This is a genomic window from Armatimonadota bacterium, assembly GCA_016223145.1.
Lineage (GTDB): Bacteria > Armatimonadota > Fimbriimonadia > Fimbriimonadales > Fimbriimonadaceae > Nitrosymbiomonas.
The window spans coordinates 57,672-115,342 of sequence record JACRPN010000021.1 but is presented as its reverse complement, the minus strand read 5'-3'; the positions used below and the strand labels follow the sequence as shown (position 1 = coordinate 115,342).

Below are 57,671 nucleotides of genomic sequence, written 5' to 3'. Positions count from 1 at the left end.
ACTTGCTGATCGGCGGCGCCACCAACAGCGGCAAGTCCATCGGCCTCGCGTCGCTCATCATGGCGCTCGTCATGCGCAACACGCCCAAGGACGTGCGCCTGGTGCTCGTCGACCCGAAGCGCGTCGAGTTCACGCTCTTCGAGGGGCTGCCACACCTCATGTGCCCAGTGGTCAAGGACGTGAAACAGACTCCCGGCGTCCTGCGGGCGCTCTGGAGGGAGATGGACCGCCGATACGACGTGTTCAGCGATGCCGGGGTCCGAAACATCGAGGGCTGGAACGGCAAGGCGAGCTTCCAGGAGAAGATGCCTTACATCGTACTGGTCATCGACGAGCTCGCCGACCTCATGATCCAAGCCGCCGCAGAGGTTGAGACGAGCATTGCGCGTCTGGCACAGCTTGCCCGCGCGACGGGCATACACCTGGTGGTCGCCACCCAGCGCCCGAGCGTGGACGTCATTACAGGCACCATCAAAGCCAACATCAGCTCGCGAATCGCCTTCTCTGTCACCTCCCAGATCGACTCGAGGACCATCCTCGACTCGGCCGGCGCGGAGAAGCTCATCGGCATGGGCGACATGCTGTTCATGCCGATCGACGCCAGCAAGCCCTCGCGAATCCAGGGTTGCTACGTGTCGGAAAAAGAGATCGAGCGGGTGGTAGGCCACTGGAAGGAACAGGAGAAGCCGCACTACGCTATCGATCCCGCGGCCTTTTCGGCGTCCGAGGGACAGAGGGACGGAGGAACCAGAGGCGGCGACGACGAGGGCCCCGACGCCCTTTGGGAAGACACGGTTCGATGGGTGGTCAACCGAGGCGAGGCCAGTACGAGCATGCTTCAGCGCAAGTTCAGCATCGGTTTTCAGCGGGCTTCGCGGCTCCTCGACACCATGGAAGAGCGCGGGATCGTGGGTCCGCGAGACGGCCCAAGGCCTCGAGAAGTGCTCATCAGCGCCTCTGAGGTGGAGGGCTACTTGAGCGGCGTGCCGATGCGGTACGACACGGGCCCAACGCCCGACGACGAGGATTTTGGGGCGTAGGGAAGTACTTACGCACCTCCTTCGCAACGTGCCCCGTGGCAGATCGGATAACTCCATCTCGACAAACATGGACGACCGGCAATCCCTACTCGGATTCCCATATTGGCGGCGTCACAGTCAGGAGGCGCAGACTCAATGGTCTAGTGCTATGAAGAGACTGACAGCCTTGGCTATCGCCCTTTCCACCGCAGTTGTCGCCTGCGCTGTACCGTCGGCTTACCTCTTCTCGGGGAGGATGTCGGGGAGCCTTGGGGCCTCGGATTTCGAATCTGCCGAGTTCCTGATCAAAGTCACCTCGGATACGACTCTCCTTGTGCTGAACGCCTTTGGCGACCCGGCCTTGCCAGTGGACTCGCCATCGACGATTTGGATCGCGGGGGTGGGTACGGCGACGTTCAGTGACTCCGCCAACTGCTCCGTGTTTTACAACCAGGGCAACTCGATTGTCGGCTTCGGAAAGTTCAACGGCAGTGACTATCTGGACGTACAGACCGCTCTTGGCCCCACCTATGATCTTGCATCGTCGGTCGGACCGATAACTGGCACGGCGCTTTCAGTCGTGGGATTCCAGAATGTTTCGACGAACATGGGGGAGCTCGACGTGATCGCTTCGTCGGTGCCCGAGGCAACCTTCCAGGCCGTCGTACCAGAACCGTCATCGCTGATGTGCGCGGGCCTCGGAGTGGCGTTGCTGCTCCACTTAAAGCGCAGATAGACTCTCCGAGGTTGTCAAACGGGCGTGGTTGGTATGGGCTGGGGCAAGGGCTCAGGGTGCCCCTGAGCCGCGGAATTTGGCGCCTGCAGCTACAATCGTCAGGTGGAGCCGGTGATCGTCGTGGGTGCGGGGGCTGCGGGCCTCATGGCGGCGATTCGAGCTTCAGAGTTGGGTGCGAGCGTCTTGCTCCTTGAGAAGACCCCTCGCGTAGGCACCAAGATCCTGATGTCGGGCGGGGGCAAGTGCAACGTCGCGCACGACGGGCCGCTTGAGGACGTCATCCGCGCCTTCCGGCCCAATGAGGCCAGGTTCCTGCGCCCCGCCTGCTACCGTCTGCCCAACCGGGCCATCATCGAGTTCTTCCGAAGCCGTGGACTGGAGGTGATGACTCGGCCTGATGGGCGGGTGTTTCCGGTCCATCAAACTGCCAAAGACGTGGTTGCCATCCTTTGTCAGGAGCTTCGGAGACGCAGAGTCGAGATGCGGCTGAACTCGCCCGTGACGAACATCCTTCGAGACGATCGCGGCATAAGCGGAGTTCAGACCTTTGAGGGCGCGATCCCAAGCCGGCATGTGGTCCTCGCCGTCGGCGGAAGCTCCTATCCGAAGTCGGGTACGACGGGCGACGGTTGGGCCTGGGCCAAGGCGCTTGGCCACACGATCGTCCCCGTCCGGGCGGCTCTGGCGCCTTTGAGGCTCGCAGACCGAAAATGGGGCGAATACGCGGGTGTGGCCCTCAGGGACTGCATGTTGAAGGCGCGGCAAGCGGGCAAGGAGATCGTGCGCTGGCGCGGCGACCTGCTCTTCACGCATTCCGGACTCAGCGGGCCCTGCGCACTGGAGTGCAGCCGGTCCATCGCAGAGGCGCAGACAAACGGGGGCGTTCAGGCTGAAGCGGACCTCGCGCCGGATGCGAGCTACGAGGCGCTTGCTTCGGAGTTGCTCGGGGCGGGTGAGCGCAACCCGCAAAGGAGAGTCCTCGGATTCCTGGAGGATTATCTGCCCGAGCGGATGCGAGCCGAAGCGCTGATCCAGGCGGCCGTTCCGCTTGAGCAGGCGTTCAGGGACCTGGACCGAAAATCGCGCAACCGCCTCGTCGAAGCCATGAAGGGGTTCAAGCTAGGCGATGTTGCCGAGGTGATCCTTGAGAAAGGGGAAGTGGTCGCCGGGGGAGTAGCGCTTGATGAAGTGGATCCCCACACGATGGCCTCGAGGAAGTGCCATGGGCTCTATTGCTGCGGAGAGGCATTGGACGTCGCCGGACCCGTGGGCGGCTACAACCTTCAGGCTGCGTTCGCCACGGGCTGGGTGGCCGGCGAAGCGGCGGCAAGGGCTTGGCAGGAGTCGGACGGCGCGGCTCCGAAATGAGCCTCATGCGTATCGGATTTGCCGGGCTCATTCACGGACACGTTTGGGGATTGATCGACCGCTTTGATGAGGACCCCGGTTGGGAGTTGGCAGCGGTAGCCGATCCCACGCCCCTCCTTGAAAAGGCAAAGGACCGGTTCTCGATGAGCTACACCGACTGGCGCGCGATGCTCGATGCCGAGACCCTCGACGGCCTCGTGGTGTGCAGCGACAACCGCGAGTCTGCCGAGATCGCCATCGAAGCGCTGGAGCGCGGAGTCCCCTGTTTCGTCGAGAAAGCAATGGCCGCCGACGGCATCGATGCCCAGCGCATGCTGAAGGCGCAGCGAAAGTCCGGCAAGACCCTTCTCATCAACTGGCCGATTGCCTGGTCGTCCTGGCCATACGAGCTTCACCGGCAACTTCAGGACGTGTCCTTGGGACAGGTGTTCCATTTCCGTTTCCGCACCGGGCACCACGGCCCCAAGGAGATCGGGTGCGACGAGTATTTCGTCGGGTGGCTGTACGACGAACACCGAAACGGCGGCGGTGCAATGGCGGATTTCTGCTGCTATGGCGCGGCCCTTTCGAGGTGGTACTTCGGGAAGCCGAACTCTGTGTTCGCCGTTCGAGGCAACTACACGAAGGCGCCGGGCGAGGTCCCCGACGACCACGCGGTCGTTGTGCTGAAGTACCCCACGATGAACTGCATTATAGAGGGCACCTGGGCCACTTTTGGGTTCGATGAAAGCGCGAACCCGGTGGTCCATGCCAAGAATGGAACGCTGGGCGTCTACGGCAACCAGGTGCGGCGATATGCGGCCGGCATGGAGATGAGGACGTTTGAGGGCGCTGCCCCGCCTGCGAAGAGTCCGGCGCCCTACTTTAGGGAGTGCATCCAGTCTGGCCGTGTTCCCGAGGGTCTCTTGGATCCCGAAGTTGCTGCCGATGCGGCGCGGATTATCGAATTGGCGGTCAAGAGCGCAAGGACGGGATGCGAGGAAAAGTTCTAGCCAAACACCTTCTTCAGAACCTCGAACACGCGTTTCCAGCCGGCCTCGAAGCCCTTCTTGTTGCCCTCGTTGGCGTCCGGTGCCTCCCCTGCTCGCAGGAACCCATGTCCCGCGCCCTCATAGACCACCGGCTCAAAGGTCTTCTTCAGCTCCTTCATCGCGGCCTCGGTCTCCGGGATCGTCGCGTTGATGCGGTTGTCGTTGCCGCCATAGAACCCGTAGACCGGGGCAGTGATGTTGGCGAGAGCTTCCTTGGCGGGCGGCGGACCGTAGAAGACGAGCGCGGCGCTGAGGTCTGCCTGGTTCGTGGCGAAGCGAAAGCTCTGGCCGCCTCCCCAGCAGAAGCCCATGACGGCGGTCTTGCCGTTCGAGGAAGGCAGCAACTTGCCATAGGCAGCGACCGCCTTCAGGTCGGCGGTGATCTGGTCTGGCGGCAAGCCCGAAATAGCCTCGCGCAACGCGCCGGAGTCCTTAAAGTCCGTGGTGCGCCCACCGCCTGGCGCCATGCCCGAGAGCAGATCCGGGGCGATGGCGATGTACCCGGCTTCCGCCAAACGGTCGGCCACGTCGATGATCCAGTCGGTATGCCCGAAAATCTCGTGAATGACGATGACGACGGGCGCCTTGTCCTTGACCTCCGGGTAGGCGACCAGACTGCTCACCTTCCTGCTTCCGGCGTCGATCTTGACCCATTCCAGATGCCTAGGGGATTTCTCGACCCGGGCCTTGGCCCAGTCCTGAGCGCCTGAAAGCGAGCCGACAGCGAGCAATGCGAAGAGGGCGCCAGAGCGGAGGGTCCATGCGCTTCTGGTCGGGTAAACAGGTTTCATATACAAGGAAGTATAGATGACCACTCTGCCGATTTCAGACGCCGCGCCACACCTTTCCCCGAATTGATCACAGGCTTGGGAACTGCCGGCGCAGGTCAGCCGTTATGAGGTACCGAGCCGACACTGGGGAACCTAACCCGGACCCCTGGTATACTCTCGCGGACTTCACAGAAGAGGGAGGCCACCCGCTTTGGGCGCTGCCATTGAAATAAAGAATTTAACAAAATCCTACAAGTCTCGTGCTGGAAGGGTCAACGTCGTCGACAACTTGAACCTGACCGTTGAAGAGGGCGAGATCTTTGGGTTCCTGGGCCCGAACGGCGCCGGGAAGACGACGACCATCAAGATGCTGCTCGGCATCATCTACCCCACCTCCGGCGAGGCGTTCGTGCTCGACAAAGAGGTGGGCGATATGGACGTTCACAGGGTCATCAGCTACCTTCCCGAGCGGCCCTATTACTACGAGCACATGACCGGCATGGAACTGCTCAAGTTTTATGCCTCGCTCTTCGGAATCAGCGACAACGAAAAGTGCCTGCAGCTGCTGGAGAAAGTAAACCTCCACAACGACATGCACAAGACGCTCAACCAGTACTCAAAGGGTATGCAGCAGCGCGTCGGATTGGCGCAGAGCCTCCTAAACGATCCCAAACTGCTGTTCCTCGACGAGCCGACCGCGGGCCTGGACCCGATCGCGCACACCGAAATCCGCGACCTGATCCTCCAGTTCCGCGACGAGGGACGCACGGTGTTCATCTCCAGCCACGAGTTGAGCGAAGTCGAGCGCATTTGCGACCGAGTCGCAATCATCAACAAGGGCAAGCTCGAAAAGATGGGCAGCCTGGACGACCTCCTGCGGGGAGGCCGAATCGAGATCATTGCCGAGGGCGTGGCCCGCGAAGTCGCCGACGCCATGAAGCTTCCCGACACGCTGATTTCGCTTCACGACGGCCGTCTGATCATCGACATGCCGGAGACCGAGGACGCGGGAAGCGTACTCGACGCCCTTAGGAAGGCCAAGGGCAAGATCATCAGCATGATTCCTCGCCGCAGAAGGCTGGAAGACCTCTTCGTAGAGGCCGTTCGAACCAAGGGAGACACCAAGAATTGAAGCCGATCGTCTCTATAGCCACCACCACGCTCGGCGAGGCCATTCGCCGGCGCGTGCTGCTCGTCATCCTACTGGCGGGTCTTTTGCTGCTCTCGATCTTGCCGGGCATGTCCGTGCTCTCGACCCGTGGGCAGACCTCGAACCTGATCAGCACGATGTTCTTCGTGATTCAGGGCACCAGCGTGCTCATATCGATCGTGCTCACTGTGTACATGATCCCGAACGAGATCGAACGCAGAACCATTTACACGATCCTCTGCAAGCCGGTGTCCCGCTGGCAATTCTTGCTTGGGAAGTACTTCGGCGCGGTGCTCTCGGTGGGCTTGATGATGGGCCTGATGACGCTCGTCTCGCTGGCGCTGTTCTACATCCAGTTGAGGCCGTCGCCCTCAGCGCTCGTGGAGCTCGTTCAGGGCCCGCTCATGTTCTTCGTTCAGATGTGCCTGCTGACGGCGGTGACCATCTTCTTCTCGACGTTCGCCTCGCCGCTGGTCAATTTCTTCCTCTCCACAGGCATCTACCTGATGGGGACCACGCTGTCGACACTGTATGACTCGTTCACGAAGAACCCAGAAACGCATCCGGTGGTGAAGAGCGCCGCAAACGTCATCACGATGATCCTGCCCAACTTCAGCCTGTACAACGTCTCGAACCCGCTGGTCCACTCGGAGGTCAAGGTGCAAAACACCCTGACGTACTACGTCAATGCGGCGGGGTACGGGATCATCTACGTGGCTGCGCTTCTGATCGCGGGCATGCTGATCTTCGACAAGAGGGAGGTCTGACGGTGCTTTCGAAGAAGAAGCTGCTCGGTGCGATTGCTGTTCTCATGGTGCTTCAGGGCGCGTTCAGCAATTTCGTGGTGATGCCGCGCTACATCAAGGACTTCCTTCCCAAAACCTCCAGTTCGGGAGGCTCAGCGCTGAGCTCGGAGCTGATGTTCCTGCAGCTTTTTGGGTTCCGCGAGTTCCTTGCAGGCATTCTTTGGGTCCGGGGAGACACCTACTTCGAGAGCGGCGACTATGATGCGATCTTGCCGATCATCCGCATGGTCACCTGGCTCGATCCGCACTACGTGGACGTCTACGCGACAGGCATGTGGCACCTGGGCTACAACTTCACCGACGAAGAGAGCCGCTCAGACCGCCGCTACATCCCTTACGCGCTGGCTCTTGGAAAGGAAGGCGCGGAGAACAACTCGGACACGTACGAGATGTTCTTTGAGACCGGCTGGATGTGGTTCAACAAAGTGGACGACGACTACGAGAACGCGGTCAAGTGGTTCAACGAAGCCAACAAGCGCGAAGACATGCTGAACGCCCGCCGCAACTTGCAGGCCGTGGCGCTTCAGCGGGCGGGCGACCTGAAGGGCGCCATCGACTGGTACGGCGACTTGCTCAAAAAGGCGGAGACGCTCTGGAAGGAAACCGCCGATTACGCGGCGCGTACGAACCGGGACACCATCGAGGGCAACCTCGACAACCTTCTGGTCCGGCTTTCCACGCGCGGTACCTTGGCGCAGGAGCGCAACGACGGGAGCTACGACAAATTCCCTTACGACACCAAGCCGCCCTTCGACGTGGGCTTTAGCGTCCAGGCGGTCGTGGAAGAGTCTCGTGTCGTGCGTGTTTCAGGCACCTGGAACGTGTTGCCGGTCGGTACGCGAATCCGGTTCGTCTTGAGGGACGCCGACTTCCCGCGCGCCAAAGAGGCGGGCATGGAATGGGACTATTCGAAGGAGGTGATTCTCGATCCTCCCAAGGGCCTCACATGGATGCAAGACGGGCTGTTTGTGAAACACCAGCAGTTCAACCGCAAGATCGACATGAGCCGTGACCCCACGATGTACCCCTGCGTGTCGAAGGAGTACTACCTCGAGTTCTATTACAACCCCAGGAGCGCCGCCGCGCATATCCAGGACAAGTTCGGATGGAACGGCGAGGGCATGACGGACAAGAACTTCCTGAGGGAGGACATCCGGCCAGGAACGCGCGTGGTGTTTGCCCGGCTCAAGCTCACGAAGGACCAGCTCCTGCGCCAGGGCGAATGGCTCGACAAGACGCCGGTGGTGGCTACCGCGAACTACATCCCGATCAAAACGCAGAACACCTCGACCGGCGAGCTGATCGTGGTGCCAGGGCTGCGAGCCGACAAGCCGGGCGGCGTGATCCCTCGGCCCGGACCCGAGACGGGTGGCGCGGCCAACAAGAAATGAGGTCTCCTCGCTAAAGCGAATCGGCCCGGCGAGTCTCTCGCCGGGCCGATTCGCTTTCTGGGGTGAAGCATGCCCGCTGGGGACTGTCGCGAGGTGCTGTCCTGGCGCTCGGGGACCCCAAGTCCTGAACCGAAGTCACCCAGGCGAGACGCCTGGGTGACGTAGACTGAGGCTCCCGGGCCGCTGGCTTGCACGGTCCGCGCAGAGTTACCCGGGCGGGAAGCCCAAGGCAGTCAACTTGGGAGCCACCTCTTCCCGGCGGGGAGAGGTCGGTGGGCGGGCGAATCGTAGATCCCGCGCTTTGCGGGACCGGGTGAGGGGATCCGGGCGGCCTTCACGAAACCGCAATGGGCGAGACGCCTGGTTTAGGCCCCTTTCAAGAGTCGCCCTATCGGCGGCCGCCCCTGGGGGCGACTGCCCGAAAGAGCGCCGAATCCAGTCCAGATTTCTGTCCGCCTGGAGGCGCCCATTTCAGGTTCAGTACGAGAGCCTGGGAGCCCTGGAAGAATCCGACTCGCACGGTGTGAAAGCCCTTGCGCAGGGCTACCTGCCCCGAGCGCTCTGTTGGAGGGTGGATCCCATCGTTGTTGACCACTGGCTTGCCGTCGACCCAGAGGACACTCCCGTCATCCGATTCGAGGAAGAACGTGTAGATCCCGTCGGCTGGGGCGCTCAGGTAGCCGGTGAACTCGAGGGCGAAGTCGAAGTCCCGCTTCCGGAGTTCGAGGCCAACGCGTTTAGCAACGCCGGAAGCGGCGGGCGTCATCGCGGAGAATTCGGGAATCCGCAGCCACGTGCCCTCGAAGTAGCGGACGTCCACCCCCGCTTCCACCGTTGGCGCCGGGCTCAAAGCGTCGAGGTAGGGCTCCTTGCGGAAGGTCCGGCTGACAGATTCGCTCGCAACGCCGTTGGGGTACAGCGCAACCGCGCGAAGGCGCGTTGTAGCCGCGATCTCGATGGGGCCGGCGTAGCGGCTGGAATGGGCCGTAGGCAGGCTCCCGTCCCGTGTAAAGAAGAGCGCAGCGCCCTTCACGGGGTCCTTGAAGGCAGCCGTGGTTCGCTCGGTAAAGACCGTCGGCGTGTCGATGAACACCGGCGGCGGGACGTAGTAGCGCACGCCCATCCCGAAGAGCCGCCGCAGGTGCGGGTCGATACGCTTCTCAAAGTCGTCCCAAACGCGCTTCTCGCGCGGGCTCCAGAGCACTTCCGAGAGCGCCGAGAGCCTGGGAAATGCCTGCCGATCCCAACGTCCTTGAGGGATGCGCTCGGACCAGAGATTGCCTTCGCCCCCCAAGATGAACTTGGCCCCCGACGCTTCGAGTTCGGCCGGCATCGGCTCGAACGAGTAGACCCTCTCCAGGGTCGTGGACTCGTTCGGGGCGTCGAGATAGCAGTGGCTCGTCGGCGACATGATCACGTCGTGCCCCGCTCGAGCGGCGGCGATCCCACCAGCAAAGCTTCGCCACGATTGAACCGTCGCCCCAGGGGAGAGCCCGCCCTCGAGGATCTCATCCCACCCGATTAGCCGCTTGCCCCGCGACGTAAGGAACTTGTCGATCCGCTTAATGAACCAACTCTGGAGTTCGTGCTCGCCGGCGAGTCCCTCGGCCTTCATGCGCGCTTGGCACTTGGCGCACGCCTGCCAGCGCTGCTTCGGCACCTCATCCCCGCCAATGTGAATGTATGTGCCAGGAAAGAGGTCGATGACCTCGTTGAGCACGTCTTGAAGGAACTCGAAAACCTTGTCGTTCCCCGCGCAATACACGTCGGAGTACACCCCCCACTCGTTGCCCACTTGGAACGGACCTCCCGTGCAGGAAAGCTCCGGGAAGGTGGCCAGCGCCGCCAGGGCGTGGCCGGGCATCTCGATCTCGGGAACGATGGCCACCCGGCGCGCTGCGGCGTAAGCCACGATCTCCTTGATCTCGGCCTGCGTATAGAAACCGCCGTACTTTCCAGATTCTTTGAGTTGGCCAGGATCGGGATGGACCGCTCTCAGACCGGTCTCAATCGGCAAGGGGTCGCCGACCTGGTCGTTGCCGGACGCCTGGCGAAATGCACCGACCTCGGTGAGTTTGGGGTACTTCTTGATCTCGATGCGCCAACCCTGATCCTCGGTGAGGTGCCAGTGCAGCACGTTCATCTTGTGGTAGGCGAGCAGGTCGATCGCCCGCTTCACGAAGTCCTTGGAATAGAAGTGGCGGCACGAATCGAGCAGCATGCCCCGCCAACGGTAGCGGGGCCAATCGCGGACCGAAATGCCGGGAATCTGCCACGAGGCCCTGGGTTTGCCCTCCTCAAACTCGGGCGGCAAGAGCTGCCTCAGGCTCTGAATACCTCGTGCCAGCCCCGTATCCGTTGGCGCACGCACCAGCGCCGAATTGGCGGTTACCTTGAGTTCGTAGCCTTCCTCGCCCAGGGTCAAGTCCGCGCCTGAAGTCGTCAACGTGATCGCGCCGGGAGGCGGAGGGTTCACGGCGCCGACGTGGACCTTGGGCGTTTCCCCCAGCCCGGTCTTCAGCGATTCGGCAAGGGTGTAGGCCACGCCATAAGCGCCAGACTCGTTGGCCGCAACAACGATCGGCGTGTCCTTGGCCAGCTTGAAGGAACCTTCAGCGCGATCCCATTGCACGGGCTCCGGAACGATGGCGATTGGGGCCACCTCATCAGGGGGCGCCACAGCTCCATACCCCATTGCCAACGCGACAAGAACAGAGAGACCCACCATGCTTCACCGACCGGATTCGAAAGAGTATGCCCTGCTTCGGTAATATGCCGTTGGATAGCGGCACGCCCTGGGCGTGCCGAACTGAGGGAACACCATGAAATCCGCTTCGCTGAGCCTGCTGGCCGCCGCTCTTTTCGTCTTCACCGTCATTGGATGCTCGGGCGGAGCGCCCAAGATCATCGAGAAGGAGGCAGGACCACCGGAAGACGGGAGGGAAGCTGCCATCACCGGTGTGACCGGCGAAGTGAAGTGCGGCGCGTGGACGATCCTCGACACCCGCACCGACCTCACCGACCGTGCACGGGCCAAGCAGAACGTTGAGGACGCGCTGACCGCCAACTCCGACCTCGGATGCCTGGTGGGCCTCTGGAGCTATAACGGTCCGGCGATCCTGAGTGCCGTCCAAGGGCAAAACAAGGTGGGCAAGGTCCAGATCGTGGCGTTCGACGAAGAGGCCGACACCCTTCAGGGAATCTTGGATGGGGCGATCCTGGGCACGGTCGTGCAGCAGCCGTTTGAGTTTGGCTACCAATCGGTCAAGCTGCTGGCCTCGCTGGCAAAGGGCGACAAAACCGGCATCCCGGCGAACGGTGTGATGGACATCCCGATTCAAATCCTGAAGAAGGGAGACGTCGAGGGCTTTAAGGGCCAACTTGCCGAGCGGCTGAAGAGCGGGGAGACGTCGCCGACTGCCAAAGTGGGCGCTGCGAGCTTTGCCTTTGTCACCAACAACGCCTCAGACTTCTGGAAAATCGCCCGCGCAGGGGTGAACAAGGCCGTGGGTGAGCTTGGCGTGAATGTGGACTTCAGGATGCCTGCGGACGGCACTCCAACCGAGCAGCAGCGCATCGTCGAAGACCTGATTACGAGGAAAATCAGCGGCATGGCCATCAGCCCGGTGGACCCGAAGAACCAGGTCGACATGCTGAACAAGGCCTGCGATGTGATGAGCGTGGTCACCCAGGACAGCGACGCCCCCGCCAGCAAGCGGCTTTGCTACATCGGCACCAACAACTATCGTGCGGGCCGCGCGGCGGGCAAGCTGATCAAGGAAGCCCTGCCCAACGGCGGCAAGCTGATGCTGTTCGTGGGCAAGATCGACGCACAGAACGCAATGGAGCGCCAGGCCGGCATCATCGACGAGCTGAGTGGCAAGCCCGAGAAGTGACCGTGAGTCCATCCCGCTCCGAGATCGCTCAGCCGGCGAGCCTTCGCGAAGACCCGTTGAGGGGCAGGGTTCTGCAGTGGTGGCACCTCTTGCGAGGTGCGGGCGTTGGAGTGAACCCGCCAAGGGTTTCGCTTCGCTCAACCCCTGGCTACTCTCTTCTGACCCCGTTGGGGTCACCAGAGACTGGAATGGGGTGGCGTCGAACCAGGGGTTTCGCTTCGCTCAACCCCTGGCACCTCTCTGAGATCCCTTTGGGATCTGCCAGAACCGGTATAGCGCAGACGTCCCGTCCGGGTGATGTTGGCTCAGCGACGGCCGTTTCCGCGCGCCAATGCAGCGTTCGTAGGCATTCGTCTTCGGGATCAGCCCCCTTCGGGCTTTGTGGGAGTGCAGATCTATGAAGCGAGTGGCGGGCATCTTCGGCATTCTGGTGGCCGTGGTGATGCTCACCGCGCTCAAGAACCCTCAGTTTCTGGAAGTCGGCAACCTCTCGAACATCGCGCGGTGGACCGGACTTTACGGCCTCTTGACCATCGGCGCGGCGTTCGTCATCATCACCGGCGGCATCGACCTTTCGATCGGGTCGGTGGTGGGCCTCACTGGGGTGCTGCTGCCGATGCTGCTCGTAGGGAGCGGCTGGCCGGTGCTTCCGGCGCTGCTGGCCGTCTTGGGCCTGGCGCTCTTCATTGGGTGGCTCCACGGGGTGCTGATCACCAAGGTTCGGGTCCAGCCGTTCATCGTCACGCTGTGTGGGCTGTTCGTCTACCGGGGTCTGGCGCGCTACATCACGGGCGATGCCACGCAGGGGTATGGAACCGGTTATGACGGCCTCAAACTGCTCGCGAAGGGGGCGCCGTTCGGCGTTCCGATGCCTTTTGTGCTGCTGATCGGTACGGCACTCTTGGCGGGCTGGGTGCTGAACTTCTCGGTGTTCGGCAGGCACCTCTTTGCCGTGGGCGGCAACGAGGAGGCCGCGCGCTACAGCGGGGTGAACACCGATCGCACCGTAACGATGACCTATATGATCAGCGCACTCTTGGCGGGGATAGGCGGGATCATCTTCGGATTGGACGTGAACTCCGTCCAGCCCAGCGGCCACGGCAACTTCTATGAGCTCTACGCGATTGCTGGGGCAGTGCTGGGCGGGTGCAGCCTGAGAGGTGGGACGGGCACGATTTTGGGTGTGCTGATCGGCACGGCGATCGTGAGGGTGCTCTATAACGCCATCAACATCCTGGGTATCGCCACGCAGCTGGAGTTTGCGGTGATCGGATTGGTGATTCTCCTCGGCGTGATCGGCGACGAGACGGTGAAGCGTCTGGGCGCGCGCAGAGCCGCGCGCATCTAGGTCCACCCTCTGATTTCCGCAGCAAATGGCTCAGCGTATGGCATGTAGTTTCAGAACATTCTGAAATTCTATGCCATAATTGTCTTATGAGGAACACAGGCCAACGACTCTGGGGTCGAGCGAGACCCGCCGTCGTGGGTGGCGTCATTGGCTTCTTGCTTTTCGTACTCGGCGTGCTCTGGTACCGCCGGTACGACGCGACGCTTTTCCTCGGCATCCCTTTCGTCGCCGGCGCCATTGCCATCGGGCTTGCGGAGGGCGCGCCCCTTTCCCTATCGCGCTCCGTGATGTACGGGCTTGCGCCACTCCCCGTGATGGGTGTTCTCGCCCAAGCGACAGGCTTCGAGGGAGCGGCTTGCATCCTGATCGGCGGCGCCATCATAGCAATTCCAGCGATTGCCGTTGGAGTGCTGCTCTATCTGATCACTGAGTCCGGCAAGAAGCGCCGACGGCGCGGGCCGATGGCGCTCATTCCAACCGGCTTGCTTCTTGGAGTCTGGCAATTTGGTGCTCCCGAGCCCAGCCCTCAGGAGATCGCGGTCACCACACGAGTCCACATCTCAGCATCGGCCAATTCCGTTTGGCAGGTCATTTCTGGCGACCTCACGGTGCCCTTGCCCGCCGACCTCGGCGCGGCCATCCAGCTCGCCAGCCCGGTCGAGACCAAGATGCACGGGCGAGGCAAGGGGGCCATTCGGAAGTGCACTTTGACCTCCGGAACGTGCGTCCAGCGCGTCACCGATTGGCGGCCGGGTCAAGGGATGGCGTTCGAGGTTTTGCAGAGCCCGCCGGTGATGAAAGAAACCAACATCTGGGGAGACATCCGCCCACCCCACCTGGAGCACTCGGTCGAATCGACGCGCGGTGAGTTCCGCATTGTGCCGGACGCAATGGGCGGCGTCTGGCTCGAACGCACGACATGGTACACGCTCGACATGGGTCCGCGAGCCTATTGGCAGGCGATCTGGACGTGGTCGGTCGACCGCTCCCATCGGCTGGTGCTGGAAAGGGTCCAACAACTGGCCGAGGCCCAGTCTCAGCCCCCGACCAACTGCGCCAGCAGATCTTCTGATAGCATCGCCAGGAACCCTTCCTCGTCATAGACCGGAACCTTGTGCTCCTCGGCCTTCGCCAGCTTGCTACCGGCGCCGGGGCCCGCCACCAGGAACGCCGTGTTCTTGCTCACGCTCCCGGCGGCCTTGCCGCCGAGCCGGATCACCAAGTCTTCGGCCGCCTCACGCGAAAAGCGCTCCAGCTTGCCAGTGAACACGATCGTCTGCCCGGCAAAGAGGTCGCTCACGACAGCCTCCGGCTCACTCGGGGCCACGCCCAACTCCAGAAGACGATCCAAAAGCTGTTGGTTCTCGGTTTCCTCGAACCACTCCTGAATCTCGCCGGCCGTGCGCGGGCCGATGTCTTGGACTTCGAGAAGCGCCTCATAGTCGGCCGTTCGGAGCGCATCGAGCGAGCGGAAGTGCCGCGCCAGGTCCTTAGCGCCCTTCTCCCCCACGAACCGAATGCCAAGCGCGAACAGGAACCGGTCGAGGGGGCGGGTCTTGGCTGTCTCGATGGCGGAAAGCAGGTTCGAGATGCTGAGCTCGCCCATGCCTTCCAGCCCTTCCAGCCGCTCTCGCTTCTCCTTGAGTTCAAATACGCTGGGCAGGTCGGTGAGCAGCCCCTCCTCGAGGAATCGAAGAATGGATTTGTCCCCCAGCCCCTCGATGTCGAGCGCGGTGCGGGAGGCGAAGTGGCGGAGCTTGGCGGCGACCTGCGCCGGGCACGCTTTGTTGGTGCATCGGGCGATCACCTCACCTGGGCGGTGGGCGATCGGCGCCTGACACTCGGGGCATTCGGTGGGCTCCTCAGGAATTGGGGGGTTGCCTACCCGCTTTTCCAGCACCGGCCCTACCACCTCGGGGATCACGTCGCCGGCGCGCTGCACGATGACAGTGTCGCCCTCCCGAACGTCCTTTCGGCGAAGGTCCTCGATGTTGTGCAGCGTCGCGCGAGAGACCGTCACGCCCCCGACGAACACGGGTTCCAGGTCGGCGACCGGGGTGACCGCGCCGGTCCGCCCGACGCTCCAGAAGATCGAGTTCAGCTTGGTCAGCGCCTGCTCGGCGGCGAACTTGTAGGCGATGGCCCACCGTGGGCCGCGCGCCGTGCTCCCCAGGGCATCCTGGAGGTCCAGATCGTTGACTTTGATCACGACGCCGTCGATGCCGAACGGCAGGTTCGGGCGCATCGCTTCGACCTCGTGGATGAACTCCAGCAACCCCGCGATTCCCTTCACGCAATGCGCCTCTTGCCGGACCGCGAACCCCAAATCTGCGAGGGTCTGCAGAGTGCCCGACTGCGTCGGCGCAAGCCTAGGTCCAGCCCCCTGGCTGTAGGCGAGAAAGGTGAGGTTTCGCTTGGCGGTGATGCGGCTGTCTTTCTGGCGCATGGCCCCCGAAGCGGCGTTTCGAGGGTTTACGAACACCTGCTGTCCCGCCGCCGCAAGCTCGCGGTTGGCGGCCTCGAAGGCGTCCTTGAACATGACCACTTCGCCGCGGATTTCGAGGAGGCCAGGGACAGAGGAACGGAGGGACGGAGGGACGGTGGTCCCTAAGTCCACTTGTCCCTCGGTTCCTAGCTCTCCGAGTCCCTGAGTTCCTGAGTCCCTGAGTCCCTCGTTCCCTAGTTCTTCCAGTCCCTTTGTCCCTGCGTCCCTGTGTCCCTCCGTCCCCAATCTCAAAGGAATCGACCGGATCGTCTTGGCATTCGGCGTCACGACCTCTCCGGTGACGCCGTCGCCGCGGGTTGTCGCGGTTTCGAGCACACCGCCGACGTAGGTTAGTGAGAGCGAGAGCCCGTCGAACTTCAACTCGGCGTAGTATTCGATCTCGTCTTCGGTCCCGAGAGCCTTGCGAACACGCTCGTCAAACGCGCGGACCTCCTCATCGCCAAAGGCGTTGTCCAGCGAGAGCATCGGGGCGGCGTGACGATGGCTTGGAAAGGCACCGGCGGCAAGGGTTCCCACGCGCTGGGTGGGACTGTCCGGAGTTTTCAGATCTGGGTGGGCGGATTCGATTTCGACGAGCTCGCGAAAGAGATGATCGAACTCGGTGTCCGAGATTTCCGGCCGCTCGAGCACATAGTACAGGTGGTTGTGGCGCTCGATCTCCGCACGCAGATAGGCGGCTCGCTCAGCGGGGCTCATGGGGCAAGAGAATACCGAAGCGCAACCCTCCGCAAGGGGGCAGAGTCGGAAGGTCGAACCTACTCCTCCGCAGCGCTGTTCAAAATCTCTTCAGCCACGAGGATCGGAGCGTCGAAGCGCACCGCAAGCGCGATGGCATCGGAGGGCCTGGAGTCGATCTCCATCTCTTCATCGCCCTTCAGGAGCAGGATCTTGGCGTAATAGATCCCGTTCCAAAGGTCGTCGATGACGACCTTGCTCACGCGCGCGCCAAGGCGCTCACAGACGGTCTTGACCAGATCGTGGGTCAGCGGGCGGTCTGGCGGGGAGTCGTCGAGCCCCATCGAGATGGACTGTGCCTCGGGTTCGCCGATCAAGATCGGCAACCGGCGTTCGCCCTCGACCAGCAGCACGAACCGGGAGACCTGTCCTCCGCTCTCGACGACGTAAACGCCATCCACGCGGACCCGGATGAGTTCGCCCATCTGGCTGGAATCACGATCGGCAGGCAAATAGGCCTGCGGAAAGAACGAGGGTGGCTCGTCCAGATTCCCGTGATCTCCGTTACCAGGAAGCTCTTCCGGCATGAAGTGAATGTACCTCCAGAGGGGTTTCCGTTGGAGGTGGGCTGCGCCAAATCGAAGCCGGACCCAGAGTGCCTATCGTCGGCGCCGTCTGAGGCCGACGGCAAACAAGCCAAGAACCATCCAACTCGCCACCTCCGGCACCGGAGTGATCCGAACCGAAAAGTGGTGGTAGACCCCGGGTACGCCATATGTGGCTGACCACAGGAAGCGCGCCGACGCGCTTACGCCGCTGATCGATCCCCACGGTCCGGTGCCGTTGGGGCCGTAGTCCGTCGGTATGAGGTCGTTGATTCCCCAGCCCGTCGTGCTCAACCCCCAGTAGACGGTGTCTGTGTCCAGCGTCTGTCCGCCGTTGTCGAACTGAAATCCGGCATCGGAGAGGCTTAGGCTGGCGATCATGGCAGACGAAGCGCCATAGATGTCCCAACCCATCACATGCAAGTAATTGGTGACGTTCGGGGTTAACGCCGTTGAACCGGTTTCGACCGAGGGCCACCAATTGTCGTCCGTCACGAACTGCGTACCCTGAACGGAGTCGTTTGTGGAGATGTAGGCCGCAAAGGCGTCATCGCAGGTACCGGTGAAATTCAGGTTGGTTGCGCTCGCGATCGTGGAGACGCCAACGGCAATCCCGAGCCCAAAGACGCGTGTGTTCATAGCTCTCTTTCTTGAGCGTGCCGTTGCACACCCAATAGAAGTCCGCTAATGAACGCCGGAATGTGACATGTGTCTACGCCGTGGGCTTCAAGCGTTGTACGACCCCGTCCAAGAACGCCTGGTTGTTCGGCGAGCGCTTGAGCAGTTTGATGAGGTTATCGGTCGCCTCCCAGCTGTTTTGCTGGTTCGCGAGCAGCCGGTGAAGCTGGACCACGCCCTCGAGCTCGTCCTTGTGGAAGAGCTTCTCTTCATGTCGGGTGGAGCTGCGTCGCACGTCCACGGCGGGCCAGATGCGGCGCTCGGCGAGGTCGCGGTCGAGCACGATTTCGCTGTTGCCGGTGCCCTTGAATTCTTCAAAGATGGCGTCGTCCATCTTGGAGCCCGTGTCGATCAGCGCAGTGGCGATGACCGTCAGCGAGCCGCCCTCTTCGATGTTCCGCGCCGAACCGAAGAACCGCCTTGGCCGATAGAGCGCCGAGGGGTCGAGACCACCGGAGAGCGTGCGTCCTGAAGGGTTGATCGTCAGGTTGCTGGCGCGCGAGAAGCGGGTCAGCGAGTCCAAGAGGATGACCACATCTCGGCCGCTCTCCACGAGTCGCTTTGCCTGCTCTAGACATAGCTCGGCGACGCGCATATGGTTCTCGGCGGGCTCGTCGAAGGTGCTGCTGATGACCTGGCCGCGTACAGAGCGCCGGAAATCGGTGACTTCTTCGGGCCGCTCGTCCACCAGCAGGACCATCAAATAGATCTCCGGGTGGTTGGTGGTGATTGAGTTGGCAATGGTTTTGAGGATTGTGGTCTTGCCGGCCTTGGGGGGCGAGACGATCACGCAGCGCTGGCCCTTGCCGATGGGGGAAATGAGGTCGATAACTCGGGCGAGGATGTTCTCCGCTCCGGTCTCCATCTTGATGCGAGCATCGGGGTGAAGAGGCGTCAGGTCGTCGAAGTTGCGCCGACGCTGCATCTCTTCCGATTGCGTTGCATTGCCGTTCACGCTCTCCACGCGGAGCATGCCTTGGTACTTTTCTCCCTCCTTGGGAGGCCGGACTTGGCCGAAAACCATGTCGCCGCCGCGAAGCCCAAAGCGTTTGGCCTGCGATTGGGACACATACACGTCGCCGGGCGAGGGCACGTAGTTCTCGCGGCGCAGGAAGCCCCAGCCATCCTGCATGACTTCGAGGATGCCGCGGGCGTAGAGCGCCCCAAAGTCGGAGTTGGCCTGGATCAGCAGCGCTTCGAGCACTTTGCTGCGCTCGGAGGTGAGCTCGATCTTGGCCTTCTTGGCCATCTTCGCCAGGTCGGCCGGCGACATCTGGTCGAGCTGGTTGTAATCGAGCTCGGGAAGAAGCTCCAGATCGGATTGGGAGTCGAGCTTGGGCAGGCCCTCGCGTTGGCGTGAACGATGGCGGCGCTGTCCAGCTCCGCCGTCGCCTTTTCGTGGACGGAATGTGTGCGACATGATGGTCTTGATTGGTGTGAGATTCAATGGGCCGGTAGAAGGTCCCAGCCCGAATCAGAAAAGGAAGTCTGGAGGCCTACTCTTCGCGCAAAACCGCGATGTAGGGCAGATTGCGATACCGCTCTGCGTAGTCCAGCCCGTATCCTACCACAAATTCGTTCGGTATCTCGAATCCAACATATTCTATCGGCGCGTGGGCCACGCGGGCTTCAGGTTTGGTGAGCAAAGAGACGACTTTTAGGGTCTTTGGGTGGCGTGTTCCGAGCAAGTCGCGAAGGTGACTGAGCGTGAGGCCCGTGTCCACGATGTCCTCCACGATCAGCACGTTTTTGCCCTCGATGTTCACGTCCAGGTCCTTGACGATCTGGACCACGCCGGTCGAGCTCTTTCCGCTGCCATAGCTGGACACCTGGACAAAGTCGAGCGTGAAGTTCAGTCCCAATTCTAGCGATAGGTCGGTCAGGAAGTAGACGCAGCCCTTGAGCACACCTACGAGCAGCACGGGGTCGTCCCCATAGTCGTTCTTGATTTGGTGGGCAAGGTCTTTGATCTTGCCTTGGATCTCGGCTGAAGTGAGTAGGACGTCGTGGGGCATGGGGAGGTCTGAGGTTACCCGTCAGGCGCTTCGTTGCTTGCGGCGCGACGACTTCGCTATGCCTACGTCGTGCGCTTCGACAAGTGCATCCTCGTTGTGGACGAGGAGACAGGAGCCTCGATCGGCGGGAAGCGCAAGGCAAGGTAAGGTGCCTGGTAGGCGTGCGTAAGTACACTCTGTTCTTCGTTGTCCTGGTGTTGCTGGCTGCCGGCTCGATCCCGGTTTCTAACCGGCTTCGGGCGCTTGCCGAAGAGCGGCACGCCGAAGCTGTGGCGCTCCCTGCCGCCAAGCAGTTCTTGGCTCGGTGGGGACTACCAGATCTTTCGCGGTGGGCTTCCATTAGGGTGATGGACCGGAACCACCAAGGAAAGGTGTTCGTCGTGCTTCTCCAAGACGAATCCGGAGTGCAGGCGTCCCTGATGGCGACTCCAGAGTTCGGCATTGCGTCCGCCACGTTGCCGCCACTTGAACATCAAGCATGCACCGAATCCGGGCCGCTTAGCGAGCAGTTCGCCAGGGCGCTCCTTGAGCCTTATGTCGGCAAGCAAGTTGCGTCCAGGGCCACGATCAGAGGATATAGCGCGGGACCAGAACCGCTTTTTGGTGGCCGTTTCACCCCTAATGGGAGTCCGTACTACCGCATCAATTTCCTATGGCCTGGGAGGGGTGAATCGTGGATGGCCGAGTTCGACGGAGAAACACGCAAGCTCAATAGGTGTTTTGGCGCCGCGCTTAGGGCACAGCCGCCGGAACCACAAGCGAAAAAGCCGTCCTGACGATGTTCGCTGAATCCACGCTTCGAAAGAGCTAACGAGCATTGCTTGCGTGGGATCAGGGCCGCTCGTTCAACTTGGGCACGCCGATGAGCCGCGACATCAGTTCATCCTCAACGCAGAGGAGCGTCATGAATGCGTCCACCAGCAACCCCTCATAGCCGTGGCAGGTCCCGTCCCAGGCGCGCCAGTCCTTCGACTGCCCATTCGGCCCAAACCCCATGAAGTTGCCCTCGGCATAGCCCTGAAGCATGGGAAGGAACACCCGCCGTGCATCTTCGATCCGCCCAAGCTGGTAGAGCGCCCGGACCGTGAAGAAGGCATAGCACCCCGTCGCGCCACCATTCTCATAGATCTGAAAAGCGTCCGAGCCGTCGTCCAGGCTGGGCTCTCCAACGCCGATCGCCCCGGCCCAATCGTGCTTGACGTAGTCGCCCTTGGGAACAGGGATCAGGTTGCCCGGGAGACCCAGATCGAACCGGTTGAACCCCACAGCCTTCATCTTGGCCAGCAGCACGTCCATCGCCTTGTTTCCCTGCTCAGGGGTTAGCAGACCATAGGCCACGGCGATGCCCTGGACGAAGGGGAACGCATAGTCGTGCCGTTGCCCGTCCTTGCTTCGCCATCCCGCAAGGAGGCCGGTCTTGGGGTTCAGGAAGGTGGCATGGTAGCTTGCTTTGAGCTTGACGGCGAAAGCCGTCGCGGAAGCAGCCTCGTCCTTGTGCCCGAGCCGTCTAGCGAGTTCGGCGAGCAGGACAGAGGCGCGATAAGCCAGCGCATTCGCATAGGCGTCCTCGTGCCCGAAGTTGATGCAATCCCACCAGTTCGAGGGGCGGTTCGAGGGAACGGGTCGATCGCCGAAGTTCCCGGTCCGCGGGTATTCAACCAGGCCGTTGCCGTCGCGGTCCCCGGCCATCATCTCCTTAGCCCAGGAAGAGATTGTCGCAAAGCTGGCTTTGGCCCAGGTCGTGTCGCGCTCGGCTTTCGCCACTTCGCACGCGGCGATGAGGAGGCTTGGGTAGGTGTCGAGCGAATCGTAAGGGGTGGCCCAGCCCACGATGTCGGCGTCGGATCCGGTGGACCCATACCCGCGCAGCCCGTAGCCCTTCTCGCCGGCGAGATAGCGGTCTACGGTCGCCTTGACCAGGTCCATGGCGCGCAGGCCGGGGACGAGTTCGGGGGCCTTTTTGGCGACCTCAGCGAGCATGTAGACGGTGAACGGCACCGCGTCGCTGGACGCGTTGTTGCACAGCATTCGGAACCTTGGGTTGAGCTGGAAGATGTTCAGATAGCCCCGCTTGAAGCCGTCGAACAGGGGACCGTCCGCGCCCTTCCAGTTTGGGAAAATGCAGGTGGCATCAAGGGTGTAGCTCACCTTCTTTTGGCCAACGGTCGCGGCCGGAAAGGCAATCGAGACATAGGGCTCCGGCTTGACATAGCGCCTGGCGTCATAGGGCAGCGCGCCCTGGCCCTTGATGCGAATCGAGCCCTGGTCTGGCAAGTGCAGCACACAGGGAAGCTGGACCGCGCGGCTGTCAGGAGCCATCAGCCCGAGTAGCGTGGCATGGTTGGCCTTCTGGCGAAACCGAAGCTCAAAAGGGCGGTTCACCGGAGATCCCTGGACAAAGTTCGAGCGCAGCGTCAGGATTCGCCCTTTCAATGAGACCGTCCAGGCGGCGTAGCCTTTGGAGTCGGCATAGACGGCCATGGACGGGTTCACCCAGGTGAGCTTCAGGGTGCTCTCGGGTTCCTCGCTCGGCAAACAGGCCCCATCCCCATAGCGCCCCTTGCCCAGGCCGTCAATCGCGAGCTTCTCGAACCGGGGCCTTATTGGATCGAGCGCGAGGTCGAAGAAGGGACTGGTAAGGCGAGGTATCTGCGATAGTGAGGGACCGGTCATGGGGGCTCCCGAAGCCGCAAGAAGGCATAGCGCCGCGCAAAGCATGGATCCCATTTCGGCGAGACGGGTGGTGATCCCTGCCGGGGGGAGCTAGGGAGATGAAGGGATGAAGAGATGAAGTAAGAGGGCATGGGCTGTCAGAGTTTCATGAACCGTGCGAACAGGAACTGCTGGACGGTGTCAAACGGCGTCCGGTGTTCATGAATCAGGCTCTCCACAAGTTCAAACCCAGGCCCCATTTCCCCCACGAGTGAGGCCTCCGAGACCCTCTGGACCTGCAGGCCGCTGCACGACTCCGGTCCCTCAGGCCCAAACGCTCCCAACACCGCGAAGCCGCCCTTCATCAACGACTCCGAAAGAAGCTGGAAATACGCCCGCCGCGATTCCGGTTCGACCAAGAAATGAAACACCGCCCGGTCGTGCCAGAGCGTCAGCGAACCCGGCTCCAGCGGCGCATCAAAGACGTCAGATTCGATCCAGCGAACTTGAGAGGCCCGGTCCCCCAGCCTTCGCCGCACGATGGCAAGCGCCGCGCCAGAGACGTCCAGAACAGATAGCCTGCTAAAACCATGGTCGAGCAGCGCATCCACCAGGCGCGAGGCCCCGCCTCCGACCTCCAAGATCGGCGCCTCGAGAGGTAGGCCGCAACGCAGGATCAGCGAAAGTGAGGGCTCGGGCTCCACCTGATACCAACTCACGTCCTCCGGCGCATTTCGCCCATAGACCTCCTCCCAATGGCGCTTGATCTCGCTCACACCGCTATGGTAGCTCCGGCGACCCCCCTCCTTGTTTTCGCACAGCGAAGACAAGGAGGGGGGTTTTGGGGTGGAGACTCCGGGCGAGCTCCGAAGCTCCTTGTTGTCGCCGGCTATCGGATTTCTCGCAAAGCCGCCTATACGCAAAGAAACGCAAAGTCCGGAACCCCCAAACCCTGAACCCCGAACCCCTTCGCCCCCATTGCGCTAACATTCACCCATGTCCCGCCCCCGCACCAGGCCGCTCGGCCAGATCACGGTCGTCTGCGGCAGCATGTTCGCCGGCAAGAGCGAGGAGCTGATCCGGCTGGCACGGCGTGCGCTCTATGCCAAGAAGAGGGTGCAGGTCTTCAAGCCCAGCATCGACACCCGCTACGACGAGATGATGGTGGTCACGCACATGGGCGTCAAGCACGAGGCCGTGCCGGTGCGGAACGTCCGTGAACTGGCGGACAAGATCGACAAGGATACGCAGGTCGTCTGCATCGAAGAGGCTCAGTTCTTCGATCCCTCGCTGACCGATCTCGTCGTCCGGCTCGCCGACTTGGGAAAGGAGGTCATCTGCGCGGGGCTGGACCAGGACTTTCGACGAAAGCCGTTCGGCCCGATGGGGGCGCTGATGGTGGCGGCGGACGAGGTGATCAAGCTGCGGGCGATCTGCATGAAGTGCGGCGCACCGGCCAGCCACACCTACCGCCAAATCGACGGCAAGCCCGCGCATGTGGACGACCCGACCGTGCTGATCGGCGCGACCGAAGCCTACGAAGCACGCTGCCGCAACTGCTTCGAGCTCCGTGGCCAAGGGCGGAAGGGCTGAGACGGTGAGTCGGAGAGTCGGAGAGTGGGTGAGACGGAGACAGGGGAAGGGGAGAAACGGTGAGTCGGTGAGGCGATGACTCCCTCTCCCCTCGTGGGAGAGGGTCGGTGCCTGCCCCGGTTCCTTCGGCGAACAAAGTGAACGGGGGTGAGGCGGCACCGGGGAAGCCCCTGAATATCGGGTAGCGTTCGCAACATGGTCATTCCCATCTCCATCCAGCTCTACACCGTCCGCAACGAGATGGCGAACAGCAACCACCTGTCCATCCTCGGGCGCATCGCCAGGATTGGCTACAAGGCGGTCGAAAGCGGTCCCGGCTCCGGGATGAACGCGGCTCAGTTTCGCAATGCAGTCGACCAATTCGGGATGCAGGTCTCAGCCTATAGCTGCGCCTTTCCGACCCCCGAGACCCTTCAGGAGACCATTGACACCGCCAAGATCCTGGGCACGGACCTCTTGATGGCGGGCTTTTGGATTCCCGACTACGAGAGCGTCGAGGCGATCAAGCGCACCGCCGAGAAGGTCAACGCCGTGCTGCCCGGGCTGGAGGCCGCTGGGCTCACCATGTGCCTGCACAACCACTGGTTCGAATTCCAACCGGTCGAGGGGAGGCTGGCGATCGAGTGGCTGTTGGACGATTGCCCCAACCTCAAGCTGGAGATGGACGTGTATTGGGCGGCGGCGTTCGGGGCGAACGATCCCGCGGCCATGCTGGCGAAGTACGCAGACCGCACCCCTATGATCCACGTGAAGGATGGACCGCTGGTCCAGGGCCAGCCGCATCAGGCGGTCGGGGCAGGCAAGCAGGACATCGGCGCGATCATGGCGGCCGCCGACCCGAGCGTGCTGCGCTGGGCGACGGTCGAACTCGACGAATGCGCGACCGACATGATGCAAGCCGTCGAGGAGAGCTACAAGTATCTGGTGCAGGGCGGGTTCTGCACCGGGAACCGCTAACCTCCGTCCCCATCCCTATCTCGATCCTCGTCCTCCTCACCCCCGAAGCCGCCGCCACCGCCGGCTTCGGCTTTGCCCCGAACCGCGATCGCCTTCAGACCCTTCGCCGTCGCCAGCTTGTTGAAGTCGGCGAGCTCCTTCGTCGTGAAGCCCTTGAAGAGGTCGAGCTGAGTCTTCAGCAGCTTGGTGAGCATCGCGTAGACCTCGCGCGACTGTGCCGTCGGCGCGTGGTTGTTGCCCTGCACCACGCCGAGCAGCGCCGCTAGCTTGTTGTTCAGCTTGATCGGGTAGTTCAGGGGGTCCTGCCCGGCGCGGTTCTTCACCTGGTAAAGCTCTTCCTCGACCGCCGAGAGCGCGGCCGAAAGGCGGTTGCCAGCGAGCTTCAGGTCCCCATCGTCCTTCGAGTCGGTGATCGCCTGCGTGATGTCCGCCTTCAGGTTGCGGATCTGCACCACGGTGTCGTTGGCCTCGTTCACCCGCTCGACGATCTGGCGCGCGAACTTGGTCCGCTCCTGAAGGTCGGCCTCGGAGCAGGACCACCGGGGATCCTGCATCGCGTGGATCGTGGTCTCGCCGGCCTCAGTCCAATCCTTGCCTGCCCCGTCCTTGCCCTTTGCGGTGACCTTCACCTTGTAGGTTCCAGGTGGAATGGGTACGCCGCCGCCGGTACCGAACCAGAAGATCATGTTCGGAAAGCTGCGGTAACCAGGGTAGTTCACCGTGCTGATCGTCGCGCGCTGGAAGCCCTTTTCCGTCGGGGCCGAATTCGAGCGCCCAATCAAGACTCCGTCCCTATCGAACATCTCTATCGTGACCGAGTCGGCTTTGTCGTTGAGCTGATAGCCCACGACGAGTCCGCGCATCGGGTTCTCACCCATCTCCTCATTCGCGTCGGAGGCAGGTTGAGAACCTGCCCCACGGGGACCGCGCCGGCCGCCACCGCCGCCCATCACCGCGTCGCGCGGGTTGAAGACGAACAGGCGCTGCGCCTTGCGCTTGGCGTCGTCGAGCTGCCGGAGCGGCGAGATGTCGTCGAGGATCCAGAATGCGCGCCCGTGCGTGGCGGCCACCAGGTCGTCATCCTTGATCGTCAGGTCGTGAATCGGCGTATTCGGCAGGTTGATCTTGAGGGGCTGCCACGACAGGCCGTCGTTCCAGGTGACGAACACGCCGCGCTCTGTGCCCGCAAAGAGCAGGCCCTTGCGCTTCGGGTCCTCGCGCACCACGCGCACAAACCACTCGCGCGGGATGCCGTTGACCCTGCGCTCCCAAGTCTTGCCGTAGTCGTGCGTCACATAGACGTAGGGCGCCCTGTCGTCGTTCTGAAAGTTGTTCGCCGCCAGGAACGCCGAGCCGGCATCGTGCGGTGAAGCCTCGATCATGCTGCACCGCACCCACTCGGGGAGACCCTTGGGGGTTACGTTCGTCCAAGACCGCCCGCCATTGCGGGTGACGTGGACGAGTCCATCGTCTGATCCAGCCCAAAGCACGCCCTTCTGGACGGGCGACTCGGCCAATGTAAAGACCGTTCCATACACCTCCACGCCGGTGTTGTCCTTGGTGATCGGTCCGCCGGAGGATTGCAGGGTTTTGGGGTCGTTTCGGGTCAGGTCCGGGCTGATCTTCTTCCAGGATTGGCCCAGATCTGTTGACTCGAGCACGAACTGACTGCACGTATAAAGCTTGTTAGGGTTGTGGGGCGAGAAGAGGATCGGGAAGGTCCATTGGAATCGCTGAACCGAGTCAATGGCGCCGTGGCCCATCGGGTTGTCGGGCCAAGGGTCCGCCTGACGGCGGTCGCCGGTCCTGTGGTTGATCATGGAAAGGTCGCCGCTGTAGTTGCCGCCGAAGACAATGTCGGGGTCGTCGGGCTTGACGGCGTGATAGCCGCTCTCGCCACCGGCGGTTCCCTCCCAGTCCGTTCGCCCGATCCCGAACCCGAAGGTTCGGCTGGCGATGCGGATGGAGCTGTTGTCTTGCTGGGCTCCATAGACTCGGTACGGATAGAAGCTGTCGGTCGTAACGTGATAGAACTGTGCGGTCGGCATATCCTGCGCCGTCCATGTGCGGCCAGCATCCTTCGTGACTGAGGCGCCCCCGTCATTCCCGCTGATCCAAATCTTGGGATCGTTCGGGTTGATCCAAAGATCGTGGTTGTCGCTGTGAGGCGGGCTAAACCCCGTAAAGGTCTTGCCGCCGTTAGTGGACTTGCCCGCGCCGACATTCAGGACGTACATCGTCTGCTCGTCCTTCGGGTCGGCGTAGACGTGGCTGTAGTACCAGGCCCGCTGGCGGTAGTTGCGGTTGTCGCTGGTGAGGGCCCAGGTCGCGCCGCCGTCGGTGCTGGTGAACAGGCCGCCGTCCAGCGCTTCGACGCTTGCGTAGAGCCGCTGGGGGTTCGCGGGCGAAACGGCGATGCCGATGCGTCCAAGCACGCCCTTGGGGAGCCCTGGATTTGCCGAGAGGTCGGTCCAGGTCTTGCCGCCGTCGGTGGACTTGAAGATCTTGGAGCCCGGCCCTCCGCTGCTCAAGGTGTAAGGAGTCCTATAGACCTCCCAGGTTGCGGCGTAAAGAACCTCCGGGTTCTTGGCATCCATGCAGAGGTCCACGGCGCCGGCCTTGTCGCTGACGAAGAGCACTTGCTTCCAGGTCTTGCCGCCGTCGGTAGTCTTGTAGACTCCGCGCTCCTTGTTGGGCCCGAAAATGTGCCCGAGCGCCGCCACATAGACGATGTCTGGATTCGTGGGGTGAATGCGGATGCGGGTTGCAGTTTGGGTCTCACGAAGGCCCATATGGGTCCACGACTTGCCCGCATCGGTGGACTTGTAAACCCCCTCGCCCACCGTGATGTTGCCGCGCACGCAGCCCTCGCCCGTACCCGCCCACACGATGTCCGGGTCGCTCTCGGAGACCTGCAGCGCGCCAATGGTGGACGACTCGAAGAAGCCGTCCGAGACGCACTTCCAGGTGTCGCCGCTGTCGCTAGATTTCCAGACGCCGCCGCCCGTCGCGCCCATGTAGAACTCGGTTGGGCGCGAGGTCACGCCGGCCACGGCGATCGAACGGCCACCGCGGAAGGGGCCGATCAAGCGCCACTTGAGGTTGGCGAAGGTCAGGCTATCGACCGTTTGAGCGGCCGAGGCGGCGGCGATGGCGACTAAGAGCAGGCTGGCTGCGAGGGCAAAGGCTCGTTGACGCATAGAGTTGGCTCCGGGACTGCAGATCGTCACGACGAAGTATGCCACGCAAGACCTCTACTGCGGTCTTCTTTCCCATTCGACCTCTTGCAGATAGGAGAGGGGAGGCGAAAGAACGATGTGGTTTCCCGGGCCTTTGAGACTCCACGCGGACTCCCGGATCTCGAGGTTCTTGAGCCTCTCGCCTTCCAGAGCACGGTAAAGGTTGAGGGTCAATGTGTCGCCTTCGAGACGGTAGCTCCCTTGCACAATTGTCTCGGACGGGCTCTTGCAGGAGGCGCGGAGTTCTGCGGCCGGTCGCAATTCGATTCGGCACTCTTTGTATCGCGTGCCCGGCAGGTCGCCGTACCACACGCCCTGGATGGTTCGGCCCGAGCAGCCCGATATTGCGATGAAACAGGCGCCTGCGAGGGCCAACGTAGGGTACAAGCCTCGCATGGCGGACACGATACCCCCGCTCTACGAAGACCTTCTGTTCCCCGCCGCGCCGGAGGATCGGCCATACGTGTTCACCAACATGGTGATGACGCTGGATGGCAAGACGGTGTCCGGCTCGCGCGAGGAGGCGGTGATGGACCTTGGATCGCCGGCAGACCACGCGGCCATGCGCCAAATCCAGGCCGCCGCCGATGCGGTGATGATCGGCGCAGGAACGCTCAGGGCGACCAAGGGCATTTGGTTTCCAACTCACTTGGTGCGGGTGGTGGTAACCCGGTCGGGGCAGGTGCCTCTGGGATCCCGGTTTTTCACCGACGTGCCTGAAAAGGCGATCATCGCCGGTGGGGAGGCCAGGGCTCTGGAAAGGCAGCCCAAGAGCCTGCCCCACGGGGTGATGCACTTTCCCTCAGTTGATGGAGAGCTCGATCTCCGCGGCTTGCTTCGGTTCTTGAGGGTCGAGCGGGGTGTCGCAAGGCTACTGGTGGAGGGCGGAAGCGAACTCAACGGGGAGCTGTTTGGCCTTGGAGTGGTCGACGAGCTGTTCCTGACGCTGGCGCCGAGGGTGAAGCTGGGTAGAACCACCCCGACGTATGCGGGAGGCGAGCCTTTGCCGCGCGGGCATCTACAGAACTTCGAACTGATTTCGGAGTGCCGAGTCGGGGATGAGTTGTTCTTGCGGTATCGAAGAAAGTCGTAACCTCAGGTCCAAAACTTGCGTTCGATGATTCCCGGCCGATGTGGCGCACGCACCTCTTGGCGTCCTGTTCGCAGGCTAAAGACCTGCGGCCACGCGTAATAACGCACATCTGGCATCCTGCTGCCGTAGTACTCTCTTGAATCTATGTCCGCCCGACGCATCACCTCCAAACCGCTTGCGCCGAGCACCTATCTCTTTCGAAATTGGGGCCGGACGGTTCCCCTGGTCGCCGTTATCTTGCTCGCGGTGCTGCTGATCGCGGGGATCGTCGCGATGATGGATTCCATCCCGCTCTCCATCCGAACCACCTACAGCTACTCCAAATTCATGCTGGCCGTGAGTACGCGCGGCGACGTTACCTCTCTTCCCAAGATCCGGAGGGGAATTGAGACGCACGCGCCGGTACCCATCGATCGAGTTCTGACCTGCAGGGCCACCAGCGCTGTGGTCAAGAGCATCGTGGGCAAGTGGCCCTTTGCCGTACTGGGTTTGGCTCCCGACGACCTTCGCTACTACCTCGAAAGGGTGGGGATGACCGAGCTCAAGGGGCGGTACCCGGAAGCCGGCATGCCCGAGTGCGTGATCAGCGAGCCGGTGGCAACCAACCTCAAGCTCAAGATCGGAGACGCTCTCTTGAGCCCCACCGAGAGGGAGCGCTATTCGCCGTATGCGGTCAAGGTGGTCGGCATCGCGAAAACTCAAAGCTGGGTCATGCTCGCCGACACCACCTACCTCCAGCTCAACCACCTCCCGCCCCTTGAGTACCTCCTTGTGTTCGCGGGCAATCGTGTAGACCAGGAGAAGCTCGACCGCTGGGCGGAACGGGCCTTCAAGGGCGAGCGGGTGCAGCTCTACGCCTATCATCTTCTGGAGAAGGACACCCGCGAGATGTTCAACACGCTCTACAAGATCCTCGACCTCGTTATCGGGATCTTGGTGCTCGTGATTACGGTGATGATGGCAATGCTGATGAACATCTACCAGTCGCAGCGGCTGGTGGAGTTTGGGTTGCTGCAAGCCATTGGCTACACCCGGAGGCAGCTCTTGAGCCGGATGTTTCGCGAGACCCTGTGGGTGATGCTGGGAGGTTGGGTGCTGGGTGTTCTTGGCGCGTACGGGATGCTCAACGCGATCAAGGCTGTCGTGATGGACCCCAATGCCTATGCGCTGGATGTGCTGAACCAGGGCGCCTTTATATACACGATCCCCGTCCCTGTTGCCGTGTTGCTGGCGGGAACCACGACGGTGTTCCTTCGGTTTCGCAAGTTCGACCCGGTGGCCATCGTTGAAAGGAGGCTCGTTTGATCCTATCGGAGAGGGCCAGCCTTCGGTACGAGGATCACGGGCGGGAGGTCTTCGCCTGCCGCGATCTGGATCTTCAGATCGAGAGCAAGGAGTTCGTCGGCATCCTTGGACCCTCAGGCTCTGGAAAGTCTTCGCTTCTCTACCTGCTCAGTGGGCTCAAGACGCCAACCTCCGGGAGGATCACCTACGACGGGCAATGCCTGGCAGCTATGCCGGAGGTCGAGCGAAGCCGCTTGAGGCTGAGGGAGTTTGGCTTCGTATTTCAGCAGCCGTTCTTGCTGGGTTACTTGAGTGCGCTTGAGAACGTCGTGTTGGCGTCCCCTCCAAAGGGGAGGGCCGTAGCCGCCGGGCCTGCCCCGATGAATCGGGGTTTCGTACCGGCGCAGGCGGAGTTCTCGCAGAGGTCGCAGGGTAGCGCAGCGGATGCCGAGGGGGTGTCTGGGCGCTCCGTGGCGGCGAATTCACCAGAGGAACGGGCGCGTGAACTCCTCGAAGTCCTTGGCTTGGGCGGGAAAGCACACCGGCTGCCCCACGAGCTCAGCGTCGGCGAGCGTCAAAGGGTCTGTGTGGCGAGGGCGCTTCTGGGGGACCCCAAGGTGATTTTCGCCGACGAGCCCACCGCCGCCCTCGACCACAAGACCGGGGAACAGGTCGTGGCGCTCCTGAACGAGCACCGGGGTGAGGGGTCGCTGGTGATGGTGACGCACGACGAGTCGATGCTCTCCGCCGCCGACCGGGTTCTGAGGATTGTGGAGGGGAGATTGGTAGATCCTTGACGGAAGTGGTGCAAGGCTCCATAGATTTCATAATCAAATTTGATGGGGTCCGGCACATCAGGAAGGTGGCGATCAGGAATCACTGGCTTCGCGCTGACATCTCTTGCGGTGCTTCTCATCGTCTTCGGATTGAATGCGGCGGGACATGGCCGAGTTTCCGGCGGATACGTGATTTGGGTGATCTTCTACTCGGGGGTAGTGATCCTCGGAAGCATAGGCGCCGGACTGGTGTTGAAAGCTCTACGAAAATGAGCCGATGAGCCTCATTTGTGGACAACTGGCCGCCCCATTGGCCCGAACCCATAAATCCAATTCGCGATTCCATCCGTCCCCTCTACTGGAACACAGGACGTGGACCATGGATGCAATCGACGGAAACCTCTGGGAATGGAATCTCGCGCGGATCGTGGTCGTGGATGTGACCGATGATTACCGCCTCATGCTCGGGCCGATGCCCTCGGAGTTCTATCCGGTGCTGAAGGAGGTGTGGGTCCCCCGGCTCCAACTCTCCGACGCGCTGCAATCGGATGACCTTGTGACGGGCTACCTCTACGATTGGCACGAATCGCCGAATGAGGAAAAGGGAAGCTGGTACGTGGGCGTCGTCAATTCCTCGCTGACGAAAGAACTGATTGTGTAAGTCTGTTGGTGCTGTGGTGTTCGGGTTTTCAGGTTTTCAGGATAGAGCCCTTAAACTCAGCTTCCGAACACCTGAACACCTGAGCACCTGAGCACCCGTCACCGCACCCGATCCGCAATCGTCCTTCGGATCATCGCTTCGGCGATTTCGTCCGCAGTGGGGTTATAGGTCCCAGCGTCGATCCGGGCTTTCAGTTCGGTGATGAAGTCTTCTCGGTCCGGCATCTCGTTGACGCGGCGCGCCAGCTCCTTCACGAACTGGGGGTCGATCTCATAGGTGGGTTCGTCGATCCCGTCGGCGATCGAGTCGATGTCGGCAACGAGAGAGGCCTGCTTTTGCAGGATACGTTGTACTTCGGCGTCTGATATGCGCATGGCTTGCTCCACGGCAGCCCACGATCTCAGACAGGCAACCCGGCTTTCTCGGAACGGTGAGAAGGGTGAATCTGGTGAGATTGGTGAGAGTTGATTCCGGAGTTCCGGACGATTCTCACGATTCTCACCACTCTCACAATCCTCACAAGGCTCCAGAGACCCTAGGCTTTGCGTGAGCGGGGTTACCCCCGTCGTGCCCTGTTTCTGTTTGAGCGGAGTGCTCCTACATCAGTAAATGACGGCAGGTTGGAGAGAGATCTTTAGGGCGATTTTGTGAGAATCGCAAGAGTGGTGAGAGTTGTTCTGAGTCTTCACCCACACCTCATGTCGCTCCCCATTGAAGACCTGACCCCAAGGCAGATTGTCGCGGCCCTCGACAAGTACATCGTCGGGCAAGATGCCGCCAAGCGTGCCGTGGCAGTCGCCCTGCGCAATCGCTACCGTCGCCAGCAGCTCCCCCAGGAAGAACGGGAGGATATTCTGCCCAAAAACATCCTGATGATCGGCCCCACGGGCGTCGGAAAGACCGAAATCGCCCGGCGCCTTGCCCAGCTCGCGCGCGCGCCATTCGTCAAGGTCGAGGCCACCAAGTTCACCGAGGTCGGCTATGTAGGCCGCGATGTGGAATCCATGATTCGCGACCTTGCCGCAGCAGCGGTAAGGCTCGTTGAACGAGAGAAGATCGAGGCGATCCGCCCCGAAGCCGAGCGCCGTGCTCTTGAGACGCTTGCCGACCTGCTGGTGGACGCCTCTCCCGATCGGCCAAAGAAGCGCAAGCGTCCGGCGGAGCTGGACAACCCGATCGTCAAGCAGGCCTTCGCCATCTTTGGCTCCAAGATGCAGGACGACTATCCGGAAGAGGATGAGGAAGTCGATTCCGAAAGCTATGAGGAAGCCGAAAAGCGTAGAGCCGCGCTTCGTAAGCGGCTGCTCAAGCAGCTTCAGGGCAAGGCGCTTGATGACAAGGTCGTCGAGGTGGAGGTCGAGGAGCCGAGCAGCCCGTTTGTGCAGGTGTTCAGTCCGCAAGGGCTGGAGGAGATGGGCCTGGATGTGGGAGGGATGTCGAGTCCTTTCCAGTCGCGCCGTTCGACTCGAAAGGTGACGGTCGCCGAAGCCAAGGAGGTTTTGTTCCAGCAGGAAGCCCAGAAGATGGTGGACCGGCAGGGCGTGCATCGGGAGGCCGTGCAGCGCGCCGAGCAGACAGGCATCGTGTTCATCGACGAGATTGACAAGGTGGCGGGGAAGTCGGGCGGATCGGGGCCGGATGTGAGCCGCGAGGGCGTGCAGCGCGACATGCTGCCGATCATCGAAGGTTCGACGGTGGCCAGCAAGTTTGGGCCGGTGCGGACGGACCACATCTTGTTCATCTGCGCCGGGGCGTTCCACATGAGCAAGCCAAGCGACTTGATCCCGGAATTGCAGGGCCGGCTGCCGATCCGTGTGGAGCTTGAGAACCTCACGGAAGACGATTTCCGGCGGATCCTGCGCGAGCCGCAGAACGCCCTGACCACCCAATATTCGAAGCTGTTGAAGGCCGACGGGGTCTCGCTGACGTTCACGGAGAAGGCCCTCGATGAGATCGCGCGGATCGCAGTGGAGGTGAACAGCAAGACCGAGAACATCGGGGCGCGGCGGCTTCACACCGTCATGGAGCGGCTGCTGGAGGACCTGATGTTCGACGCTCCCGAGGGCGCGGCGAAGAAGGTGGAGATCGACGACGCGAAGGTTCGCGAGCGGCTGGCGAAGCTATCCCAGGACGTCGATTTGAGCCGGTATATCCTCTGAGGCGAGAGGCGAGAAACGATTGACAAGATGCAGTTGGCGCTAGACTTCAGGCTGAGACCGATCAGGTTTTCTTCTGGGAAAGCTTGGACCAGAAGAGCAGCAAAACGATTGCACAGGTTAGAAGTCCTCTTACCCCAGAATCGACACGTCCGCCAACCAGGTCAGGAAGGCTGAGACCAAGAATGCCGATGGCGCAGGCCAATAAGAGCCACACCTCGGCCCGGTGACTCATACGCAGTCTCACGCCATTACCTCTGCATTCTCGGCCATCGAGACTCTCCATACTCTGAGGTTGTTCAGTATTCTTTGGCAACGTTGTCCCAACGGCTCGGGCTGTCCGGCAGCCCAAGGCCTTGCCCCATAGGTGATGTTCGCCGTCGGCAAGATCAGCCACGAACTTTATGCGCCAACATTAACCTGAAGCGCCCACATAGCTTCGGGCATGCGAGAGCTCCTTCGGCAAGATCGATCGGACCTGGCTCGCCGATACGGTTGCCACCGCGACTGTCTCTCCGTCAAGCGCAACGAACTCGACCTCGTAGCCAGCGCTGCCCCGATGGATGAGCACGACAGTCCCCACGTCGCCTGCCACCAAGCCGTGTTCGGGCAGTGCTTTGGTCAGCACCACCCGATCCAACTCCTTAATTCGATGACCTTTCGACATGGCTCCTCCTATCTTAGTCTATTCCGTCTGCGGCTTTCGAGCGAGCGGATGCGCCGTCACCAGCCTCGGTATCTCCTCATCTCTTTCGACGAACCACACGACCCTCACGTTCGGCATGTCGCCGGTCGGAGTATTCAGGACACCGTCAATGGTGTACTTGGTCCCGAAGGGTGTTGTCTCGATCTTCGAGACTTCGTGCACCCGAGCATGCTCCTTGAGCGCCGCGAGCAAAACCATCCACATATCAGATTTGAATCCAAATTGCTCGAAAAAGAGCGCTTTGCTTCTTCCGTCCTTGTGCTCTTTACTCAAGAGGTAATGGCGCACTTTGGCTTCCGGTATCTCGGCCACTTCGGCGTGTGGTAACAGCATGGTGGAGGGTTCAATTGTATGCTCATAGAGGAGGCAGGATTCCTCACTCACCAAGGTTGTCGCTCACGTGCCGGTATCGGGATTCTCCCATCGGCTTACGCAGCAAGATGGCTCCTTCCGGCCTTAGGCCTTCTTCCGGCTCATAGCCGTCGATCCTTGAGGCCGTTTCCTTTAGGGCGCTCTCCCAAATGCTCTGCAGCATGGCAATTCCCTCCTCCGGGGTCTTGCCGGCAAGCTCCAGAGCCGAGAGCTTCTTGTGAAGGGAATCCGACAGGTTCGGGTCTGCCGCGACGAACGCGCTGACTTTGCTGGTCCGATAGTCGCCGTCGTAATCCATCACGGCGAACTGATCGTCTTCAGGCGCCGTCCCGACCTCGCCAAACAGGCTCGAGGCCACGATCGGCGCGGAGGAAAAGTCTGCAAAAGCCCGCTTGATCGGAGCGCTGATCGCGTTCATCAGGCGGTGCAAGGTCACATCCTCTTCACTGTGCGCGTAGCCTTCTCGATGGCAGAAGTCTATGGCTGCGAGTCGGACCGCCTCGATGTCGGATTGCTGTCCGATGGCGCCCATGATGAGCCGGTCATACACCTCGAAGACCTTCCTCGACTGCCTGCGAAGCGTGAACATCAGCACGCCGGCATCGCACGAAGCGGCGATCACCGGGGTTCCTAGCGCGAGCTTGCTTTCAATGAACTGCGCTCGATGCCCGATCGCTTCCTGCCAGTCGTACGGCGTGTACATCGTTCCTGTTATACGCCTTTGGCGATGGCGCTTGCGCAGGCACTGGCCTCCATAGGCGCAATTGCCGGGCACAAAGTGTCCGGCGATGCGGAATAGGGCTGTGGGGCACATTCGATCCCGTTTTCAGCTGGGAAGGCCGGCCTGTTGATTCGGGTTTGGGCCTCCGAACATACCCTTAGGAGAACTTGTGCATGATCGGTCTCTACACCAAGCTGGGCGAGCTGCTCATTGAGCGCGGCTCGATCACGAACCTTCAACTTCAGGTAGCCCTCGCGGCGCAGCAGACCTGCCGACGGCGGTTGGGCGAAATCCTGGTTGAACGCGGGTTCGTGACTGAATTTGAAATTGCCGAAGCGCTCGCCGACCAATACGGTTACGCGTTCGTCGACGCCGCGACGCTCGAACCGATGTCCGAAGCCCTTCAGTGCATTTCGCCCGAGATGGCGATGAGACACATGGTTCTTCCGGTTTCCGCCACCGAAGGCGTCATGTTTTGCGCGATCTGCGACCCGCTGGACGTTTATGGCACCGATGTGGCGACGATGCTCTCTGGGCACCGCATCAAGCTTGCCGTCGCGACAGAGTCGTCGCTCCGCGAGGCGATCGCCAAGGCCTACGGCCTGAGCGTCGAGCCTGAGGCAACGCCCATTGAGACGCCGCTGCCCGAGCGGTTCGAGAACGTCAAGCGCCGACGGCAGATCGGCACGAGCGTGCAGTACGACGCCGTCGACAGCGTCCTGAGCCGCGCCGTCACACTGATCGGCGATATGGAGACCGCAGAGGTCCTCCGACGCGCCAAGAAGCTCGCTTCCGTCTCGTCGGACTGGATCGCGGAGGTCTACGATTTCTTTGAGTTCAACGGGTTTGGGTGGGTTGTGATGCCGCGCCTTGAGGGCGAGAACCTGGGCTTGATGATCCGCACGCGCGGCCCCCGGTCAGCCGTGGAGTCCGCCCAGATCGTCGCCCGCATGGCGGAGGTCAGCGATCAGCTTCTCCGCGCCACAAGCGGCTGCGGGTTGATCCACGCCAGCAACATTCTAGTCACAGCGAACGGGCCGCTTCTGGCCCCGTTCTGGGGCGCTCCCAGCGTCGAAGGCGACGAGATGGTCGAGGTGGCGGCGCTAGGGTCGCTGCTGCGGGAGTGCCTGACCGGGCTTTCGAGCGGCAGCCAGGCCGCCGCGCTCCTTGAGGCGCTGCCCCAAAAGCTCCGAGAGACGATGGAGCGATGCGACCCTTCAAACCCCGACAGGTTCGCTGCAGCCGTACAAGTGGCCCAGGCCCTGGCCTCCTGTACCTGGCAGGTTTCCACCCAGGCTGGGAGTTCGGCGGCCTACGATCGCGATGCCCTGCTCGAACAGTCCACCAACGTCATTCAGCCGTCGCGGTCGTTCTGGTCGCGACTGTTTGGCCGAAGGGAGGCCGCATGAAAACGATTGCGATTACGAGCGGCAAGGGCGGCGTCGGCAAGACCAGCATCTCCACGAACCTCGGCATCACGCTTTCTCAGTCGGGGAAGCGCGTCGTACTCTTCGACGCGGACCTCGGCCTTGCGAACCTCGACGTCATGCTTGGCACGAAGCCTGCCCACACCCTGGAGCAGGTGCTCGCAGGGCAGGTGCGGCTCATCGAATCCATGGCGGAAGGCCCAGCCGGCGTCAAATTCATCGCGGGAGGCTCGGGCGTCGAGTCCTTGGTCAACCTGGACCAACGGCACCTCAACACCTTCTTGAGCGAGCTCAGCGATCTTGAAGCTCAGACGGACTTCTTGATCTTCGACACCGGCGCCGGGATCGACCAGAATGTCATGGCCTTTCTGCAGGCCGCAGACGAGGTCTTGCTGGTGGTCACACCAGACCCGAGCAGCATGGTGGACGCCTATGCCACCGCGAAGGTTCTCTGGGGCCATACGCCGAACGCGAAGGTCCGAGTGATCGTGAACTTGGCGACGGACGAATCGGAGGCCCGATCGGTATACGCCAAGCTTTACTCCATCGCGAACCAATTTTTGGGCAAGTCGTTCGACATGGCGGGCTTCGTGCGGATGGACCCTCAGGCCGCCGCCTGCACACGGCAGAGAAAGCCTTTTGCGCTGGCGAACCCGACCGGCGCGGCCTCTCGCGACGTGGCGCGCCTCGCCGCCGCCGTGGCGGGAACCGCAAGCCAGGCGCCCGCTCAGAAGACGAGCCTGGCCGACAGGTTCCTCGGCGTGTTCGGGTTCGGCGCGAAGCGCGCGGCCTAGTCCGGCGAATCCTGGCGGAATGGTCGGAAACAGCCGGGGACTTGGCCTGAATCTGTGGCAGTCCTTGGCGGAGAATTGACCGCTAATGGTCCCGCTTGTGGCGTAACTTTGGGGTCAGGAAAGCGTATCATGCTAGGAGTCTGTCTCGGAGAAACGACATTGAAAGCCCGCGTTTGTGCCCTCTTGATCCTGCTGATCGCTTCGGCGATCGGCTTGGGGCAGGCTGTTTCTGGAAGCCAGGGCAAGGGGCCGGAATCGGATGCCTACGGTCCCGGCCAGAATGTCGCGGACATCTTGCGGGAGGTTGCAGGCGCGGATGGCGCGTTCATCGCGGCGGCGATGCTCGACCCCAAAAAGCACCAAGCCGATGATCTTTCCAAGCTTTTGGTCTATCCCACCGACGGCGTTGTGATCGTTTCGCTCACGGGCAGCCAGGTTCGGCAGGCGTTCGAGCGTTCGCTGTCGCTCTATCCTCAGCCCTACTGGGGGTTCCTCCAGATTTCGGGCTTTGAGGTCGTATTCAACCCCGAAGGGGCGGCCAACCAGCGCGTGAAGTCGATCACGGCGAGCGGACAGCGCCTGGACGACCTCAAAAACTATCAGGTCGCGATGCCCATCGGGCTCGCTCGCGGCGGGTACGGTTATTTCAAAATATGGAACGAGCAAAAGATCGTCTCAACCGTCGCGGACATGACCGTCGAGAAGGCGGCCGCAGGAAAGAAAGCCGCCGATACGAAGCCGCGTTGGGTGGCTCAGTCGTCCTCGTTCTAGCGGCTGCGGTCTTTCTGGGTGCTGCCTGCGGCGCCACGCCTGCCTCGTCGAAAGGCATCACGCCCGCCCCTGGCCAGCCATCAGGCGAGTTTTCAACGGAGTCCGAGTTCAATTTCCCCGCCGGACAGGCTCCCCCCAAACCCAAGATCGACTATGCCTTCGATCAGAAGAAGGCTTGGGACCACCTGATCAAACAGTGCGATTTCGGCCCGCGCGTGCCCGGAACCGAGCAGCACAAGAAGTGCCGCGACTTCATTCAGGACGAACTCAAGAAGTCGTGTGGTAACGTGCGCCTGCAGGAGCTGACCCACAAATGGTCCGAAGACGGGAAGACCTACACGATGTGGAACATCCTCGGCGAGCAGAATTGGAAGGACGCCAAGGTGCGAGTCGTTTTGCTGGCGCACTGGGACACTCGGCCGCACGCCCCCTATGACGCCGTCGAAGCGAACCAAAAGAAGCCGATCCTTGGCGCGAACGATGGTGCGAGCGGTGTCGCCGTGCTGCTGGAACTGGCGAGGGCGATGAAGGATCGGTTGCCCAAGGACCTTGGAGTTCTCTTTCTGATGACCGACGGCGAGGACCTCGGACCCGAGCTTGAGGAGATGTTCATCGGCGCCAAGTACTTTGCCAAGAACTTGCCAAACCCGAAGCCACACTACGGAATTCTGCTCGACATGATCGGGGACAGGGACCTTGCGGTTCCAGTCGAGCCGAACAGCTACAACAACGCGACCGACCTCGTTCAAACGTTTTATCGCGTGGTGCGGAATGCAGGATTCTCGGCGGCGTTTCCAAGCCGTTGGGGACCGACGATCGAGGATGACCACCTCCCGCTGATCGAGGCCGGGGTGCCGACGATGGACCTCATCGACTTCGACTACGGCCCGAACCACTCGTGGTGGCATTCGACGGCCGATACTCCCGACAAGTGCTCGGCGAACTCGCTCGGCACCATCGGGAAGGCTCTGGAAACCTGGCTGCTTCAGTCGCCGGTCTGGAAACGGGCGTCCTGGTAGTTACGAAAGTCAGGCGCCTGTGGCTTTACACGAGACAATCCCCCTGCGCACTCGCTAAAATGGGCCATGTCTGCATGGTTGTCCACGGCGCTTGCCGCCATGTCGTTCGGAACGCCTCAGCCCGCACAGTTGCCGCCGGGGGCCATCGTTCTCTTCAATGGGACCGACACTTCGGCGTGGAGGCACCGCAATACGAACGAGCCGTTTGGATGGAAGGTCGAGAACGGCGAGATGATCGTCACAGCCGGAAAGCCGGACATCATGACGAAGCAGGAGTTTGGGGACTTTAGGCTGCATTTGGAGTTCTGGTTGCCTCTGATGGCCGACGCCAAGGACCAGGGCAGGGCGAACAGCGGGGTCTATAGCCAGGGCCGGTACGAGATTCAGATTTTGGACAATTGGAACAACAAAACCTACGCGAACGGCGGCATCGGGGCGATCTACGGACAGAAGGACCCCGACAAAGACGCGATTGTGCCGCCGGAGTGGTGGAACACCTACGATATTGTGTTCCGATCGGCCCGGCTGGACAGCGCTGGGAAGCTGCTTGAGAAGCCTCGCATCTCGGTCTGGCACAACGGCATTCGGATCCACAACAACGTGGAGATCCAGAAGTCCACGACGGCAGGGATCGAAGGTCCGTGGGTGGATAAGGGGCCGATCCTGATTCAGAACCACGGAAACCCCATCCACTTTCGAAACATCTGGATTGTGCCGACAAGCGACTAGCCGTCCTGATCCTCGGGCTTACAGACTCGCGTGCTGGCCCAGAGAACCCGCGCCCTTCCACACGGTGCCGAAATAGCGATGGGGCGGATGCGATTGGGCGCTTAGCGACTTATTCCGCTTGCGCCCTGTTTGTGAGCTGGATCGCAAAAAGATGCGGGAAGCTATCAGAAAGATCCGGGAATCTATACTATTTTTCGGATGAAAAGTGCCCAAGACTCGGCGTAATATGATTGCGACCTGTTCCGGAAGCCTGGCGAATTGCATTTTCGCCTATTGCTGCGGTCTATAGGGGGTCGGGATATGAGGACAAATCTCTGTCGGGGATTACTTCTCTGTTGCCTAACAGCTGCTACCTTGCCGTTCGCGATGGCAGGCGATCGGATCAGGGCATGGCGCGAGGCCGTCGAGTCCTGGAATGCCGGCGACCTGTCGTACTGGATGATTGAGCACACATACGGTGAGAAGCCATCAATCACCAATTGGCATGTGCAGCTAAAATACAGAGGCAACGATGAACTATGCGTCAGGACGCCTCTGGATGCTAGCCTCAGGGAGCGAGCCGAGCTGCCACCGATGATCGATATCTTTGCTGACGAGAGGTCCGTTTCCATTGGCGTCAATCCAGAGGATCCGAATGGGGCTGTTAGCGCAGCAATTGGCAATCGCCGACATTCGAGCCGGTCACCGATCGAGACATTCTTGCGCTTTGGGTCGGGATCCCTTATTGATGCTATTGGGCCGCGGCCAACTGTGATGCGGCTCAAGAACGGCGGCGAGCGCCTTACTGCTCGACTTCCTCGCGAGCGTTTGCTGGAAGTCGAATTTGCCTCTCAAAAGACACCTGATGTCGTTCGGGTCGGCCGGTCCGGGCCAAACGACGTCGTGTTGGAACATAGGGTCATTTCGCGCTTAGGGAGTGGTTTCCCTGAGAAGGTCGAGTTCAAGTCGTATCATAGGAGCGATCCGGGAAAACCTCTTTATGCATGTACGTTGGTCGTGGACAAGGTTAGTTTCAGGCCGGTTGATGGTAGGGCGTTTGAACCTGCCTTTCCGCCTGGGTCCACAATCGGACTGATCGAGGAGGGAAAGCATTACTTGGTACAGCCGGACGGATCGTGGAAATTGGTTGAGGTCTCGGATAAGGCACAAAATGAGCAACGAAATGCGCCACTGGGTTGGGGTCTGATCGTGCTTGGATCGGCACTGGGTGTTTGTGTAGTGGGGATTTCGGCGCGCAGACTTGGATTTCGACTAAGGTCGTGACCGGGTGTCGGGAGCTTATTGCGCTAAGAAATCGGCCGTGGTGAGGGGTAGCGCCGTATCGGCGGGGGTGAGCTTGCCGAGGACGGGGTGATAGGGGAAGACCCTCTGCGCCAGGAAGGCCGTGTGGCCGTCTCGATCCTGTGCCACACCAATCAGCGTCACGTAAGGTGAGCACACGATGGCGTGCCCATCCCGCCGGTACGTGGCGTCGAAGCAAGTCACATTCAGGAGCCCCGTTTCGTCTTCCAGGTCGAAAAACACCACGCGCTTTCCGCTGGGCGTCGGTGGGAAGCGCAGCCGGATCGGGTTGCCGACGACGATCGTTTTGCGGCCGGGTGCGAGAGATTTCGCTTCAAGGCAGGTGATCCCGCCACGGTTTCGTACTCGCTCCCGTTCAAACGCCATCAGGTGCCGCTCGACGTCGAGGCCCAGGAGACTGCGCTCAAAGACCGCCTTCTCAGCTTCTGAGAAGTCCTCGATGCCTGTGGGGAGTTCGGGTTCGGGGAAGGAGAGGGGGAGGGGAATTTCGGATTTACGATTTGAGATTGACGGTTTACGACGTGCTGGGGTGTTCAGGTTCTCGGGTGTTGGGTTTTCAGGCCGGACCGGAAGACCTGACAACCCGACCACCTGAGAACCACTTCTCTTTATTCGCGCATCGTGCATCGCCCCGTGCAATTCCGCGAACTCTATCGCGCTTGGGATTGCCCAGAGCAGGGCTCGGCGGTTGGGATGCAGGGAGTCCAGCGCACCGCAAAGGATGAGGTTCTCAAGCTCGTCACGGTCGGGTCGGACGCGCAGGACGAAGTCGAAGAAGGAAAAGAACTGGTGAGGATGGTGAGAGTGGTGAGAGTGGTGAGGATTGTACGCATGGTGAGAGTCGTTCCGGAGACAACTCTCACCACTCTCACCATACATACAATTCTCACCATCCCCATCACCTCTGGTGATCCTCTCCCTTGTCTCCTTTGATAGCCCTTGCACGCGCATGAGTCCAACCCGGATCGCGGCGTTGGGCAGCACGATCTTCGGATCCATGTCCGACTTCACGTCTTCGACCGAATAGGTGACCTGGCTTAGGTTCACATCTGGAGGGAGCATCTTCACACCGCGAATGCGTGCCTCGTTGCAGAGCGTGCTCTCGCCGTAATAGCCCGCCGGCTGGGCGGTCAGCAGGGCCGCGAAATACTCGGCGGGGAAGTTCTGCTGGCAATAGATGGAGCGGATGGAAATCTCAGCGAACGCGAGGGCATGGCCCTGGGCGAACCCATAGCCCTTAAAACCCGAGACGTAATCGTAGACCTGCTCCGCAACGGACGCGCTGAAGCCGTTCGAGAGCACTTTGGCCACGATCTGCTCCTTCATTTGCCGGCCGTAATCTTCACTTCGGCGCTTGTGGATCGCCTCGCGCATGTCCTCGGCCTCGCCGCTGGTGTAGCCACAGAAGGTCTGCAAGAGTTGGTCGACCTGCTCCTGAAACACGATGATCCCGTAGGTCAGTCCCAGAATGCGCTCCAGTTCGGGGTGCTCGAAGGAGTAGGGCTTGCCCCGCCGCCGGGCGATCAGTTCGTTGATCTTGACGGCGCCGCCGACCCCCGGGCGGATGCCCGCTTGAACCAAGCTCGCGTCGTGCAGGTCTTGGGTTCTCAGGCGAATGTGTGCCTGGCGCATGGCGGGCGATGCGGATTGCGGGATGCCGATGAGTTCCCCCGAGCGCATGGCGCGGTAGGTTTCCTCATCGTCGGTGGGGAGGCGCTCAACGCTGAAATCGGCGTAGGGATGGTGTTGGGTGTTGGGTGCTGGGTGCTGGGGGGAGGGAATCGGTGCCGGCGTCATTCCGAGCGAAGCGAGGAATCTGCTGTGACTCTCCCCTGAAACAGACTTTATTTGACTATCGCAAAGAGGATGACGATCAGATTCCTCGCTTCGCGATGCCTCGGACCTCGGGCATCGGACCTCAGACCTCGCTCTCAGCCGTATGCGCTCTTGGGTTCCCGAAAGCACGTCCTGGCCGCGCAGGCAGAGGATGTCGAACTTGTCGAAGAAGTGCTTGGCCGAGCGTTTGTCCCACTGGATGATGGGGAAGAGGGGGGAGGAAGTGGTGTTCAGGTTTTGGGTGCTCAGGTGCTCAGGGGCGAGATGTCTATCGTCAGAGTGGGCAATAGCTGCTGAATAATCCTGAAAACCTGAAAACCTGAAAACCTGATCACCATTACTCGGGATCCGCTCCATGGAAAACGGTGAGGCGCTCCAGAGGAGCGGGGCGGTCTCGCGGATCGGGCGGCTGGAGAGCAGCAGGCCGCTCGAGTGGGAGCGCATGTTGCGCGGGATGTCCATCAGCCTCTCCGAGAGTTCAAAGACCCAGCGGAACCGCTCTTTGGGAATCCCCGAACCCGCCAATTCGGGCCTGCTGGTGAGCGCCGATTCAAGCTGGTCGGGAGGGATTCCCCCGTGCACTTTCTTGGCCAGGAACCCGATGGTTTCGTTGGGTAGTCCCAGCGCTTTGCCGACTTCCCGGATGATGCCACGCGTGCAATAAGCACCGATGGCGGAGATGCCGGCAACCCTGTCCTCGCCGTACTTGCGAGCGAAATAGAGCCTGACGTCGTCGCGTCGCCGCGCCTCGAAGTCGACGTCGATATCCGGGCGCTTGCTGCCATCTGCGGGCAGGAATCGGTCGAAGTGGAGGTTGTGCTTGAAGGCGTCGATGCGCGAGAGCCCCAGGCAATACGCGACGGCGGAATCCACCACCGACCCCCGTCCGCTGAACTGGATGCCCTGCTCGCGAGCCCAATTGCAGGCGTCCCAAATCGCGAGAAAGTGGTCGGCGAAGTTGAGCGCGTTGATGCGGGAAAGCTCCTGCTCGATGCGCCTTTTGAGCCTGGGCTGCATCGTCCCATAGTGCTGGTGAGCCCCCGCCAACGTGATTTCCCTCAATGCGTGGCAGGGGTCCGGGAAGATTTCGGGCAGACGGGTGCGCCCTGGCAGCACGTCGTCCTCGCAGCGATCCGCGATACGGAGGGTGTTTTCGAGAAGGTCCGGACGGTCGACGAAGAGGCGCGTCATCTCGGCTGGGGTTCTCAGGTAGCGCTCGGCGTTGATGGCTCGCTCGGGGCGCGGGTCGAGTTGAGGCTGGCTGGCTTCCCGCTGGAGCTTGCGCCCGATGATCTCGTCGACGGTGCACAGCGTCTCGGCGCAGACGAGCATGTCCTGGGCGGGGAAGTGTTGCGGCCTTGCGTGGGTGATGCAACCCCCCGCTACGGGCAGGACTTCGCAGGCCTCCGCCAGTTCGAGCAGGCGGCGGTTGGCGACGATCTGCCAGGGCAGATAGCTCATCTCGATTTCGATGGCGACGTTCGAGCGCCCGTAGATCTCGCAAAGCCGCTCGACAAGTTTTTGCGCTTCTGGGAGTTGGCCTTGAACAAGCAAGCGATCCAGCGGACCGATGTCACCTCCGGTCAGGCAGATCAGATCGCGGCTGTAACGTTGCAGACGGGACCAAGTGGCCATGGGGAACTGCCTGGGCTCATCCAGATGGCACGCGGAAAGCAGCTCCGAGAGGCTCTGGTAGCCCACCTTGGTTTTGGCGATGAGCACCAGCCAGCCGCCCTCGGGCAGTTGGACGCTGGCACCGACCAGGGGTTTGATGCCGGAGGCTTTTGACCGCTTGACGAACTCGACGCAGCCCGTGAGTGCGAACGGATCGGCGATGGCAGCCACCTTGATGCCGGCCGCAGCACAAATGAGCGGGATTTCCTCGGCGAGCATGGTGCCCCGGCCAAAGGCGTATCCGGTGTAGAGGTGTAATGGGGCGTAGGGTAGGGTCAGTCGTGTCGTCCCTTCGGGGCTTGGCTCCGATTGGGCGCCACGGTCCAGGGCTTCGCCCTTCGCTCCAGCAGGTCGGCCCTTTGGTCTCGGCAATGCTCCTCTGGAGTTGCGCTCTAGAGGTTTTGTCGAGTTCGAGACGCTATGTAGTTTCGAGGTTCTGATCGCGTGTTGCGGGCTCAGTTCGGTGAGCGTTCCGAGCCTTCTGGCGCGGCCTACCTCTTTTCGTGAGACGCCATAGGGGGTCAGTGCTTCACCGATGGAGAGGGTTTCTTCCTTTTTGCGTTCACGAGGTGATTGCATTCCCCCCTCACCCGGTTCACTTCGTTCACCGACCTCTCCCCGATGGGGCGAGGTGGGATTCCGTCCCTTTGTCCCTTCGTCCCTTTGTCCCTGTTTCCCCTCGGGACCCGGACCTCGGACCTGAGACCTCGGACCCATTCCCCCCTCACCCGGTTCACTTCGTTCACCGACCTCTCCCCGATGGGGCGAGGTGGCTTCATCCTCCAAAATCCTCTCTTTGGGGATGAGGCCGCAGGCTTTGGCGACCTTCTCGTCGCGCGTCTTCTTCAGGCGCAGGTTCCATTCGTCGTGGTAGTCCTGATCCTCGGGCTTGGGTGGCGTCGAACGGAACTGGCCGATGCTGGGTCCCTCCCTAGACTTCTCACGCCGAATGCCTCGCCCATCGAGATAACGCGCAAACTCAAGCTGTGGGGCGCCGGACCACCACTCGCCGGTTTCGCGCCATCGCGCCAGAAGCGTGTTGTCAGGCGGTTGCTTGCGGTCTTTGGGATCCATCTTTACACCCAGCCCGTCGCTTCCTTCCAGGCTTTCAGTACCCTTTCGCGCCTCGTTAGGGGGAGAGAGGCGCCGCTCTGAATGGCGCGGTCGCCAAAGCTCGTGCGGATGGACCGAAACGCGTTGCCGAGGTGCAGCGCTTGGACCGTAGAGGCGGTTCGGCCGCCGAGTTCGTACTGCTCCTTCTGCGCGGGTTCGAGTTTGTCGATCCTTACTGAGATCCGCACGATAGGCTGCTGAAACCGTTCCCCCGTGAGGAGCCGGATCGCCATGATCGCGCTTGCAAGGTTGGAAATGGGCTTGGCGAAGACCCTTTGTCGGGGTTCCAACTTGCCGTCTTCGTATTCGATCTCAAGTTGAAGGTGGTAGCTGACGGCGTCCCGCCGCATCAGCATGCCGGCGACGCGTTGGCCGAGATCGCGCAGGCCTCGATCCAGGGTCTCAGGCGAATCGGTTCCCCCCTCAAAGGCGACTGCCGCCAACACGCGCGCCTTGGGATACACCGCAGCGACGGGCTCCGATATGCCGCCCCTCGATGCAGCGTGGATCAGGGGTGCGTGCTCCGCGAACTGCTCCTTGAGCACCCGCATGGGGATGCGCTGCACTTCGCCGATCGTGCGGTAGCCCAGGAAGCCTATCCGCTGCCGATGCTCGGGGAGCACCGGCAACAGGCAATCGGTGGGGAACGCCGCAAGGAACTCCGACGGGCGCTCGATGGCTTCACACGCCGTGACCCGCCATTCAGGGCTGCCGACATCGAGGCTCAGGCGCTCGGTGGCCAGTAGCGCAACCCATTTGCACCGGGATAGCCCGACTCGAGAGCCCATGTAGCCGTTGTCCTTGAGACTCAAGGCGAGCTGCTCGGCGATATCGAAGGGGTCGGGGTGCGCTGAGATGTCGAGATAAGCCCCATGCTGCCGGTCGGGCTCGACGACGTCGGTAAACCGGCAACACGCGTCCAGCCAGGCCTCCTGATGGGCTCGAAACAGATCCTCTTCCCATGCGATGCAGACTCCAGAGTTGGATTTGAGCAGGATTTTCGCTTCCTGCAGGCGCATGCCTGGCGCGATGCCGAGAGACAGCGCCTCGGAGCTCGCTTCAAGAACGGCCTTGTCTTTGTGAACGATGAATGGCCGGCCCTGAAGATCCGGTCGGGATTCGGCAAGGCTTGAAGCATAGAAATGAAGCAGACGCACATAAACAATATAGTGCATATATGTCTACTATTATAGGGCATGTTGGCGCATTTGCCAAGGCCAATTGCCGGTCATTTTTGCTACATTTTCCCCATGCCCCATGAGCTGCCGTTTCGCGAGCGCCTCGCCTCAAGCGTCCACGAAGCTGCGCTCGCGCTTATGGGTTGCATCCTTGTTCGCGAGGAACTCTCGGCGAAGATCGTCGAGGTCGAGGCGTACCGAGGAGGCGATGACCCTGGCTGCCACGCGTTCCGCGGAATAACGCCCCGAAACCGCGTGATGTTCGGTCCAGCGGGATACGCCTACACTTACTTCACCTATGGAAACCACTGGATGCTGAACGTGGTTGCCGGACCCGAAGGGGAGGGTTCCGCCGTGCTGATCCGCGCGGCTCAGCCTCTCACAGGACTTGAGCTCATGGCCCAGCGGCGTCCAAAGTGCAAGGGCGAGACCGACCTTCTCAGCGGTCCCGGGAAGCTCGCCGCGGCCTTTGGTGTCACCGGTAAAGACTACGGGATCGACCTGCTCGATCCCGCTTCACTCCTGAGGATCGTGCCAGGGGAGCGCCCATCTCGGCTCCTCTTTGGGCCGCGGGTCGGCCTTTCGCCAGGCAAGGGAGACGGCCATCTTTGGAGGCTCGCCGATTCGGGCGCTCTGAAGTGGGTCTCCCGGCCCCACTCCGGGCTGGACCCGCTTGAAGCTATCGCCGCGTTTCGGGCTACTCCGGCGCTGTAGGGCGAGTGGCCAGATAGACTGTCAGAGCTATCCCGATCCCGCCGAGGATGGCCCAGGCATAGGGCTTCTGGGTCAAGGCGGCGGAGATCGCCATACACAGCCAGATGGCCGAAATCGAAACCACCTTGGCCCTGCGGCGCATCGAGCGCCCCTGCTCCCAATCGCGCAACGTGCGCCCGAACAGGCGGTGGTTCAGAAGCCAGGCTTCAAGCGGCGGGCTGCTTCTCTTGAAGGCCCAAAGCGCCATGATAAAGAAAATGGTGGTCGGCCAGACGGGAACGAAGATGCCGATGACCCCCATGGCCACGAACAGCACACCACCACTCAGGTAGAGCGGCCGCCAAAGGGTGCGCGCGAGCGATTGCCCGCGATCCATCGGGGACATGAATCCATAGAACCTCTTCTTGCAAACCGACATTTGCCGCGCATGACGATTGCTGGGCGTTTCTGGCGAAGTTCATGCTCTCCATAGTCGCCCAGGGGATCGCAATGTCAGAGGTAACCTGCTCCCCATGCTTGGACCCTCGATTCCCTCGCCTGGGGCGCGCCTTCGCCAACTCATGGCGGAGGACATCGTAATGCTTCCCGGCGTGTTCAACGCGATCACCGCGAAGGCTGCCCATCGTGCCGGAGCGCAGGGCCTCTACTTGAGCGGGGCGGGCGTGACCAACGGCTTGCTGGCGGTGCCGGACATCGCACTGATCTCCCTGGAAGAGATGGCGCGTCAGGCTCGCTATGTCACTCAGATTGCCCCTCTCCCGGTGATCTCCGATGCCGATACGGGTTTTGGTTCCGCGCTCAGCGTCTCGCGAACGGTCATCGAAATGGAGCAGGCTGGTCTTGCCGGCATCCACATCGAAGACCAGATCAGCCCCAAGCGATGCGGGCACCTGGACGGCAAGGCGCTCATCACGCGGGACGAGATGTGCGCCAAGGTTCGCGCTGCCGTGGACAGCAAGAAGGACCCCTCCTTTTTGATCATCGCTCGGACCGACGCCCGAGGCGTGGAAGGGCTCGATGCGGCCATTGATCGTGCCAAAGCCTATGAAGATGCTGGGGCCGACGCGATCTTCCCCGAGGGGCTGGAATCTGCCTCTGAGTTCGAGGCGTTTCGGAGCGCAGTTTCAGCGCCGCTCTTGGCCAACATGACCGAGTTCGGAAAGACTCCTTTTTTGTCAACTTTTGAGTTCAGGACCCTTGGGTACAATCTTGTAATCTTTCCGATGACCGCCTTCCGGGTCATGTTGAAGGCCGTTGAGGAAACTTACGCCGAACTGGTGCGGACGGGCACACAGGCGGGGATCCTCGACCGGATGCGGACCCGGGCTGAGCTATACGAGACGCTCGAGTACCGAGCCTACAACGACAAGGACCGACGTTGGTCTGGAAGCGCGCATCGAGAGGGGGGTTAGGTACATGGCAGCTACCGCTTATCCAAATTACAGCCCTGGGCTTGAGGGCATTGTCGCCGGGATCACCAAGATCTGCGAGATCGACAAGGAACACAGCCGACTCATCTACCGGGGCATCGACGCCCACGACATCGCCGAATGGGGAAGTTTTGAGGAGACCGCCCACCTATTGATTCACGGCGCGCTCCCCAACGCCCAGGAGCTTGCGGCGTTCCGAAAGACGCTCGGCGAGGAGCGCCAGATTCCCGGACAGGTTTACGACGTGCTTCGTCTCCTGCCCACGAATACCCATCCGATGGACTATGCGCGGGCGGGGTTTGCGGCGCTGGCATCTTTCGATCCGGACTACGCAACGTCTCCTTTGGATCGCGCCGCCAACGTCCGCAAGGCCGTTCGCATCACGGCGAAGGCAGGGACGATCGTCGCCAACTCGCACCGGATTCGTCACGGACAGCCAATCATCGAACCCGATCCCAGCCTTGGAACCGCGGGCAACTTCCTGTACATGCTCCACGGCAAAAGGCAGGATGCGTTCACCGAGAAGGTCTTGGACACCTCGCTCACTCTCTATGCCGAGCACGGCTTCAATGCCTCGACCTTTGCCTGCCGCGTGACGGTCGCGACGCTCAGCGACATCTACAGCGGCATCGTCACGGGCATTGGCACGCTCCACGGGGCGCTGCACGGCGGGGCGAACGAAGAAGCCATGAAGATGCTGATCGAGATCGGGTCTGCCGATAGGGCCGAGGCCTGGGTCAAGGACGCCCTCGAGACCAAGAAGAAAATCATGGGCTTCGGCCACCGCGAGTATAAGAAGGGGGACAGCCGGGTTCCGATCCTTAAGAAGCTTGCGCGCGAAATCGGCGAACGCAAAGGCGACATGCACTGGGTCGAGACCGCCGAGATCGTCGAGAAGACGATGATGGACATCAAGGGGATCATCCCGAACGTGGACTTCCCAGCGGCATACGCTTACTACCAGTTGGGCATCCCGATCGAGATCTACACGCCCATCTTCGTCGTGGCGCGCGTGACAGGATGGAGCGCCCATGCGATCGAGCAGCTCGACAACAACCGGTTGATCCGCCCGGCCTGCATCTACGAAGGCCCCGGACTCCGGCCCTGGCCGGCTCTCGAAAGCCGTTAAAGAGCCTCTCATGTGCGAGCCCGGCGATGGCGATCGCGCCCTCGCCGGGCGCTCGTTTGTTGGGGCAAGGAATTGGCGCCGAACTGAACGTTCGGCGGCAGAACGCGCGTCTCAATTTGGAGCGATAGTGGGGGAGGTCGGAACAATCCCCCTATCTGGGCTGGAAGTTGGTCTACAATAGGAGATTCCTGAGCGGCGCACGAGAGGCCGGCGCTCGTTTGGGTCTGGAAGGTGGAGTCAGTAAGCATGGCAGTCACTCGTATGCCGATGGCGGATTATTTGGTCAAGAAAGGCTACGTCAAACCGGAGCAACTGGATGAGGCGAAGCAGGTTCAAGAGCAAACCAAAGAAGTGGATCTCGGCCGCGTCCTCATGCAGCTCGGCATGGTCGGAGAGCGCGAGGTTCTCGAAGCCCGCGCCCAAGAGCTCGGCTACGCTTTTGCGGACCTAGATAACGTTCAGATCGATTCAAGCGCGCTCAATATCGTTCCTGAGCGCATCGCCAAGCTGCACAACGTGATCCCCATTCGCAAAGAGGGCACGAACCTCTGGCTGGCGATGGCCAAGATTTCGGACATTCAGGCGCAGGACGACGTGCGCATGTCCAGCGGCTGCAAGGTGATACCGGTCATGGCGGTCGCCGGCGCCGTCGAGGACGCCATTAAGCGGTTCTATACCGGCAAGTCGGAAGAGGTGGCCGCTCCCTCGGCGGCGACCCCCGCCCAGCAGCAACCCCAAGCGGCCGCGCCTGCAGCGGCGCACGGTGAAATTCGGGCGGCGATAGCCAGCGCTCAGGTGGCGCGCGGCAAAGAGATCGATGAGGAGATGCCGGACAGCGATGCCGAAAAAATGGCAGAGCAGGCGCCCATCATCAAATTGGCGAACGCCCTCATCCAGCAAGGCATCTACGACAGAGCCAGCGACATCCACGTCGAGCCCCAGCACCGCTCGGTCCGCATCCGGTACCGAATCGACGGCGTCTTGATGGAGGCGATGACGGTGCCGAAAAACCTTCAGGCGCCGCTCGTCAGCCGCCTCAAAATCATGGCGGACATGAACATCGCCGAGCGCCGCATCCCTCAGGATGGCCGTATCGAGGTGCGCCACCAAAGCAAGGACTTCGACCTTCGCGTTTCCAGCATCCCGACCCCCTACGGCGAAAAGGTCGTCATGCGTATTCTCGATAAGTCGAGCGTCATGATCGGCCTTGGCAAGCTGGGATTCACCGAAGAGCACCAGCTCCTGGTGGAAGAGGTCACCTCGCAGCCGAACGGCATGTTCCTTTCCACGGGCCCTACGGGTTCTGGAAAAACGACCACGCAGTACTCGGTTCTCAACCGGCTGAACACGGTCGGCGTGAACATCCTTACCATTGAGGACCCGATCGAGTACCAGCTTCCCGGCATCGCCCAGGTCCAGGTCAACCGTAAGGCCGGCTTGACCTTTGCGACGGCGCTGCGCTCCTTCCTTCGGCAAGACCCGGACATCATCATGGTCGGCGAAATGCGCGACCTTGAAACGGCAGAAATCGCCATTGAGTCCTCGCTGACGGGACATATGGTGCTTTCCACGCTGCACACGAACGATGCGCCTTCCGCCACGATCCGTATGATCGACATGGGCGTCGAGCCGTATCTGATCGCCGCGACCGTCGTCGGCATCATGGCCCAGAGGCTTGGCCGAAAGGTCGACCAGGACCACAAGGAGCCTTATACGGTCAAGGCGCAAGACCTCAGACGATTTGGATTCAAAATGACCGATCCCGAAGAGGAGGTCACTCTTTATCGGGGCGTGCCTCACGAAGACAACCGAATGACCGGCTACCGCGGACGAACCGGCATTCATGAGCTGATGCTCTTGAACGACGAGATTCGGGAGTTGGTGGTCCGAAGGGCGCCGCTGACGGATATCAAAGAAGCTGCCAAGGCCAATGGCATGAAGGAGTTGCGCGAAGACGGTTTGCACAAGGTCCTTGCGGGTATCACGGACCCGCAAGAGGTCATGCGCGTGGTCTTTACGGCCGGCTTCTAGAGTGGAGGGCGACGCCCAAAGCGAGGCGTCGAGCGATCGAACTGGGACGAAGAACAGAATGGACGAGCCAAAACCGATTTTCCAGCTGACGGATGCGCAGGCGTTCGACGAGAAGCCCAAGGAGGAGGCAGCCGGGGCGCCGCTGTCAATCGAGGACACGCACGTAGACGACTTCCTCAACATCGTCGTCGATCAGAACGCCTCCGACCTTCATATCAGCGCGAACTGCGAGCCAGTCATCCGCGTGGACGGGAAGCTGATCCGCTTGAACTACCAGCGGTTCACGCCCCAGATCACGCAGCGCATGATGTACGACATCCTTTCGGATGAGCAGATTCACCGATTTGAGACGTCGATGGAGCTGGACTTTTCATACCAGCTTCCCAAGCGTGCCCGTTTCCGTGTGAACTGTTTCCGCGATCGCGGCGCAGTGGCTTCCGCGTTTCGTTTGATCCCGCAGAAGATCCCCACAGTCCGCGATCTGAACCTGCCGCTGTTTCTCGATAAGCTCACCGAGAAGCCTCGCGGCTTGATTCTGGTGACGGGTCCCACCGGCCACGGCAAATCCACGTCCTTGGCGGCGATGATCAATAAGATCAACGAGGACCGCGCCGAGCACATCATCACGATCGAAGACCCGATCGAGTACCTGCATGTCAACAAGAAATCCGTCTTGAACCAGCGCGAGATCGGCCAGGACACCAAGAGCTTTGCGGCCGCCCTTCGCTCCGCCCTTCGTGAAGACCCCGACGTCATGCTCGTCGGTGAAATGCGCGACGTGGAAACGATCGGCTTGGCCATCACCGCCGCGGAAACCGGCCACTTGGTGTTCGCCACCCTGCACACGAACACTGCTGCGGAGTCCATCGACCGTATCATCGACGTGTTCCCTCCGGGCCAGCAGGAACAGATCCGCATCCAGCTTGCCAACAACATCCAGGCGATCATCTCTCAGCAGCTTCTGCCAAGAGCCGGCTCCCCCGGACGCGTTCCGGCGACCGAGATCATGGTGGCGACCCCGGCAATCCGCAACCTCATCCGCGAGAACAAAACCCACCAGATTCCGTCAACTATTCAGACCAGCAGCCAGTTTGGAATGGTGTCGATGGACCAGTGCTTGCGCGACCTCTATATGAAGGGCCAGATCACCCTGGAGCATGCGATGCTGCGCGCGGTCAATATTGAAGAGCTTAAGAAGATGATCAGCACCCCAACCGGGGGCGCCGGCGGTCCGGGCGGCCCTGGAGGTGGTCCTGCGGGCCCGCCACCCCGAAGATAAAGCAAGGAGACGAACATGCCAGTCTACAGCTACAGCTATCGAGACGCAAGCGGAGGCGTGCAGAAAGGCACCGCCGAGGCCGAGAGCGAAGAGGTCCTTCGCAAACGGTTCGAAGAGCAGGGCTTTACGATCACGGAAGTCACGATGATCCGTGCCCGTGGCGCAAAGCAGAAGCGCTATGGCAAGGTCAAGCTGATCAACCTTTCCATCTTCTGTCGCCAGTTCTCGACGATGGTCGACGCCGGCGTCTCCTTGGTGCGCTGTTTGGACGTTCTCGGCCAGCAGACTCAGGATGCCAGGCTGAAGAAGATCATCATGGATGTCGGCGAGCGTGTTGAAGGAGGCGAGAGCCTTTCCCGGGCCATGCAACGCCACTCCAAGACGTTTTCAAACCTGTTTATCGGTTTGATCCGCGCCGGAGAAGTCGGTGGTGTGCTTGAGGAATCCCTTCAGCGCCTTTCGCACTTCTTGGAGAAGGACGTCGAACTTCGCCGCAAGGTGAAATCGGCCCTTACCTATCCCGTTCTCGTCGTCGTAATGGCCTTCGGTATCACGTTCTTCCTCGTGTACTGGTTCGTTCCGCAGTTCGCGAAGATTTTGGAGGACCTGGGACTGAGCAAGGACGACATTCCGGCCCCGACCCAGTTCCTGATCGATCTGGCGCACACGCTTGAGAAGCGGTGGTGGATTTACCTCCTGTCAGTGGTGGGCATCGTTATCGCCTACAAGCTGTTCGTGAGCACCCGCTTTGGCAGACGCGTCGCCGATCGCATCAAGCTCAAGATTCCTGTCTTCGGCAAGCTTCACCACAAGATCTGCATGGCGCGGTTCAGCCGAACGCTGGGCACTCTTCTAACCTCGGGCGTACCGATCCTTCAAGCGATGGAAACGACTTCGGGCGTCGTCGGCAACACGATCATGGCAGACGCGGTCATGGAGGCCCGCGCCAGGATTCGTGAAGGAGACCGAATTGGCGATCCCCTGGAGCAGTCCAGGCTCTTCCCGCCCATGGTCGTACACATGATCGGCGTCGGAGAGGAATCCGGTTCGCTGGACTTCATGCTTCAGAAGATCGCCGACTTTTATGAGGCGGAGGTCGAGGCGACTTTGGCGTCGCTGACGGCTGCGCTGGAACCGATCATGATCGTCATGCTCGGCTTCATCGTCGGCTTCATCGTTATCTCGATGTTCCTTCCGTTCGCGAAGGTCATCGAAAAGCTATCCGGTCCCGGCCAGGGCGAATAGCTCTCTCGGCCCGTCTCCATCTGCGCGTTGAGGTGGAGGCGGGCTATTTGGCGCAAGTAAGGGGACGAGGGCATCGTCCAGAGGCAAGACGGCGGGACCACGGAGGGCATAAGCGGAGTTGCAGGAACTATTTCCAACCTGGACGTGGCTGATCGGAGCTTGGATCGGCGCGTTCTTTGGCAGTTTCCTCAACGTCGTCATCTACCGAATCCCGCGGGGTCTCTCCCTTAACGAACCCAAGAACAGCTTCTGTCCCAAGTGCAAGCATCGGCTGATGGTGCCGGACTTGGTGCCGATGCTGAGCTGGGTCTTTTTGGGGGGCAAGTGCCGCCATTGCAGGGCGAAGGTCTCCAGCCGCTACTTCTTCGTCGAACTGCTTACCTTTGCCATTTGGGGAGCGCTCTGGTACAGATTTCTGGTGCAGGGCTCGGATATCGCGATGTTCCTGGCCTATGCGGCGGCGGGATCGGCGCTGGTCGCCATCATCTTCATCGACCTGGAACTCTATATCATCCCGGACCAGATCAACGGGTTCCTCTGGCTCGTCGGGATCCTGCTGAACGTGTGGCTGTTCATCGCAGGGAGGCCTGAGGCGATGACCTGGGGCATGCCGAGCGCGCTGGCGGGCTGGCTGACGGGGGTCGGCGCCATCTGGGGAATCGCCATCTTTGGAAGGGTGCTCTTTGGCAAAGATGCTATGGGCCACGGCGACATCAAGATGGCGCGGGGCGTGGGGGCCGTGGTGTTCCCTGCAGCGGCGCTCATGAGCTTTGGCGTGGCCGTGCTTTTTGGGGCCGTGTTTGGGATTGTGCAGATCCTGGCAAGGGGCGGTGAACGGCGGGTGGGCGGCGTTCCGTCCGACGTTTTGAATACAAAAGAGCCGGGAAGTGAGCCAGATGTCGAAAGTTCTGCCTCCGAGATAGAGGCAGATTGGGAACCTGAACCGATTCCGGTCCTTCTAAAATGTGGGCTTGGATACCTGTTATGCGTTGACATTGCAGGTCTCTATGTCCCTAGACTGTACGAGCGGTGGTTTGGGGAACCCCAATTCGTGCCGTTGGAAGAAGAGGAAGCGTTTGAGGTCGAGCGGACCATGATTCCGTTCGGCCCCTATTTGGCGTTGGGAGCCATCGCCGTGCTCATCTTCCAAAAGGAGTTGCTAGGATTGGTAGACGCCTACCTGAATTGGGTAGCGCCTGGGACGCGATGAGGGAACATCGAAGACGAATGGCGGGTCGAAAGAATGAACAACAAGGGAGCTTCTTTGCTATGAAACCAACTCGGGGCATCACTCTCATCGAGTTGCTGACCGTAATCGCGATCATCGCGATCCTCTCAGCGATCATTCTGCCCGTCTTGGCGCGTGCCAAAGACAGCGCCTATCGCGGCGGGGACATCCAGCACATGAACGAGCTGAGAACCGCCTTGCAGCTTTACCGAGCCGACAACGGCGCCTATCCTCCGGCGATTCTGGGCTACGCCTCGGTCTACATGACCGGCGCGAACATGGGCCAGATCATTCCGGCGAACCTCTATCCGGGCCACCTCTACAGCAAGCGCGTTCCCTCGCTTGAATCGTTCCGCCCTGCCTATGACCGGGTTGATCCGAGCGCCGTGACCATGGCGCTTTGGCCCAACCAGGACCCCCGCGCGGCGGGAACGGCCCCAGCGCTCGACCTGGATGGTGACGGCGACATCGATGCGGCCGACGATCCGGCAAACGCCAGGCAGGCTTTTGGTCCGGCGACGACCGTGCTCGCCGAGTCCCCGCTTCCGGCCAGCCCCTGCGCCGGCGG

49 protein-coding genes (2 of these 49 cut by a window edge) are annotated in these 57,671 nt (G+C 61.4%); 31 read left to right on the top strand and 18 right to left on the bottom strand.

Annotation, left to right across the window (positions count from 1 at the left end):
• From HZC36_16000 to HZC36_15985, 4 genes are all read left to right on the top strand, one after another.
• Positions 1 to 1,040: the final stretch of a DNA translocase FtsK 4TM domain-containing protein gene (locus tag HZC36_16000; protein MBI5708487.1), read on the top strand. 1,174 nt of this gene lie to the left of the window's left edge; only the last 1,040 of its 2,214 coding nucleotides appear in the window; the start codon falls outside the window, past its left edge; its stop codon occupies positions 1,038 to 1,040.
• 148 nt (positions 1,041 to 1,188) lie between these two features.
• Positions 1,189 to 1,755: a PEP-CTERM sorting domain-containing protein gene (locus HZC36_15995; protein MBI5708486.1), complete on the top strand. Its 567-nt coding sequence runs from the start codon at positions 1,189 to 1,191 to the stop codon at positions 1,753 to 1,755.
• A 102-nt stretch (positions 1,756 to 1,857) separates the two neighbouring features.
• Entirely contained in the window at positions 1,858 to 3,123 is a 1,266-nt protein-coding gene (locus HZC36_15990) for an aminoacetone oxidase family FAD-binding enzyme (GenBank protein ID MBI5708485.1), read from the top strand.
• A 5-nt stretch (positions 3,124 to 3,128) separates the two neighbouring features.
• The gene (locus HZC36_15985) at positions 3,129 to 4,115 is read left to right on the top strand and encodes a Gfo/Idh/MocA family oxidoreductase (protein ID MBI5708484.1); all 987 of its coding nucleotides are present in this window, start codon (positions 3,129 to 3,131) and stop codon (positions 4,113 to 4,115) included.
• On the opposite strand, the gene HZC36_15980 is transcribed toward HZC36_15985, so the two are convergent.
• Entirely contained in the window at positions 4,112 to 4,945 is an 834-nt protein-coding gene (locus tag HZC36_15980) for a dienelactone hydrolase family protein (GenBank protein MBI5708483.1), read from the bottom strand. The two genes, HZC36_15985 and HZC36_15980, sit on opposite strands and share 4 nt — an antisense overlap.
• A gap of 268 nt (positions 4,946 to 5,213) precedes the next feature.
• Between HZC36_15980 and HZC36_15975 the strand changes: the two genes are divergently transcribed.
• The 3 genes from HZC36_15975 to HZC36_15965 are packed head-to-tail and all read left to right on the top strand — an operon-like array spanning position 5,214 to position 8,271.
• Complete coding sequence (locus HZC36_15975; protein MBI5708482.1) at positions 5,214 to 6,056, top strand: ABC transporter ATP-binding protein; 843 nt, start codon at positions 5,214 to 5,216, stop codon at positions 6,054 to 6,056.
• Positions 6,053 to 6,841, top strand: coding sequence for an ABC transporter permease (locus HZC36_15970; protein ID MBI5708481.1), 789 nt, complete (start codon positions 6,053 to 6,055; stop codon positions 6,839 to 6,841). Before HZC36_15975 ends, HZC36_15970 begins: the two co-directional genes overlap by 4 nt.
• A 2-nt stretch (positions 6,842 to 6,843) precedes the next feature.
• Complete coding sequence (locus HZC36_15965) at positions 6,844 to 8,271, top strand: hypothetical protein (GenBank protein MBI5708480.1); 1,428 nt, start codon at positions 6,844 to 6,846, stop codon at positions 8,269 to 8,271.
• A 388-nt stretch (positions 8,272 to 8,659) separates the two neighbouring features.
• On the opposite strand, the gene HZC36_15960 is transcribed toward HZC36_15965, so the two are convergent.
• Entirely contained in the window at positions 8,660 to 10,999 is a 2,340-nt protein-coding gene (locus tag HZC36_15960; GenBank protein MBI5708479.1) for a family 20 glycosylhydrolase, read from the bottom strand.
• Positions 11,000 to 11,093: 94 nt separating this feature from the next.
• Between HZC36_15960 and HZC36_15955 the strand changes: the two genes are divergently transcribed.
• The 3 genes from HZC36_15955 (at position 11,094) to HZC36_15945 (ending at position 14,618) form a co-directional block, all read left to right on the top strand.
• The gene (locus HZC36_15955; GenBank protein ID MBI5708478.1) at positions 11,094 to 12,167 is read left to right on the top strand and encodes a substrate-binding domain-containing protein; all 1,074 of its coding nucleotides are present in this window, start codon (positions 11,094 to 11,096) and stop codon (positions 12,165 to 12,167) included.
• A gap of 397 nt (positions 12,168 to 12,564) precedes the next feature.
• Positions 12,565 to 13,515, top strand: coding sequence for an ABC transporter permease (locus HZC36_15950; GenBank protein ID MBI5708477.1), 951 nt, complete (start codon positions 12,565 to 12,567; stop codon positions 13,513 to 13,515).
• 86 nt (positions 13,516 to 13,601) lie between these two features.
• Positions 13,602 to 14,618: a hypothetical protein gene (locus tag HZC36_15945; GenBank protein ID MBI5708476.1), complete on the top strand. Its 1,017-nt coding sequence runs from the start codon at positions 13,602 to 13,604 to the stop codon at positions 14,616 to 14,618.
• Here the strand turns inward: HZC36_15945 and ligA are convergent.
• From ligA to hpt, 5 genes are all read right to left on the bottom strand, one after another.
• On the bottom strand, positions 14,552 to 16,717 hold the full coding sequence (gene ligA, locus HZC36_15940; protein MBI5708475.1) for an NAD-dependent DNA ligase LigA: 2,166 nt from the start codon (positions 16,715 to 16,717) through the stop codon (positions 14,552 to 14,554). The genes HZC36_15945 and ligA overlap by 67 nt on opposite strands.
• 59 nt (positions 16,718 to 16,776) lie before the next feature.
• Positions 16,777 to 17,283, bottom strand: a complete 507-nt coding sequence (locus HZC36_15935) for a bifunctional nuclease family protein (protein MBI5708474.1) — start codon at positions 17,281 to 17,283, stop codon at positions 16,777 to 16,779.
• Positions 17,284 to 17,355: 72 nt separating this feature from the next.
• The gene (locus tag HZC36_15930; GenBank protein MBI5708473.1) at positions 17,356 to 17,940 is read right to left on the bottom strand and encodes a hypothetical protein; all 585 of its coding nucleotides are present in this window, start codon (positions 17,938 to 17,940) and stop codon (positions 17,356 to 17,358) included.
• 73 nt (positions 17,941 to 18,013) lie between these two features.
• Positions 18,014 to 19,399 carry a transcription termination factor Rho gene (rho, locus tag HZC36_15925; protein MBI5708472.1) on the bottom strand — a complete coding sequence of 462 codons (1,386 nt, stop codon included), beginning with the start codon at positions 19,397 to 19,399 and terminating at the stop codon, positions 18,014 to 18,016.
• 76 nt (positions 19,400 to 19,475) lie between these two features.
• Positions 19,476 to 19,994 (bottom strand): hypoxanthine phosphoribosyltransferase, encoded by a 519-nt coding sequence (hpt, locus tag HZC36_15920; protein ID MBI5708471.1) that lies wholly within the window; start codon positions 19,992 to 19,994, stop codon positions 19,476 to 19,478.
• A gap of 161 nt (positions 19,995 to 20,155) precedes the next feature.
• Here hpt and HZC36_15915 point away from each other — a divergent pair, with 161 nt between their 5' ends.
• Positions 20,156 to 20,770 carry a hypothetical protein gene (locus HZC36_15915; GenBank protein MBI5708470.1) on the top strand — a complete coding sequence of 205 codons (615 nt, stop codon included), beginning with the start codon at positions 20,156 to 20,158 and terminating at the stop codon, positions 20,768 to 20,770.
• A 55-nt stretch (positions 20,771 to 20,825) separates the two neighbouring features.
• On the opposite strand, the gene HZC36_15910 is transcribed toward HZC36_15915, so the two are convergent.
• A complete protein-coding gene (locus tag HZC36_15910; protein ID MBI5708469.1) occupies positions 20,826 to 22,667 on the bottom strand; it encodes a hypothetical protein in 1,842 nt (613 codons plus the stop codon).
• A gap of 137 nt (positions 22,668 to 22,804) precedes the next feature.
• On the bottom strand, positions 22,805 to 23,422 hold the full coding sequence (locus tag HZC36_15905; protein MBI5708468.1) for a class I SAM-dependent methyltransferase: 618 nt from the start codon (positions 23,420 to 23,422) through the stop codon (positions 22,805 to 22,807).
• 220 nt (positions 23,423 to 23,642) lie between these two features.
• On the opposite strand from HZC36_15905, the gene HZC36_15900 reads away from it, so the two are divergent.
• Both HZC36_15900 and HZC36_15895 read left to right on the top strand, forming a co-directional pair.
• The gene (locus HZC36_15900) at positions 23,643 to 24,239 is read left to right on the top strand and encodes a thymidine kinase (protein MBI5708467.1); all 597 of its coding nucleotides are present in this window, start codon (positions 23,643 to 23,645) and stop codon (positions 24,237 to 24,239) included.
• 195 nt (positions 24,240 to 24,434) lie between these two features.
• Positions 24,435 to 25,196, top strand: a complete 762-nt coding sequence (locus HZC36_15895; protein ID MBI5708466.1) for a sugar phosphate isomerase/epimerase — start codon at positions 24,435 to 24,437, stop codon at positions 25,194 to 25,196.
• Here HZC36_15895 and HZC36_15890 read toward each other — a convergent pair.
• Both HZC36_15890 and HZC36_15885 read right to left on the bottom strand, forming a co-directional pair.
• Positions 25,193 to 28,396: a glycosyl hydrolase gene (locus HZC36_15890; GenBank protein ID MBI5708465.1), complete on the bottom strand. Its 3,204-nt coding sequence runs from the start codon at positions 28,394 to 28,396 to the stop codon at positions 25,193 to 25,195. The two genes, HZC36_15895 and HZC36_15890, sit on opposite strands and share 4 nt — an antisense overlap.
• 54 nt (positions 28,397 to 28,450) lie before the next feature.
• Positions 28,451 to 28,831: a hypothetical protein gene (locus tag HZC36_15885; GenBank protein ID MBI5708464.1), complete on the bottom strand. Its 381-nt coding sequence runs from the start codon at positions 28,829 to 28,831 to the stop codon at positions 28,451 to 28,453.
• Here HZC36_15885 and HZC36_15880 point away from each other — a divergent pair.
• The 4 genes from HZC36_15880 to HZC36_15865 all read left to right on the top strand — a co-directional run bounded on the left by HZC36_15880 (position 28,830) and on the right by HZC36_15865 (position 32,249).
• On the top strand, positions 28,830 to 29,528 hold the full coding sequence (locus tag HZC36_15880) for a RibD family protein (GenBank protein MBI5708463.1): 699 nt from the start codon (positions 28,830 to 28,832) through the stop codon (positions 29,526 to 29,528). The two genes, HZC36_15885 and HZC36_15880, sit on opposite strands and share 2 nt — an antisense overlap.
• Before the next feature lie 144 nt (positions 29,529 to 29,672).
• Positions 29,673 to 30,833 carry an ABC transporter permease gene (locus tag HZC36_15875; GenBank protein MBI5708462.1) on the top strand — a complete coding sequence of 387 codons (1,161 nt, stop codon included), beginning with the start codon at positions 29,673 to 29,675 and terminating at the stop codon, positions 30,831 to 30,833.
• Positions 30,830 to 31,609, top strand: coding sequence for an ATP-binding cassette domain-containing protein (locus tag HZC36_15870; GenBank protein ID MBI5708461.1), 780 nt, complete (start codon positions 30,830 to 30,832; stop codon positions 31,607 to 31,609). The genes HZC36_15875 and HZC36_15870 overlap by 4 nt, the downstream gene beginning before the upstream one ends.
• 358 nt (positions 31,610 to 31,967) lie before the next feature.
• Positions 31,968 to 32,249, top strand: coding sequence for a hypothetical protein (locus HZC36_15865; protein MBI5708460.1), 282 nt, complete (start codon positions 31,968 to 31,970; stop codon positions 32,247 to 32,249).
• 98 nt (positions 32,250 to 32,347) lie between these two features.
• On the opposite strand, the gene HZC36_15860 is transcribed toward HZC36_15865, so the two are convergent.
• On the bottom strand, positions 32,348 to 32,623 hold the full coding sequence (locus tag HZC36_15860; protein ID MBI5708459.1) for a flagellar biosynthesis anti-sigma factor FlgM: 276 nt from the start codon (positions 32,621 to 32,623) through the stop codon (positions 32,348 to 32,350).
• 324 nt (positions 32,624 to 32,947) lie between these two features.
• Here HZC36_15860 and hslU point away from each other — a divergent pair, with 324 nt between their 5' ends.
• Positions 32,948 to 34,408, top strand: a complete 1,461-nt coding sequence (gene hslU / locus HZC36_15855) for an ATP-dependent protease ATPase subunit HslU (GenBank protein MBI5708458.1) — start codon at positions 32,948 to 32,950, stop codon at positions 34,406 to 34,408.
• 412 nt (positions 34,409 to 34,820) lie between these two features.
• Here the strand turns inward: hslU and HZC36_15850 are convergent, their stop codons facing one another.
• Genes HZC36_15850 through HZC36_15840 form a run of 3 tightly spaced genes read right to left on the bottom strand, consistent with a single transcriptional unit; the run spans position 34,821 to position 36,186 of the window.
• Complete coding sequence (locus HZC36_15850; protein MBI5708457.1) at positions 34,821 to 35,072, bottom strand: DUF4926 domain-containing protein; 252 nt, start codon at positions 35,070 to 35,072, stop codon at positions 34,821 to 34,823.
• Positions 35,073 to 35,090: 18 nt separating this feature from the next.
• Positions 35,091 to 35,444, bottom strand: coding sequence for a hypothetical protein (locus tag HZC36_15845; protein ID MBI5708456.1), 354 nt, complete (start codon positions 35,442 to 35,444; stop codon positions 35,091 to 35,093).
• 43 nt (positions 35,445 to 35,487) lie between these two features.
• The gene (locus tag HZC36_15840) at positions 35,488 to 36,186 is read right to left on the bottom strand and encodes a hypothetical protein (GenBank protein MBI5708455.1); all 699 of its coding nucleotides are present in this window, start codon (positions 36,184 to 36,186) and stop codon (positions 35,488 to 35,490) included.
• Positions 36,187 to 36,377: 191 nt separating this feature from the next.
• Between HZC36_15840 and HZC36_15835 the strand changes: the two genes are divergently transcribed.
• The 5 genes from HZC36_15835 (at position 36,378) to HZC36_15815 (ending at position 40,944) form a co-directional block, all read left to right on the top strand.
• Entirely contained in the window at positions 36,378 to 37,613 is a 1,236-nt protein-coding gene (locus HZC36_15835) for a hypothetical protein (protein ID MBI5708454.1), read from the top strand.
• Positions 37,610 to 38,425, top strand: a complete 816-nt coding sequence (locus HZC36_15830; protein ID MBI5708453.1) for a MinD/ParA family protein — start codon at positions 37,610 to 37,612, stop codon at positions 38,423 to 38,425. The genes HZC36_15835 and HZC36_15830 overlap by 4 nt, the downstream gene beginning before the upstream one ends.
• 159 nt (positions 38,426 to 38,584) lie before the next feature.
• On the top strand, positions 38,585 to 39,196 hold the full coding sequence (locus HZC36_15825) for a 5'-nucleotidase C-terminal domain-containing protein (protein MBI5708452.1): 612 nt from the start codon (positions 38,585 to 38,587) through the stop codon (positions 39,194 to 39,196).
• A complete protein-coding gene (locus HZC36_15820) occupies positions 39,169 to 40,215 on the top strand; it encodes a M28 family peptidase (GenBank protein MBI5708451.1) in 1,047 nt (348 codons plus the stop codon). The genes HZC36_15825 and HZC36_15820 overlap by 28 nt, the downstream gene beginning before the upstream one ends.
• Positions 40,216 to 40,281: 66 nt before the next feature.
• Entirely contained in the window at positions 40,282 to 40,944 is a 663-nt protein-coding gene (locus HZC36_15815; GenBank protein MBI5708450.1) for a DUF1080 domain-containing protein, read from the top strand.
• A gap of 1,278 nt (positions 40,945 to 42,222) precedes the next feature.
• On the opposite strand, the gene HZC36_15810 is transcribed toward HZC36_15815, so the two are convergent.
• Complete coding sequence (locus tag HZC36_15810; GenBank protein ID MBI5708449.1) at positions 42,223 to 46,830, bottom strand: DNA polymerase III subunit alpha; 4,608 nt, start codon at positions 46,828 to 46,830, stop codon at positions 42,223 to 42,225.
• 2 nt (positions 46,831 to 46,832) lie between these two features.
• The gene (locus tag HZC36_15805; GenBank protein ID MBI5708448.1) at positions 46,833 to 48,044 is read right to left on the bottom strand and encodes a hypothetical protein; all 1,212 of its coding nucleotides are present in this window, start codon (positions 48,042 to 48,044) and stop codon (positions 46,833 to 46,835) included.
• Between the two features lie 75 nt (positions 48,045 to 48,119).
• Here HZC36_15805 and HZC36_15800 point away from each other — a divergent pair, with 75 nt between their 5' ends.
• Positions 48,120 to 48,761: a DNA-3-methyladenine glycosylase gene (locus HZC36_15800; GenBank protein ID MBI5708447.1), complete on the top strand. Its 642-nt coding sequence runs from the start codon at positions 48,120 to 48,122 to the stop codon at positions 48,759 to 48,761.
• Here HZC36_15800 and HZC36_15795 read toward each other — a convergent pair.
• Entirely contained in the window at positions 48,745 to 49,179 is a 435-nt protein-coding gene (locus tag HZC36_15795) for a YbaN family protein (GenBank protein MBI5708446.1), read from the bottom strand. The two genes, HZC36_15800 and HZC36_15795, sit on opposite strands and share 17 nt — an antisense overlap.
• Before the next feature lie 94 nt (positions 49,180 to 49,273).
• Here HZC36_15795 and prpB point away from each other — a divergent pair, with 94 nt between their 5' ends.
• The 7 genes from prpB to HZC36_15760 form a co-directional block, all read left to right on the top strand.
• Positions 49,274 to 50,173: a methylisocitrate lyase gene (prpB, locus tag HZC36_15790; GenBank protein ID MBI5708445.1), complete on the top strand. Its 900-nt coding sequence runs from the start codon at positions 49,274 to 49,276 to the stop codon at positions 50,171 to 50,173.
• Positions 50,174 to 50,177: 4 nt separating this feature from the next.
• Complete coding sequence (locus tag HZC36_15785; protein MBI5708444.1) at positions 50,178 to 51,320, top strand: citrate synthase; 1,143 nt, start codon at positions 50,178 to 50,180, stop codon at positions 51,318 to 51,320.
• Between the two features lie 246 nt (positions 51,321 to 51,566).
• Positions 51,567 to 53,351, top strand: coding sequence for a Flp pilus assembly complex ATPase component TadA (gene tadA, locus HZC36_15780; GenBank protein ID MBI5708443.1), 1,785 nt, complete (start codon positions 51,567 to 51,569; stop codon positions 53,349 to 53,351).
• A 58-nt stretch (positions 53,352 to 53,409) separates the two neighbouring features.
• The gene (locus HZC36_15775; GenBank protein ID MBI5708442.1) at positions 53,410 to 54,630 is read left to right on the top strand and encodes a type IV pilus twitching motility protein PilT; all 1,221 of its coding nucleotides are present in this window, start codon (positions 53,410 to 53,412) and stop codon (positions 54,628 to 54,630) included.
• A gap of 15 nt (positions 54,631 to 54,645) precedes the next feature.
• Positions 54,646 to 55,875, top strand: a complete 1,230-nt coding sequence (locus HZC36_15770) for a type II secretion system F family protein (GenBank protein MBI5708441.1) — start codon at positions 54,646 to 54,648, stop codon at positions 55,873 to 55,875.
• A gap of 118 nt (positions 55,876 to 55,993) precedes the next feature.
• The gene (locus HZC36_15765) at positions 55,994 to 57,085 is read left to right on the top strand and encodes a prepilin peptidase (protein MBI5708440.1); all 1,092 of its coding nucleotides are present in this window, start codon (positions 55,994 to 55,996) and stop codon (positions 57,083 to 57,085) included.
• A 59-nt stretch (positions 57,086 to 57,144) separates the two neighbouring features.
• On the top strand, positions 57,145 to 57,671 hold the 5' portion of the coding sequence (locus tag HZC36_15760; GenBank protein MBI5708439.1) for a prepilin-type N-terminal cleavage/methylation domain-containing protein. 337 nt of this gene lie beyond the right edge of the window; 527 of the gene's 864 nt are visible here — the first part of the coding sequence; its start codon is at positions 57,145 to 57,147; its stop codon lies off the right edge, out of view.

Excerpts from the sequence above, each read along its gene's own strand:
- HZC36_15995 (MBI5708486.1), top strand. The coding sequence starts at position 1,189 with ATGAAGAGACTGACAGCCTTGGCTATCGCCCTTTCCACCGCAGTTGTC.
- HZC36_15985 (MBI5708484.1), top strand. The coding sequence starts at position 3,129 with ATGCGTATCGGATTTGCCGGGCTCATTCACGGACACGTTTGGGGATTG.
- HZC36_15980 (MBI5708483.1), bottom strand. The coding sequence starts at position 4,945 with ATGAAACCTGTTTACCCGACCAGAAGCGCATGGACCCTCCGCTCTGGC.
- HZC36_15960 (MBI5708479.1), bottom strand. The coding sequence starts at position 10,999 with ATGGTGGGTCTCTCTGTTCTTGTCGCGTTGGCAATGGGGTATGGAGCT.
- HZC36_15955 (MBI5708478.1), top strand. The coding sequence starts at position 11,094 with ATGAAATCCGCTTCGCTGAGCCTGCTGGCCGCCGCTCTTTTCGTCTTC.
- HZC36_15950 (MBI5708477.1), top strand. The coding sequence starts at position 12,565 with ATGAAGCGAGTGGCGGGCATCTTCGGCATTCTGGTGGCCGTGGTGATG.
- HZC36_15945 (MBI5708476.1), top strand. The coding sequence starts at position 13,602 with ATGAGGAACACAGGCCAACGACTCTGGGGTCGAGCGAGACCCGCCGTC.
- ligA (MBI5708475.1), bottom strand. The coding sequence starts at position 16,717 with ATGAGCCCCGCTGAGCGAGCCGCCTATCTGCGTGCGGAGATCGAGCGC.
- HZC36_15935 (MBI5708474.1), bottom strand. The coding sequence starts at position 17,283 with ATGCCGGAAGAGCTTCCTGGTAACGGAGATCACGGGAATCTGGACGAG.
- HZC36_15930 (MBI5708473.1), bottom strand. The coding sequence starts at position 17,940 with ATGAACACACGCGTCTTTGGGCTCGGGATTGCCGTTGGCGTCTCCACG.
- rho (MBI5708472.1), bottom strand. The coding sequence starts at position 19,399 with ATGTCGCACACATTCCGTCCACGAAAAGGCGACGGCGGAGCTGGACAG.
- hpt (MBI5708471.1), bottom strand. The coding sequence starts at position 19,994 with ATGCCCCACGACGTCCTACTCACTTCAGCCGAGATCCAAGGCAAGATC.
- HZC36_15910 (MBI5708469.1), bottom strand. The coding sequence starts at position 22,667 with ATGACCGGTCCCTCACTATCGCAGATACCTCGCCTTACCAGTCCCTTC.
- HZC36_15900 (MBI5708467.1), top strand. The coding sequence starts at position 23,643 with ATGTCCCGCCCCCGCACCAGGCCGCTCGGCCAGATCACGGTCGTCTGC.
- HZC36_15895 (MBI5708466.1), top strand. The coding sequence starts at position 24,435 with ATGGTCATTCCCATCTCCATCCAGCTCTACACCGTCCGCAACGAGATG.
- HZC36_15890 (MBI5708465.1), bottom strand. The coding sequence starts at position 28,396 with ATGCGTCAACGAGCCTTTGCCCTCGCAGCCAGCCTGCTCTTAGTCGCC.
- HZC36_15880 (MBI5708463.1), top strand. The coding sequence starts at position 28,830 with ATGGCGGACACGATACCCCCGCTCTACGAAGACCTTCTGTTCCCCGCC.
- HZC36_15885 (MBI5708464.1), bottom strand. The coding sequence starts at position 28,831 with ATGCGAGGCTTGTACCCTACGTTGGCCCTCGCAGGCGCCTGTTTCATC.
- HZC36_15875 (MBI5708462.1), top strand. The coding sequence starts at position 29,673 with ATGTCCGCCCGACGCATCACCTCCAAACCGCTTGCGCCGAGCACCTAT.
- HZC36_15865 (MBI5708460.1), top strand. The coding sequence starts at position 31,968 with ATGGATGCAATCGACGGAAACCTCTGGGAATGGAATCTCGCGCGGATC.
- HZC36_15860 (MBI5708459.1), bottom strand. The coding sequence starts at position 32,623 with ATGCGCATATCAGACGCCGAAGTACAACGTATCCTGCAAAAGCAGGCC.
- hslU (MBI5708458.1), top strand. The coding sequence starts at position 32,948 with ATGTCGCTCCCCATTGAAGACCTGACCCCAAGGCAGATTGTCGCGGCC.
- HZC36_15850 (MBI5708457.1), bottom strand. The coding sequence starts at position 35,072 with ATGTCGAAAGGTCATCGAATTAAGGAGTTGGATCGGGTGGTGCTGACC.
- HZC36_15845 (MBI5708456.1), bottom strand. The coding sequence starts at position 35,444 with ATGCTGTTACCACACGCCGAAGTGGCCGAGATACCGGAAGCCAAAGTG.
- HZC36_15840 (MBI5708455.1), bottom strand. The coding sequence starts at position 36,186 with ATGTACACGCCGTACGACTGGCAGGAAGCGATCGGGCATCGAGCGCAG.
- HZC36_15835 (MBI5708454.1), top strand. The coding sequence starts at position 36,378 with ATGATCGGTCTCTACACCAAGCTGGGCGAGCTGCTCATTGAGCGCGGC.
- HZC36_15830 (MBI5708453.1), top strand. The coding sequence starts at position 37,610 with ATGAAAACGATTGCGATTACGAGCGGCAAGGGCGGCGTCGGCAAGACC.
- HZC36_15815 (MBI5708450.1), top strand. The coding sequence starts at position 40,282 with ATGTCTGCATGGTTGTCCACGGCGCTTGCCGCCATGTCGTTCGGAACG.
- HZC36_15810 (MBI5708449.1), bottom strand. The coding sequence starts at position 46,830 with ATGGATCCCAAAGACCGCAAGCAACCGCCTGACAACACGCTTCTGGCG.
- HZC36_15805 (MBI5708448.1), bottom strand. The coding sequence starts at position 48,044 with ATGCACTATATTGTTTATGTGCGTCTGCTTCATTTCTATGCTTCAAGC.
- HZC36_15800 (MBI5708447.1), top strand. The coding sequence starts at position 48,120 with ATGCCCCATGAGCTGCCGTTTCGCGAGCGCCTCGCCTCAAGCGTCCAC.
- HZC36_15795 (MBI5708446.1), bottom strand. The coding sequence starts at position 49,179 with ATGTCGGTTTGCAAGAAGAGGTTCTATGGATTCATGTCCCCGATGGAT.
- prpB (MBI5708445.1), top strand. The coding sequence starts at position 49,274 with ATGCTTGGACCCTCGATTCCCTCGCCTGGGGCGCGCCTTCGCCAACTC.
- HZC36_15785 (MBI5708444.1), top strand. The coding sequence starts at position 50,178 with ATGGCAGCTACCGCTTATCCAAATTACAGCCCTGGGCTTGAGGGCATT.
- tadA (MBI5708443.1), top strand. The coding sequence starts at position 51,567 with ATGGCAGTCACTCGTATGCCGATGGCGGATTATTTGGTCAAGAAAGGC.
- HZC36_15775 (MBI5708442.1), top strand. The coding sequence starts at position 53,410 with ATGGACGAGCCAAAACCGATTTTCCAGCTGACGGATGCGCAGGCGTTC.
- HZC36_15770 (MBI5708441.1), top strand. The coding sequence starts at position 54,646 with ATGCCAGTCTACAGCTACAGCTATCGAGACGCAAGCGGAGGCGTGCAG.